Source organism: Paracoccus solventivorans, from assembly GCF_900142875.1.
GTDB lineage: Bacteria > Pseudomonadota > Alphaproteobacteria > Rhodobacterales > Rhodobacteraceae > Paracoccus > Paracoccus solventivorans.
The window spans coordinates 1-55,372 of the sequence record NZ_FRCK01000003.1 but is presented as its reverse complement, the minus strand read 5'-3'; the positions used below and the strand labels follow the sequence as shown (position 1 = coordinate 55,372).

Genomic DNA, 55,372 nt, shown 5'->3' with positions numbered 1-55,372 from the left:
GAAGTTCGCCGGACCGTCGGCGGATTTCGGCACCGCGACCACCAGATCGGATTTGCCAAGCGCGTTGACGATATCCAGCGTCGGCAGGTCGAAGACCGCGATCTTCTGCGGCGCGGCCGGCAGCACCGTTTCCCCCTGGGCATGGGGAATGCGGACTTCCTGCGCCAGTGCAGGGGCGGCCCCCACGGCGAGGGCAAGGGCGACGGCCAGCGGCAGGCCAGGGATGATTTTCTTCACGGACAGTCCTCCGAGGTCCCGGCAGTCTGCGGCCCCGTCCGAGGCGCAGGAAACCTGCCAAGCGATTGTTTTTCCGGATGGGTGGCGGAGAGGGACCCCGGCTGCCTGCTGCCGGCTTAGGCCATAAAGCCCATCTGGGACAAGGGAACATTCCCGCAAGGGGGTGGCCAGAGCTGTGCGACTTGTCACCGAGGGCACCGGAGGGGCAGCGCGGGATGTCGCGCGAGAGCGTCGCCGGCCGAAAGTTGCGGCGGTGCAGTCCACATGAGCCCGACGAGCGCGTCTCCACCGAGAAGAGCCTGCGACGCACGAAGGCGACGGCGTCGCCGGCGGCGATGCCCAGCGACCGGCTTGCCCTTGAGTTGTACGCCGTCAGCAGCGACGTGCCGGATCAGGTTCAGCAAATAGAGGTCGAGCCCGTCGAGCCCGAGTGTGGCGCAGAGCCGCACGTCGTCGGCCACGTTCTGCGGGGTCTGCCCGGGCAGGCCGTAGATCAGGTCGATGACGATCGCGCCGCGGTCGAGCGCGACCAGGTCGCGCAGGAAGCGAACCACCCCGGCCCGTGTCGCGTCACGCCCGAGCGGCTTGCGGATCGCGTCAGAAAGGCTCTGCGCCCCGCGCGCGGGGCCCGCGCAGAAGCCAGGGCGCGGGCGGCAAAAGCCGCCCGCAGCCGGTCATTCGATATCGAACACGACGCCCTGCGCCAGCGGCAGCTGGGTCGAGTAGTTGATCGTGTTGGTCTGGCGGCGCATATAGCCCTTCCACGCGTCCGAGCCGCTTTCGCGCCCGCCGCCGGTCTCTTTCTCGCCCCCGAACGCCCCGCCGATCTCGGCGCCCGAGGTGCCGATATTGACATTGGCGATACCGCAATCCGAGCCGGCCGCCGAGACGAAGGTTTCCGCCTCGCGCAGGTCCAGCGTGAAGATCGACGAGGAAAGCCCCGCGCCGACCGCGTTATGCAGGCGGATCGCCTCGGCCAGATCGCTGTATTTCATCACATAGAGGATCGGGGCGAAGGTTTCCTCCAGCACCGGGCCGGTCTGCTCGGGCATCTCGACCAAGGCGGGACGGGCGTAGAAGGCGGTGTCCGGCCCGACCGAAACGCGCTCGCCGCCATGGACGGTGCCGCCGGCCGCCTTTGCAGCCTGCAGCGCGTCCTGCATCGCCTGAAAGGCCTGGCCGTCCACCAGCGGGCCGACCAGCGCGCCGCTGTCCAGCGGATTGCCGATGCTGACCGAGCCGTAGGCCTTGATCAGCCGCGGCACCAGCGCATCATAGACGGAGTCGTGGACGAACAGGCGGCGCAGCGTCGTGCAGCGCTGGCCTGCCGTGCCCATGGCGCCAAAGGCGATCGCGCGCAGGGCCATGTCCAGATCGGCCGAGGGGCAGACGATGCCGGCATTGTTGCCGCCCAGTTCCAGGATCGAGCGGCCGAAGCGCTCGGCCACCTTGGGCCCGACGATCCGGCCCATGCGGGTCGAGCCGGTGGCCGAGATCAGCGGCACGTCGTGGCTGGCGACCAGCGCCTCGCCGATGTCGGGGCCGCCGATCAGCACCTGGCTGAGGCCCTTAGGCGCGTCGCCGAAACGGGCCAGCGCGCGGTCGAAGATGGCCTGGGTGGCCAGCGCGGTCAGCGGCGTCTTTTCCGACGGCTTCCAGACGACCGCATTGCCGCAGACCAGCGCCAGCGCGGCATTCCACGACCAGACCGCGACCGGGAAGTTGAAGGCCGAGATTACGCCCACGACGCCCAGCGGGTGCCAGGTCTCCATCATTCGGTGGCCCGGGCGTTCCGAGGCGATGGTCAGCCCGTAAAGCTGCCGCGACAGCCCGACGGCGAAATCGCAGATGTCGATCATCTCCTGCACCTCGCCCAGCCCCTCGGACGGGATCTTGCCCGCCTCGATGGACACGAGCCGGCCCAGATCGTCCTTGGCGGCGCGCAGTTCCTCGCCCAGCAGGCGGACCAGCTCGCCCCGGCGCGGGGCGGGGACGGTGCGCCATGCCTCGAAGGCCGCGCGGGCGCTGGCGATGGCCTGCCGCGTATCCTCGGCGCTGTGGGGCTTCAGCCGGGCGACCTCCTCCCCGGTGACCGGCGAAAAGCTGGCCAGGGTGCCGCCGGTATAGGCATCGCTTTCGACACCAAGCCGGGTCAGCAATTCGGTCGTACGGGCGGCGATGGATTGCGACATGGGTTCGTCCTTTTCTGTCATCCGAGTTTCACCACGCCGCGCGCGGCGGGTGCGATCTGTGCAAGCAGGCTGCGCAAGCGGCGCTGCGGCGCCCCGGCCCCGACCGGGGATGATGTCGGCGCTCATGCTCGCACGGCTCCTTCGTGTGTATGACGCCGTGGATAGCATGGGCGGTCCGGGGCGGCCTGCGATGATTGGGGCTGACCTCATGCCAGACGGGAATGACGTTCCGGGAGCGAGCACCCGAAAAACCGGCGCTACATCGCACCCTGATAGCTTCGGGTGACGCAGGCGCGCTCGACGTGGTGGATCATGCTGTTGAAATCGAAGACCGGCCGGCCGGTGACGGTCTGGACCGCCTGCGCATAGGGCGGCAGGTCCGAGCATTCCAACAGGACGGCCCCGATCTCGGGGTGGCGCGCGACAAGCTCGGCGGCGACAGTGCTGACCTCGGCTTCGATCCGCGTGCTGTCGAGCGTGCCCTTTTCCTCGAGGATGGCGCTGCGGAACTCCGGCTGCTCTTCCATCCCGGCGACGTGCAGCGCGATGCCGGGGCCGACACCGCAGGCGGTAAAATGCGCCGGCGTCAGGCGCGAGGCGTTGGCGGTGATGATGCCGACCGGGCGGCCGGTGATCCGGGCGATGAACGGAATCTGCAGCAGGGGCGACAGAAAGACCGGGATCTCGACCGCCGCCGCAACCTCGCGCTGAAACAGCGCCATGAAACCGCAGGCGCCGGTGATCGCCTTCACGCCTTCGGCCTGCAGTTTCCGCGCGCCCTCGACAAAGGGCGTCACCAGCGCCGGATCGGCCTGATTGAGCAGCCGGTCGATCGACGCGCCCTCGACCCGGTGATAGCGCACGGGAAAGGGATAGGTGGTGGCGTTGCCGACATTGCCGGGAACGCAGGGATAGGCGGCGTCAAGGATCAGGATACCGATGCTTTCGCCATACCATGACTGGGATTTGCGACCGATCCGGAACATCATCGAGCCCATCAGATGGCAAAGCGTTTCAGGATGCGCTTTTCAAGCCATGTCACCAGCCGGGTCAGCGGGAAGGCGACGACGAAATAGATCAGCGCGACGGCGGTAAAGACCTCGACCGGGCGGCCGGTGCGGTTCGAGATGGTGGTGCCGATGAACATCAGCTCCATCATGCCGATGGCCGACACCAGCGAGCTTTCCTTGAAGATGCCGATGCCGTTCGACAGCAGCACCGGGACCGAGCGCAGCGTGGCCTGCGGCAGCACGATCCGGGTGGCGCGCGTCCATGGGGACAGGCCAAGCGCATGGCAGGCATCGTATTGCTCGCGCCCGATGGATTTCATGCCGGCCCGGAACGTCTCGGACATGATCGCGCCGCCGTAAAGCGTCAGGCACAGCACGGCGGCGGTAAAGTTCGACAGGTCGGTGCCCAGAAAGATCGGCATGCAGTAGAAGATCCAGAAGATCTGGATCAGCACCGGCGTGCCGCGAAAGAACTCGACATAGACGGCGGCGATCCAGCGCACCGGCGCGATGGATGAATTTCGCAGCAGCGCCAGCACAAAGCCCCAGACGATGCCAAGGGCAAAGGCGATCAGCGTCAGGCGCAGGGTCATGCCCAGCCCCATCAGCAGGGCATCCTGATAGCGGGCCAGGAACGAGAAATCGATGGTCATGGCAAGGACCCCTCAGGCCCGTGCGGCGTCAAGCCGCTGTTCAACCCACGCAGCGACCCGCGACACCGGAAAGGAAATGGCGAAATAGATCAGCGCGACGGCGGTGTAGGTTTCGATCGGGCGATAGCTCTGGGTGGCGACCTGCCGGCCCATGTACATCAGGTCGCTGAGCGCCACGATCGCCACCAGCGCGGATTGCTGGAACAGCGTGATGCCGTTGGTGATCAGCACCGGCAGCGCGGCGCGGAAGGCATGGGGAAACACCACGTAGCGAACCCGCTGCAGCGGCGAAAACCCCAGCGCCACACCCGCATCCAGCTGTTCGCGCGGCACCGCCTGGATGGCGGCGCGGTAAGCCTCGGCGTTGAAACAGGCAAGGTTGATGCCCAGCGCCAGAATGCCCATCGGCAGCGGCGCCAGGTAGATCCCGAACAGGATCGGCACGCAGTAGAAGAACCACAGGATCTGGACCAGAACCGGGGTGCAGCGGAACAGCTCGATCATCAGGGCAAAGGGCGCCCGCAGCAGCCAGTATTTCGAGAGCACCAGCAGCGCGATCACGAAGCCCAGCGTCAGCGCGATGATATTGGCGATCACGGTCAACTGCACCGTGACCTTCAGCCCCTCCATCAGGACCGGCCAAGCCTGAAGGATGTAGTGAAACTGGAATTCATACTCCATCGCCGCGCCTCATGTCTTGATATGGAAGACGCGCTCGATGAATTCGCGCGTGCGCGGGTTCACCGGATCGCCCAGCACCTGCTCGGGCGGGCCATCCTCGACCACGACGCCGCCGGCGCAGAAGATGACCCGGCTGGCGATGTTCTTCGCAAACCACATGTCATGGGTGACCAGCATCATCGGCATCTGCTGTTCGGCCAGTTCCAGCATCACCGCCTCGACCTCGGCCACCAGCTCGGGGTCCAGCGCCGATGTCACCTCGTCGAACAGCATCAGCCGCGGGTCCAGCATCAGCGCCCGCGCGATGGCCACCCGCTGCTTCTGGCCGCCGGAAAGCTGGCTGGGATAGCTTTGTGCCTTGCTTTCCAGTCCCAGCCTCTTGAGAAGCTGCATCCCCTTGTCCAGCGCCGCCGGTTTCGGCATGCCGCGCGTCTTGATCGCGGCCAGCGTCAGGTTGCTGATGATCGTCAGATGCGGGAACAGCGTGTAGTGCTGGAACACCATCCCCACCTGCTTGCGCAGCGTGCTGTCGATCCGGGTCTTGCCCGATTGCTCGTGCCCGGTGATGTAGCGCTTGCCCAGAAGGTCGATTTCGCCGCGGCGGATATCCTCCAGCCCCATCATGATGCGCAGAAGGGTCGATTTGCCGCCGCCCGAGGGGCCGATCACGACCAGCCGGTCGCCGGGCCACATCTCAAGGTCGATGCCCGACAGGACCTGAAGCGTCCCGTAATTCTTGTGAACGCCGCGCATCTCGACGAGGGGCTGAATCTCGGTCATTCATCGCTCCGGTAAAGCCGGGCCATCGTCCCGCAGGCAAAAGCCGCGGAACGACAAGGCCCTGATCATGTTGCAGGAAACCAGGCGGTTACTGGTTCTCGTCGATGATCTGCTGGACGGCGGCTTGCAGCATTGCGTCGATCCGGCCGGTTGCGCGCAGCTCTTCCAGGAAGAAGTTCAGCGACTGCAGATCCTGGTAGGACATCGAGCGATTGACACCCATGGCCATCCCCTGCCGGGACAGGGCGGGCTCGGGGATGATATGCGTGGCCCAGTCCTCGTTCGAGGCGACATAGACGGTGTTGGAATCCACCGGATCGGCCAACACATCGCCGCGGCCCGACATCAGCGCCAGCCGCGCCTCGTCCCCCGACGGCAGGCGCAGGATCTCGGCGTTCCGGGCAGCGTCCGTCACCGCGCGGTCCATGTAGGTGCCCGAGGTCACGATGACCGTCACCCCGTCCACGTCGAAATCGGCAAAGCTGGCCGGGGTGGCGGGGATCTTGTTGTTGCCCTGGCGATAGGCCAGCGAGATCTGGTCGGGGATCGCGGCATCCGAGAACCCCACCGCCAGCGCGCGCTGCGGGGTCTGGTTCAGTGCCAGCGCCAGATCCCAGCGGTTGGCCTGAAGCCCCGCGACGATATTGTCCCAGGTGGTGTCCACGAATTCGGCCCGCACGCCCAGCACGTCTTCGGCATACATCCGGCACAGATCGGCAAACAGGCCCGAATATTCGCCCGTCAGCGGATCGAAGCTGACGAAGGGCGGATAGACGGCGGCCCCGCAGCGCAGCACGCCCGATTGCTGGACATTGGCCCAGCTGGCGGTTCCGTCCTGGGCAGCTGCGGGCGCGGCAAGGCTTGCGGCAAGCAGCAGCCCGCCAATCATATTCGTGGTTTTCGACATAGTCCTCTCCCTCGTCGCAATACGACGCCCCGTGGAAATCCGGAGCTTGTTATTTACCGTCCTCCAGCGCCCCGGCTGGCGGGGCTACGGTCTGTCGTTGAAAGCGAGAGTGAGGCAGAACCAGCCCTGCTGAAAATCAAGGAATCGGTCTGAACTCATGTCGGAATGGAATGATTGCCCGTGGCGCTTCAGGGGCGTTCCGCGGCCATTTCTTCCGTCAGCCAGTCGCGGAACAGGACCAGCGGATGATGCGTGCCGCGATCCTCGGGCCAGCACAGGTGATAGGCATCGACGCTTTCCAGGGCCAGGGGCAGCGCCTCGACGATGCGGCCTTCGCGCAGCTCGTCCCCGAACATGAACCGGGGCAGCAGAGCGATACCCAGTCCCGCCGCCGCCGCCTCGAACAGCGTCGTGAACTGGTCGAACAGCATGCCGTGAACGGCCTGGTCATCCACCCCGTAATGGCGCAGCCAGCGTTCCCATGCATCCGGTCTTGTGGTCAGATGCAGCAGCGGCGCCTGTCGGATGTCGGCGGGCTCGCGGAACCGGAAACGCTCTATCAGCTGCGGCGCGCAGACCGGCAGGATGATCTCGTTGCGCAGCGCCACCATCTGGACGCCGGTCCATTGCGGGGGGCCGAAATAGATGGCGGCGTCGATGATATCCTGATTGAAGTCGAACTTTGCCGGCCGGCTGAGGACGTTCAGCATCACCTCGGGGTGGCGCGCGACGAACCGGGGCAGCCGCGGCGTCAGCCAGCGCGCCCCGAAGGTGGGCGGCACGCCCAGCGTCAAAGAGCCGCCGGACGGATTGGCCCGCAGGTTCAGCGACGCGTTCGAGATCTTGGTCAGCGCCTCGCGGATTTCGCGCGCATACACCATGCCGCCCAGCGTCAGGCGGATCTTCTGCTTTTCGCGCACGAACAGCTCGACCCCCAGCTGCCCTTCCAGCGCCTTGATCTGTCGCGAGACCGCCGATTGCGTCAGCGACAATTCGTCGGCCGCGCGGGTGATCGAGCCGGTTCTGGCGGCAGCCTCGAACGCCGCAAGCAGCGGCAGCGACGGAAGGAACCTTCGGGCAGAGAAGATGGCTATGACTCCACGGTATGATGTCATGCAAAACGCTTGCTAGCGTAAGCCTCTCCGGCCCCTGAATAAAGATGCAAAACACCGGGCCGGCACGCACCGCCCGGCCATTCAGGACAAACGGGAGGGATGATGCTCAACGATCCGCGCTCGCACGGTCTGTGGGGAAAAACCGCGCCGGCCCCGCCGCCGACCCACGCGCTTGAAGGCGAGGTGATGACCGATGTAGCGATCATCGGCGGCGGCTATACCGGCCTTTCCACCGCGCTGCATCTGGCCGAATGCGGCATCGGCTGCATCGTCGTCGAGGCCCAGCAGATCGGCTTTGGCGGCTCGGGACGCAATGTCGGGCTGGTCAATGCCGGCATGTGGGTGATGCCAGAGGAATTGATCGCCACGCTGGGGCCGGATCATGGCAGCCGGCTGCTGGAGCTGCTGGGCAACGGGCCGGCGCAGGTTTGGGACATTACCCGCCGCTACGGCATCGATTGCGAGGCTACGCCGGTCGGAACGCTGCATGCCGGTGTCGGACGCAAGGGGTTTGGCGAACTGGCCGAACGCGCCCGGCAATGGCAGAAACTCGGCGCCCCGGTCGAGCTTCTGGGCAAGGCCGAGGCGGCCCGGATGCTGGGCACCCATGCGTTCGAAGGCGCGCTTCTGGACCGCCGGGCGGGCACCATCCAGCCGCTCGCCTATGCGCGCGGGCTGGCGCGGGCCGCCATCGGCAAGGGCGCGGCAATCCATACCGACACGCCGGCCCTTGCGCTGGAACGCAGCGGCAAGGGCTGGCTGGTGCGCACCCCAAAAGGCACCGTCCGGGCGGGCCGGGTGGTGGTGGCAACCGACATGTATACCCGCTTCGTGATGGCGGAAATCGCCCGCCAGCAGGTCGTCCTGCCCTATTTCAACATGGCGACGACGCCCCTGCCCGAGGATGTGGCGCAAACCATCGTGCCGGGCCGCCAGGGCGTCTGGGACACCAAAGAGGTGCTGCTGTCCTATCGCTTCGATCGGATGAATCGGCTGATCTTCGGCTCGGTCGGGGCGCTGAAGAACGGCGGCGCGGCCGTGCATCGGGCCTGGGCAAGGACCGCGCTGCGCCGGCTTTATCCGCAGATCGGCCCGGTCGATTTCGAACAGGAATGGTTCGGCAGCATCGGCATGACCTCGGACAACCTGCCGCGCTTTCATCGACTGGAGGACGGGGTTTTCGCCTTTTGCGGCTATAACGGGCGCGGCATCGCGCCGGGCACGGTCTTTGGCCAGTGCATGGCCGCCCTGCTGGCCGGCGAGATCGCCGAATCCGATCTGCCCCTGCCCGTCACCCGCCCGGCCCCGGCCGCCTGGCGCGGGTTGCAGCAGCTCTTTTACGAAACCGGCGCACAGGCGGTCCACTTGGCCGAGACCGGCCGCGACACCTTCCTGAAATCCGTTCCCTTCTCCAAAGGTGCCCCATGACCGGCTTTATCCGAGCGCCCCGGATCGCCAATCTCGAAATCTCGGAAATCGTCCAGCTGACTGAGAAGGCGGCGGTGCTGAAATCGCAGGGCCATGACATCATTGCCCTGTCGACCGGGGAACCGGATTTCCCGACGCCCCCGCATGTGATCGAGGCCGCACACCGGGCCGCGCTGGCGGGCAAGACCCGCTATCCGGCCACGTTGGGAACGGCCGAACTGCGCGCCGCCATCGCTGCCGTCAACGGCGTGTCCCCAGCCGAGGTGATCGTCTCGACCGGCGCCAAGCAGGTGCTGGCGAATGCCATGCTGGCCAGCCTTGCCGATGACGACGAGGTCATCATCCCGGCCCCCTACTGGACCAGCTATTCCGACATCGTGGCGCTGGCAGGGGGCAGGCCGGTGGTGCTGCCCTGCCCGATGACGCGAGGGTTCAAGCTGACGCCCGAGGCGCTGGAGGCCGCGATCACCCCCCGCACCCGCTGGCTGATGCTGAACTCGCCCTCGAACCCCTCGGGCGCGATCTATTCGGCGGCCGAGATCCGCGCATTGGCCGAGGTGCTGGCGCGGCATGAACAGGTCTGGGTGCTGTCGGACGAGATCTACGAGCACCTGAGCTACGTCCCTTTCACGCGCTTCCGCGATGCCGCGCCGGAACTGGCCGACCGCACGCTGGTGGTGAACGGGGTGTCCAAGGCCTATTCGATGACCGGCTGGCGGATCGGCTGGGGCGTCGGGCCGGCGGCGCTGATCAAGGCGATGGGCGCGGTGCAGGGGCAGATCACCTCGGGCGCGTCGTCGATTTCGCAGGCGGCGGCGCTGGCAGCACTGACCGGGGACCAGTCGTTGCTGGAGACCCGCCGCGCGGCGATGCGGGCACGACGCGACCACGTGGTTGCGGGGTTGAACGCGATGCCGGGCGTGGTGTGCCCCGAGCCCAAGGGCGCGTTCTATGCCTTTCCCGATCTGTCGCGGGCAATCGCCGCGGGCGGCTTTGAATCCGACGCCGCGATCTGCGCCTGGCTGCTGGATCAGGCCGGCGTCGCCATCGTGCCGGGTCGCGCCTTTGGCCTGCCGGGGCACGCGCGGCTGTCCTTTGCCTATGCCGAGCGGGATCTCGAAGAGGGTCTGAGCCGCATTCACGCGGCGCTGGACGTGCGACTGGGCGTCACGGCCTGAAGCCGACACATCAGGGAAGAAAAGGAAACGGGATGGGCCGTTCGGTCATCGTGCATGAAAACTTCCTGCGGCGGGTCGCCGCCGGCGATCTGCCGGCAGGGCGCGCGCCTTCGGGACCGCTGCCCCCGGCTTTAGCGGTGTCGCTGTATCGATCGGGCTGCCTGACGCGGCATCTCGACCGCACCAGCCGGGCGATGCAGGCGGCGGGCACGGGGTTCTATACCATCGGCTCGTCCGGGCATGAGGGGCTGGCGGCGGTGGCAGCGGCGCTGCGGCCGACCGACATGGCCTTCCTGCATTATCGCGACGCCGCCTTTCAGATCCAGCGCGCCGAACAGGTGCCCGGCCAGACCATCGCCTGGGACATGCTGCTGTCCTTTGCCTCGTCCTCGGACGACCCGATCTCGGGCGGGCGGCACAAGGTGCTGGGATCGAAGGCGCTGTTCATCCCGCCGCAGACCTCGACCATTGCCAGCCATCTGCCCAAGGCGGTGGGCGCGGCCTATGCCATCGGCGCGGCGAAACGCCACCGGCCTGAACATGCGATCCTGCCCGACGACGCCATCGTCTATTGCAGCTTCGGCGACGCCTCGGCCAACCATTCGACCGCGCAGGGCGCCTTCAACGCCGCGCAATGGACGGCGTTCCAGTCGATCCCGATGCCGCTGCTGTTCTGCTGCGAGGACAACGGCATCGGCATCTCGACCAAGACCCCGCGGGGCTGGATCGCCGCCACCTTCGCAAACCGTGAGGGGCTGAAATATTTCGCCTGCGACGGGCGGGACATCTACGAAACCTATGCCACGGCGCTGGCCGCGGCCGATTATGTCCGCCGGCGCCGCAAGCCCGCCTTCCTGCATGTCCGCACCATCCGCCTGTACGGCCATGCCGGTGCCGACATGCCGACGACCTATCTGCCCAAGGCCGAGGTCGAGGCCGAAGAGGCGCAGGATCCGCTGCTGCATTCGGTGCGGCTGCTGTCGCAGGCGGGCGCGCTGACCCCACCCGCGGCGCTGGAAATCTATCGGGACACCGCCGACCGCGTGACGCGGGTGGCCGCCGCTGCCGTCAAGCGCCCGCGCCTGCGCGATGCGGCGGGGGTGATGGCCAGCATCGTCCCGCCCGTACGCGCCTGCCACCCGACCAACGGCCCCACCACGGCGGCCCGCGCGGCCGCCTTTGGCAGCGACCTGAGGGCGATGGAGGAACCGCAGATCATGTCGCGCCTGATCAACTGGGCGCTGACCGACCTGATGCTGACCCACCCGGAGATCGTGATGATGGGCGAGGATGTCGGCCGCAAGGGCGGGGTCTATGGTGTTACCCAGAAGCTGATCCAGCGCTTTGGCCCCGACCGGATGATCGACACGCTGCTGGACGAACAGTCCATCCTGGGCCTTGCCATCGGCATGGCGCAGAACGGTTTCGTGCCGATGCCGGAAATCCAGTTCCTCGCCTATCTGCACAATGCCGAGGACCAGATCCGGGGCGAGGCGGCGACGCTGTCCTTCTTTTCCAACGGCCAATACACCAACCCGATGGTGCTGCGCATCGCCGGGCTGGGTTACCAGAAGGGCTTCGGCGGGCATTTCCACAACGACAACTCGGTGGCGGTGCTGCGCGACATTCCCGGCGTGATCCTGGCGGTGCCGTCGAACGGCGCCGATGCGGCGCGGATGCTGCGCGAATGCGTGCGGCTGGCCCGCGAAGAGCAGCGCGTGGTGGTGTTTCTGGAACCCATCGCGCTTTACCCGATGCGCGACCTGCACGAGGACAAGGACGGGCTGTGGATGCGCCGCTATCCCGACCCGTCCGAGGTCATCGCGCTTGGCGAGGTCGGCGTGACCGGCACGGGCGAGGATCTGGCGATCGTGACCTTCGGCAATGGCGTCTATCTGGCAAACCGCGCCCTCTCGCGGATCGAGGCTGCCGGGATCAAGGCGCGGATCGTCGATCTGCGCTGGCTGTCGCCCCTGCCCAAGGAGGGGCTGACCCGCGCCGTCGCCGGCTGCCGCAATATCCTGGTCGTGGACGAGACCCGACATTCCGGCGGCGTGGCCGAGGCGCTGATGGCGCATTTCCACGAAGCCTCGCAGGCGCAGCTGGCGCGCATCACCGCCGAGGACAGCTTCATCGCGACTGGCCCGGCCTATGCCGCGACCATGCCTTCGGCCGAGGGCATCGCCGAGGCGGCGATCTCGCTGGCGGGCAGGGTCGCCAAGAACCGGGCAAGAGGACAAGCATGAAAACCGCAGTGGTGATCTGCCCCGGCCGGGGCACCTACAATACGGCCGAGCTGGGCTATCTGCGGCGGCATTTTCCCGACCCGCGCCTGCTGTCCGCCTTTGACGACGAGCGTGCGGCACGCGGGCAGGAAACGCTGACCGCATTGGATGGCGCACAGAAATTCGTCATGTCGCACCATACCAGGGGCGACAATGCCTCGGGGCTGATCTTCGCCGCCTCGCTGGGCGATTTCATGGCAATCAACCGTGAAAAGGTCGAGGTCGTCGCCGTCACCGGCAACTCGATGGGCTGGTACAGCGCGCTCGCCTGTGCCGGTGCGACCACGCCCGAGGACGGGTTTCGCATCGCCAATACCATGGGCACGCTGATGCAGCAGGCGATGATCGGCGGCCAGTTGATCCACCCGTGGGTGGACGAGGACTGGCGCCCCGACCCCGCCCGCCGGGCCGAGCTGCTGGCGCTGATCGCCACCATCGCCGGCCGCCCCGATCACCGGCTGTTCCTGTCGATCGACCTTGGCGGAATGCTGGTCATCGCGGGCAATACCGCCGGGCTGAAGGCATTCGAAGCCGCCGTGACGCCGGTTCAGGGCCGCTTCCCGATGCGGCTGGGCAATCACGCCGCCTTCCATACGCCGCTGCAAGAGCCGGTGGCCGAGCAGGGCCGCGCCGCCCTGCCCGTCTCGCTGTTTCGCCGGCCGGCATGGCCGCTGATCGACGGGCGCGGCGCGATCTGGTGGCCCGGCGCCACCGACCCCGGAGCGCTGCGCGCCTATACGCTGGGCCATCAGGTCGTCGAGCCCTACGACTTCACCCACGCCGTCGCCGTGGCGGCGCGCGAATTCGCACCCGACCTGTTCATCGTCACCGGCCCCGGCACGACACTTGGCGGCGCGGTGGCGCAAAGCCTGATCCTGGCAGATTGGGCGGACCTGCCCGACAAGGCGAGCTTCCAATCCCGCCAGAAGGCCGCCCCCCTGCTCATCTCGATGGGTATGCCGGATCAGCGCCCTCTGATCATGTGAGGAGGAGCTGCGCGTGGCGCGAGACAGTGGGGTCCGTCACCAGCCGGTCAGGCACAGGTCCAGATCCGGGCCGTCTGGGTGGCCGGTGCCGGGGGCCAGAATCTGCGCGGGACAGGTATGAGGCGGGTCGCCGCTGCGCCTCGAGCGGGGCGCGCGATCATCGTTCTGGCGCTTCTGCAGCCTTCGTGCCCCTGAGCTTTCCCGTCTCGCAGTCCCATTGCCGGCCGGGCATCATCCGGATTGTCGCGGCGGCGGCCTCCGGCTATCGGTTCCCAAACCGGGTTCCGGCAACCGGCCGCCCCCGGTCAGCAATTAGCCAGCGGATTGAAACGAATGAGGCTTACGGCGCTTTCCCTTGTCATCTCGGCACTGGCCCTGACGGCGTGCAGATCCGAGCCGGTGGACCTTGGCCTGATGTGTGGCGACGATGCCGAAGCGACGGTTCGCGAGGCGAGTGCCATCGTCTATGGGACCGAGATCCCGGCCCCGCAGGTCCGGGACGCGCATCCGCTGGCCGAGGCCGATCTGCTGGGGCTCGACATCGGCGATGCCGAGCGGCCGGGGCTTCTGGCCTCGGATGCGGGCGGCGGGCTGTATCATCGGCGCTGCTCGAATGAGCTGCTGTGTACCGCTGACGATGCGCGCGAGACGCTGGCCGCCTGTGCTGACAAGGCGGGCTGCAAGATTGTCGGTGCAGTCAGGCTTGGCAGCTTCCATCCGCTCTATCTGGCTGACACCGAGGGCGGGCATGTCTGTGCCCCGAGGTGGCAGTAAGACCCCCGGATATTCAGGTTTCCGCTGCGTGGCATGACTGCGCCCGACGGCGCCAGCCCCCGCTGCGCTGGCGGAAGGCGTGCCACACCGGAGTGAACGGCGGAAAGATCAGGGCCCCGGGGCTACGCCGCAGGCCTGTCTGGCTGCAACACTCCCGCAGGCAGATGGCCGCGACAGGACATGCGGGCAATCTCGATCGAAACTGTCGAGCGCTGCTGTCGCATTGGTCCGCGCGGCAGAAGCGTTACACAGGCTGCAGCAAGACAGCCAGCCACCCAGACGGCAGCCAGCGTCCAGCCAACCTGCTCCGCCGCGTCAGCCATCCAGCACTCTGGTGGCCAGGCAGTCGTTTCCAGACAGCGTCATGACTCGAATCTTTGGACCACTGGGGAGTGCCGGCGATCGCCATCGCCATCCCCATGCCGCTCTCCGGTCCAAGCAGCCATCCCCTTGTGCGCTCCGCAGCAACCGTGATGTGCAGCCAGTGCACCGGCATTCTGATCCCGCATCCGCCTGTCGACGGGCTGTCACGATACGTAACCGCCCTGCCACGGTCAGCCCCTCTCTTCCAGCCGGTCGAGACGCAGACGGTGCCGCTTGTCGGTGACCGACGCAAGGCAGAGCTGCGTCGCCAGGATCACGCCAAGGCCCCCCGCCCCGGCCAGAAGCAGCATCAGCAGGATCTGGTATCGGGCGGCATCCAGGGGATCCATGCCGCCCAGAATCTGCCCGGTCATGATACCCGGCAGGGTGATGATGCCTGCGCCCGCCATCTGGTTGATGACCGGGATCAGGCCGTTATGGGCGGCCGACAGGCGGAGTTCGCGCAGGGCGAGATGGCTGTCGGCGCCCAGGGACAGCCGGGCCTCTATCGCGCGCCGCTCGCGCTGGACGCTGCCAAGCATCGTGTTCAGCGCCAGGCTGGTGCTGTTCATCACCGTGCCCAGGATGATGCCGACCAGGGGGATCGTGTGCCGGGGGTCGAGCCAGGCCGCCTCGCGCAGCGCCGTCGCCAGCGCTATGCCGGTCACGAAGGTCGTAGCGATCACTACCGGCAGCCCACCAAGGCCGAAACGAAGCCAGCCGCGCAACTGCCGCTTCTGCCGGGAGTGAACTTCCCAGGTTGCAGCCAGGATCATGACCGCAGCAAAGCCCAGCGTGACCACAGGCGACGAGAGCGCGAAGATGTAGCGCAGCAGCAGCCCGACCAGCACCAACTGCGCGACCATCCGCAAGACCGCGATGGCCATCGCCCGGTGAAACCCGAGCGACAGCAGCAGCGAAAGCCCCGAGGCGATCAGCAGGCTAAGGGCCGCCAGCAGCAGGTCGAATGCGGAGAGGGTGATCGGCGTCACGAAACGACCTCGGCCAGCCCGCAGTCCGACAGCGCGTAGTGCCGATCTGCGATGCGGGCGACCTGCTCGGGATCATGCGATACCACCAGCAACCCCGTGCCATCCTCCTTTGCCCGGGCCAGGACCCTTTCCACCATCAGCGTCGCAGCGGGGTCGAGGGCAGAGGTCGGCTCGTCCAGCAGAATGAAATACGGCTGCAGGATCAAGGCTCTGATGAGGGCCAAACGTTGGCGCTCGCCGCTCGAAACCTCGTCGGGCGCCGCGTCCATGAGCTTGTCGGGAAGCGCGAGATCGGGGAACAGCCGCCGCCCCCGCGCCTCGTCCGACATATGCAGCGCACACGAGAGGCCCACCACCCGGAATCTGCCGGCACATAGACCACCAGCCGGCGCCAGTCGTTGGCGGGAATTTCCTCTCGCACCAGGCTGCCGATCCGCGCGGTGCCAAATCCCGGGTCCAGGTCGGCGATCAGCCGCAGCAGCCGGCTCTTGCCGCTGCCCGAGGGTCCGGTCAGCACGACGCATTCTCCGGGCGCGACCGTCAGGCTGCAGCGCGGACATCCCTCGCCCCAGGACAGGTTCTCGACGATCAGCGGGGCCGCCCTGGCCGGCGCGGCAGTTGCAGACACTGGGTTTCCTGCTCGGACAAGGGATGGCATCTGTCCATGTGCTCCGATATGGTAGCGAACGCTACATCCACCGGGTTGGAGACGCAAGCCGACCATGACCAAGACACGCAGGAATGGCCCGGCGCCAGCACGGGATATCCTCACACAGCGCCATGCCCGCTGCCGTGATCGCCTGTCGCCGGCCTGCACGAGGGTCGCGGACTATATCGCAGCCAATCCGATCGAGACCCTGACCCTTTCGGCGCTCGATCTGGGGCGCGCGACCGGAACCTCGGACGCGACCGTCGTGCGCGCCGTCCAGGCGCTCGGGTTCGACGGGCTGCACGATCTGCGAAGCGAGCTTGCCTCCGCCTACAGGGAAAGAAGCGCCCCGGCCGACAATCTGGCCCGGACCTGGGCCGAGGTCGGCGAGGATACCGAGGCCGCGATGGACAGGGTGATCGCCTCGCTCAGCGATGCCCTGGCGGCGCTGCGCGATGGCCCGGTGCGCCGCGCCATGCCGGATGCGCTGAAGATCCTGCATGTCGCTGAAAGGATCGCCGTCTTCGGCGTCGGCCCCACCGCACATATCGCCGCATATTTCGCCGCCCGATTGCGTCGCAAGGGGCGGCGGCAGCTTGTCCTCGACCAGATGGGACCGGCCCTTGCCGACCAGCTGCTGGAACTGGAACGTGGCGATGCGCTGGTGATGCTGGCCTATGGCAAACCCTACCCCGAGGCCGAGGCAACCATCTTCGAGGCGCGCCGCCTGCAGATCCCGGTCATTCTGCTGACAGACGCCCCGGACGAAAAACCGGCGCGATCCGCAACGGTGGTCCTGCCCGTCCCCCGGGGCCGCAGCGGGCATGTGGCGCTGCACAGCGCCACCGTGGCCTGCCTCGAGATGCTGCTGCTGGGGCTGGCGACCACGGATCGGGAGACTGCCGCCACCGCCCTGGCGGAACTGGAGCGCCTGCGGGAAACCACCCGCCCCGCCCGACGCGCCGCGCGGACGGAATCCGATACGGAAGAATGAGCACGCAGGGAGCGGTTCTCGGACCTATCTGGCTGTGAACGCGGCGGGTAAAAGCGCTGTGGTCGGAATAGCCACAAGCCAGCGCGATCTGCGCCGCCCGGCCGTCGTTTGCGGCAGGTCGGATTCGGCCCCACCATAATCCAGCCCCTGTCAGATATTGATCTGTTGGCCCAATTCGACGACCCGGTTCGATGGCAGCCGATAAAAATTGGTGGGCTCGGAGGCCGAGCGGTACATTCCCGCATAAAGCCGCGAAGCCCAGAGGGGCATCAGCCGCGCCTTCCCCACCCGCAGCGAGCGACGGTTGAGGAAATAGGACGTGGACATCACGTCGAATCTAAGCCCCTGCGCCTTGGCCCCCGCCAGCGCCTTGGGGACATTCGGCTGCTCCATATAGCCAAAGCGCAGCCAGACCCTCCAGAACCGGGGGGCGAGCTGTTCGACGCGGATGCGACGGTCCTCGGGAACGCGGGGCGTGGTCGCGGCCTCGACCGTCACGACGAAGTTGCGCTCGTGCAGGACGCGATTGTGCTTGAGATTGTGCATCAGCGCCGGAGGGGCGATCTTCGAATCCGCGGTCAGGAACACCGCCGTGCCCGGCACCACCGTCGGCGGGCTGTCGGTCAATTGCTCGACCAGGAAATCCAGCGCCACGCTTTCCGCCGACAGCTTGCGCTGCAAAAGCAGCGTGCCCCGCATCCAGACCAGCATGAAAGTCACCACCACGGCCGCAAACATCAGCGGGACATAGCCGCCATCGACCACCTTCATCAGGTTGGCTGAAAAGAACACCAGCTCGATGGCCAGGACCGGCAGCATGATCCCCAGCACGGCAAGCCAGTTCCATTTCCAGGCATAGCGGAACACGATGACCGCCAGGATCGAGGTGATCACCATGTCCCCGGTCACCGCAATGCCATAGGCGCTGGCAAGCCGCTCGGACGAGCCGAAGGCCAGAACCAGCGCGCAGACCCCGGTCATCAGGATCAGGTTCACACGCGGCAGATAGACCTGCCCCTGCTGGGTGTCGGAGGTGTGCTGGATTTCCAGCCGCGGCAGCAGCCCAAGCTGCACCGCCTGCTGGGACACGGAAAACGCCCCCGAAATCACCGACTGGCTGGCGATCACCGTGGCCGCCGTCGCCAGCACCACCAGCGGCAGGGTGAACGCCGCGGGCGCCAGCAGAAAGAACGGATTGTCGGCATTTTCCGGGTGGGACAGCACCATCGCCCCCTGTCCCATATAGCTGAGCGTCAGGGCCGGGAACACGATGGCCAGCCAAGACATGCGCACGGGGCCGCGCCCGAAATGACCCATGTCGGCGTATAGCGCCTCGGCTCCGGTCACGGCCAGGAAGACGGAACCCATCACCGGCAGCACATCCAGGCCGTTCCGGGCAATGAAGCCTGTGGCATAAAGCGGATTCAGCGCCTGCAGGATGCGGGAATCGTCCAGCAGATGCATCGCCCCAAGAACACCGAGGGTCAGAAACCAGATCAGCATCACCGGGCCGAAAAACCGCGACACCGCCTCGGTTCCTGTCCGCTGCACCCAAAACAGCGCCACCACGATGATCAGCGTGACCGGCACCACCCAGTTGCCGAACCCGGGCAGGACAAGGGTCATGCCCTCGACCGCCGACAGCACCGACATCGCCGGGGTGATCATCGAGTCGCCGAAGAACAGCGACACCCCCCACGATCCCCACAAGATACAGCCACCAGGCCCGGCGGTGCAGCGCCCCCTGGGCCTTGGCGACCAGCGACAGGGTGCCGCCCTCACCGTTGTTATCAGCACGCAGGATCAGGACGACATATTTCAGCGTGACGATCAGCACCACGGTCCAGAACAGCAGCGACACGATGCCGATCACCGCGGTTTCCGCCATGTGGTGTTCATGCGCATGCCGCAGCGATTCCCGAAGCGCATAAAGCGGCGAGGTCCCGATGTCGCCATACACCACCCCCAGGGTGGAAAGGATCAGCCCCGGAGTCGGGGAGGCGCCGATCTCGGGATGATCGGTCGTCACGGCGTCGGGATCGGGTGGCTTATCGGAGTCGGGCGTCCGGTCGCCGCTGCTGGCAACAGGCTCGGTCATGATCGGTGCCCCCCTTTCAGGGCAGGACGGCTGTTAACGCGCCCGCCACGCGCCGGCAGGATTGAGAATGCCGGCCTTGGCAGAAAGGTTCCGTGTCACGTCCTTTGGACTTGCCATGCAGGTGATGCGATCTTGCCGCTTCTTGACGGCTTTCGAAGCCTGGCCATCCTGAGAGGCGGGACGGCACGCAAAGGACCAGCATGGATATTCGCGATGCGAAAACGGCCAGATCGAACTGGACAACAATATCTGCGAGCGGTCAATCAGCCCGCTGACCCTCGGGCGTAAGAATTATCTCTTCATGCTCGGAAGCGATCGCATACACTCTCATCGAGACCGCCCGCATGAGCCATGTCGACGACGAAGCCTGGCTAACCTGGCTGCTGACCCACATTGCCGATCGCGAGATCAGCCGCATCGATGAACTCGCACCGTGGAGTTGGCAGAAAAGATGAATGTCAACCGCGGTCACCCCGGACGTATACGTAAGGCCCGGCGATTAATTCTTATAGATCGTGTCCTTTTCAAAAAGGGGGCAGTTCCGGTGCTGGGATAGAGTCAGGTCTCGAGCTCTTTGAGTTGATAAGTTTATTGGCCGAAGCAAAATTATTGTCGCACTAAATAGCTAACACAAGGTTACTGCCGCGTGCTTCCGGTGACGCTTCAACGCCGCCTGCGGGCAGGCGGAGATCCGGTCTTGCCCAAGGCACGCAAGATGCGCACGAGACGTGTGAGCAACATTCTCGCGGAGATCGCGTGCAACTGATGAGGTTTCGTGACTGCGGCCAGGCGGGGGCCCACGATCCAGTAAAACCTGACAAAGCTTCGGCCTGCAGCGGTGCGGATAAGGTGATGATCCCGGAAGTAGCGCAGCGCGACCACGTCGGGGTGCAGGCGATCACCATAAGCGGCGGTCGCAACGAAACAGCCGCCTCCGGATGCCGAATCATAGTCCCGAGGTTCCTCTGCCGGAGGATCAGGCAGGTAGTCCCCGCTGTCGTAAATATCAGGCAGGTAGTCGGTGTCGTCAGCATATGAAGGGGGCTGATCTGTTCCGGGAATCTGAGGGACCGACCCGAGTTCCTCCGCACCGGATCCAGGATATCCGGGTTCGGGTTGCGTATCTTCCGGAGCAGGAGGTCGATACGACGGGAGCGGCTCTTTGGGTTGCTCTGGATGACCGCTTTCGACACGATCAATGGCGTCTGCGGCGGTATTCCATCCCTCCACGCCACTAACGATCTCGCCAAAGTCCGGAGCGGCCTTGTAAACCTCGGCAATCTGCTCGTGCGATAGGCCGGAGAATACCGACTGCAGTAAAGCATCAACCTGCTCACCATCTCGAAAGTCGATCACGAGTTCCGACATCTGTTCAAGAAGACCTGCTCCTCCCACAAAGCGGATCTCTTGTCCGCCGGGAAGAGTCAGGATCAGATCCCCCGCGTTCATGGAAAGGGCGCGACCTAAGCCTTGAACGTCCTGGAATACGCCTCCAAGACCAATCGCATCTCCTGAATCGAACCCCGTGATCTCGATGTTCTGGGCGCCCTTGGTGAGGATGATGTCATTACCGAGGCCGGCGTTGATGGCCGTGATCTGGGAGTCGTCGTCTCCCAGCACCAGGACCAGATCATCGCCCTCGCCACCATCGACGACGTCGGAGCCTTGATCCGCGATCAAGACATCGTTGCCTTTCCCTCCGAGGAGAACATCGTCTCCGCGGCCGCCGATGATGACGTCGTTACCCGCCCCCCCGTCAAGCGTATCGTTGCCTACATGCCCCCTGAGGATGTCATTCCCGGTTCCGCCGATAATATGGTCGTTGACCATGCCGGTGCGCGGGTTGGTCACGTTGTGAGCGCCTTCCAGCACCAGATCCCGCCCGGGGTCCGAGATGGTGATCATGATGACATCGCCAGGGGCGAGAACCAAGTCGTCTCCAATCGCCTCTTCTGTGCGAACCTTCATGTCGCCGCGGGTATCCACCGTGAGCCCGGGTTTCGGATACCGGTCCGATTCGTCCTGCGCGGTGTATGGGGAGTCGGCCGGCGTTAGGTGATGCACCGACACATGCCCGCTGTCACCAAGTCCAGAGAGATCGATCGAAGCCTTGCCTTCGTTGCGGTTGTGCAGGAAGACGATCCGCTGGCCGTCGCCCTGAAACCCGGTCACATTGACTTGGTCCGGTATGCCCAGACCAACCGCAGCTGTGTCATCATCGATAACCGCCTTGCCGATGAGATGACTCTCGGCCAAGTCGTAGATCTGCCCCATCGGGGTGGCGATGACCTTGATGTCGCCACCGTTGCTCTCGCGCCCATTCAGCAGGGAGTCATAAAGCTTGTTGGACTGCCACCCATATTGCGTTCCCCATATGTAAATCTCGTCGATCCCGGCTTCCACGAACTGGCCGAACGTCTCGATCCAGTGGCCTGCCTGGTCAGTGCCCATCGGGCCATCCTTGCTCATGTTGAACTCGGACAGCGAGAGCTTGAGGTCTCCGAAGCCTTCCACATTCTTGAAGACCTCCATCGTCTTCAGAATACGGGTTACCTTGCCGGCAACACCATCCAGGGCGTTCGGATAGGCATGCTGATAGATGGTGGTGACATAGGGGCGGGCTTCTGCCGAGATCGCCTGTGCAATCTGGTTGCTCTCGTCCAAGGCGCTGGCGCGCCACGATGCACCCGCCTGAATGCCTATGCCCGCCGGCTCCCAATCGCTCCCCAGTTGGTCGGCGAGGCTCAGGTTGAGGTCATGGAGACCTATGATCTCGTGCGACGCGATCATGCCGTAATCAGTCGCGTCGATCGTGGACCAGTATTCGTTGCCGATCTCGAAGCCTTCGATCTGGGCTTCGGGATATTCTACGAGCGCCTGCTCAAGTTCGTCCAGATACCGGTCGAACCCGGCGTCGTCGAAGGTCTTGCTGCCCGCATCCCAGAACTGGAATGTCGGGACAACGATCGTGAGACTCGCGCCGTGGTCGATCGAAAGCTGAAGCGCCTCGCGTATGGTCATGACATAGCCGTCGGACCCCGGCTCCATCGAGGGGCCGAAAAGTCTTTCAAGCCCACCGTTCTCCCAAGTCTGATGTTCCGTCACGGACCCACCCGGGTAGCGGAAGCTACTGAAGTCGATCTCCTTCAGCATCTCCTGATAGGCCTCTCCCGGCGTGGCGCTGTCGCGGGTGAGAACGATGTTCCCACCGAAATGAGATTGGGTGATGACTGTCATCTTCGCCTCATCAACAGGACGAACGCGACTCTGCGCCCGTTCCTTACGATGAGGTATTCGCCTTAATATTCCGGTAAGCCGGCGCCCGGCAGAAAGCGGTAAATAAGGAAGATTTTATGCGTCCGCAGTGGCAGGACCGATCAGCACCTCGCCTTCGCCGGGCGCGGGGGGTTCGCGCTCGACCAGCTCCAGCACCCCCGGCGCGATGACCTGCATGGCGCGATAGGTCGGGTGCAATGCCGGATCGGTCATGAGACTACTTCCCCCTGCACGGCGCCGACGATCGCTGCGCCCAGCCGCGCCGTCGCATCCATGCCCAGCCCAAGGATCGAACGCTCCATCAGGCTTTTCAACCGGGTGATAGGCGCTCGGCGCCACCTCCGGCAGCGCCGGTCATCTTGCGGCCGCGCCGCGGCGCGTGCCCGACGCCCCCGCCAGCGCCACCACCGCCAGCACAAGCGGGATGAAGGATAGCCACAGCACCATGCCCCAGCCATAGGCCGCCAGCAGACCGCCCGACAGGAACGAGCCGACCGCCATCGTCCCGAACACGACGAAATCGTTGAGCGACTGCACCCGTGCCTTTTCCTCGGGGCGGTGGGTTTCCAGCACCATGGCCGAGGCGCCGATGAAGCCGAAGTTCCAGCCGACGCCCAGCAGGATCAGCGTCAGCCAGAAATGCGCGACGTCGATCCCCGTCAGCCCGACCGCGGCCGACAGCCCGGTCAGCGCCAGACCGACCATCACCACCGATGTCGCGCCGAAGCGGGTGATCAGCCGCCCGGTGAAGAAGCTGGGCGCATACATCGCGATCACATGCCATTGCAGCCCGAGATTGGCCGATTCCTGCGACAGGCCGCACATCTGCATCGCCAGGGGTGCGGCGGTCATCAGGAAGTTCATCAGCAGATAGGAAACCACCCCGCAGATGACGGCGATGATGAAGCGCGGTTGCCGCGCGATGATGGCGAGCGGACGGCCGCCCGCTGCCTCTTGCACGGTAGGCTTGGGCAGGCGCACGCCCAGCAGGATGAATGCCGACAGCGCCGCCACCGCCGCCTGCGCCACAAAGGTCGCGACGAAAGTATAGGGCTGCCACAGGTTCATGGTGTAGGTCACCAGCTGCGGGCCGATCACGCCGGCGAACACCCCGCCCGCCATCACGAAGGACAGCGCGCGCGGGCGCCGCGCCGGCGGGACGCAATCGGCGGCGGCAAAGCGGAACGACAGCACCACCGCCGCATAGGCGCCGCCGAAGAAGGTCGCCGCGCAGAACAGCCAGAACGATCCGATCACCACCGCCAGCGCCGCCAGCAGCCCGACCAGCACGCCGCAGCCCGTCCCGGCCAGAAACGCGGCGCGGCGGCCGTGACGCTGGGCGATGGCGCCTGCCGGCAGGGTGCAGGCGGCCATGCCCACGACAAAGATCGAGATCGGCAGGGTCGCCAGCGCCGGCGAGGGGGCGAGCATGTTTCCGACGATGGCGCCGGTGGCATAGACGACGACCGAATTCGCGCCGGCCAGCGCCTGCGCGATGGTCAGCCGGGCGACGTTGCTGCGCGCATGATCGTATTGCGGGACTTGGACGGGTTCAAAGGTGGCTACGGCAAGTTGCGACATGAAGCTCGGGGCATGAGAAGGTTGAGCAGGCGTTCCGGCAGGAACGGCCCGGCAGATGGGCGGCGATCGGGCGGAAGCTGGCGTGCTCCTCGTTCCAGCGGGTCCGGGCGCAATGTGCCGCGAAGTCCGCCGGGGCCCGACCTTACGCTTTGCCCTTGCGCCTGTATCTCGACGGACAGACATTGAATGTCGAATATCTGCCAATCCCCCGAGGCCCGGCATGACATGGCTGCCGATCACTCGCCCGCCCGGCCTGCTATCCCCGGCACCGATCACCCTGCGGGTGCAGACCATCCCGGCGCGCCGCTATTTCCCCGACCATTCGCACCCGTGGAACCAGCTGGTCTATGCAGTGTCCGGCGTCCTGACCATCAGCACCGGGGCCGAGTCGTTTGTCATCACCCCCGACCAGGCGGTCTGGCTGCCGACCGGCACGAATCACCGCGTCGGCTCGCTGCACGGGGCCGAGTTCCGCAGCCTCTGGATCGAGGACGAGGCCGGCAGCGGCCTGCCGCCAACGCCCACCGTCTTCCGCGTGCCGCCGCTGCTGCAAGCGCTGATCGTCGAGGCCGCGCAAATCGACGGCCAGGGCGACGAGGATGGCTATGCCGGCCGCATCACGGCGCTGATCCTTGACCAGCTCAGGCGCGCCCACGCCCTGCCCGCGGCGCTACCCTGGCCCCGGCACGAATCCCTGATCCGTCTGTGCGAGGCGCTGTATTTGGACCCGGCCGACACCCGCAGCCCACAGGACTGGGCGCAAGATCTGGGGATGTCGCCCCGCACCCTCGCCCGCCGCTTCGAGACCGATCTGGGCATAAGCCTGCGGTCCTGGCGACGGCGCCTGCGGCTGTTCCGATCGGTCGAACTGCTCGGCGGCGGGCTGGGCGTGACGCAGGTCGCGATGGAGCTTGGCTATGGCTCGACCTCGGCCTTCATCCATGCGTTCCGCATGGAAATGGGCAGCAGCCCGCAAGCCTATATGCGCAAACGCGCCGGTTAAGGGCCTCTGCCGACCGCATGAGGGCCAACGCCCCGCAGCAAGCGCCCGCCCGCCCGAGGCGCAAGGAGGTGATGCGCAGACCGGCAGGGCCGGCAGGCTGGCGCCCGCAAGGACAAGATTTCGACGTTGCGTGATGTTTCCTTCGTGTTTGACGCCGTGAAACATGGCAGGCCGGCCCCCTCGCTGAACGTCCTGATCAGGACATCTGCCGTGCCTCGGCAATGGCGGCGCGCAGGCGCGCCTCGCCCAGTGCGCCCGAATAAAGCGTCGTGCCGATGATGAAGGCCGGGGTGCCGCCCAGCCCCAGCGCCGCCGCCTGCGCAGCATTGCGTGCCAGCAGCCCGTCCCATTTGCCACGCTCGGCGCGATAGGCCGCCAGCGCCGCATCGGTGTCGGTGCCGCCCGCTGCCAGGGCCTGCCGGACCTGATCTTCGGTCAGCCGCGCGTCGGTCGCCATCAGGGCGGAATGCGCCGCTTCATAGCCGCCGGCCGAGGCCGCACCGAAGACAAGCTGGCTGGCCAGCACAGAAGGGGCGCCGAAGATCGGCCAGTCCTTCATCACCAGCCTTATGTCGCCGTCCCCGGCCACGACATTGGTCAGCATGTCATGGTCGCGTTTGCAGAACGGGCATTGATAATCGAAATATTCGACGATGGTCAGCCGCCCGCCGGGGTTGCCCAGCACCGGGTTGTCGGGATCGTGCAGCACGTCGTCGATGGTCATGGCGTCGGGAGAGGTGCCCCGGGTACGCAAGGCCACGGCGCCGATTCCGGCCAGCATCAGCCCGGCGGCGCCGGCGCCCAGCATCTTCCGGCGATTGATGGTCATGTCGTTTCTCCTGAATGATCCGGGGTTGCGTCGGCGGTCCGGGCCACCGGGCGGGGGCGGGGCTTGCCGACAGGCGGGGTCAGGCCGCTGCCGGATTCGGCCTTGGTCAGCACGATCACCCTGGTCATGCTGTCGGTCTGGCTCGCCAGATGGATGATGTCCTGGTTGAACAGCCGGATGCAGCCCGCGGTGTCCGAACCCCCGATCGAGGCCGGGTCCATGGTGCCGTGGATGCGATAGTAGGTATCGCCCTGGCTGTTATGCAGGTAAAGCGCCCGCGCGCCCATGGGGTTGTCGACCCCACCCTCGAGCCCCTTTTCGACCGGGCCGTAAAGCTCGGGGTTGGTGGCGACCATGTTGTCGGTGGGCTTCCAGCTGGGCCAGTCGCGCTGATAGGGGATATGGGCGGCGCCGGTGAAGCCATAGCCCGCGGCGCCCACCGCCACGGTGTAGCGCATCGCCTTGTTGCCCGGCTGCACCTGGTACAGGTGGTTGGCATGGGGATCGACGATGATCGTGCCCGGGGCCTCGTCGGTCCAGTAATCCACCAGTTGCCGGGCCTTATCCTCGGTCAGCAGATGGGGCGCCACCGCCTCGACCCGGTGGCCGTTGTCGTCCATCGCGCCATACATGGCCGCGATCTCGGGGCGGACGGCGGGCGGGGGCGGCTCGGCCGGGGCCAGAGGCGGGTCGGGCCGGGCGCAGGCGGCCAGCGCCAGCACGGTCAGCGCCACCAGTTTCAGGCGTATCCGGTGCATCCTCACTCTCCTGTCGCTTGCGCGATCATGCGGGTCAGGGCGGCGCGCGAGATCTCGCCCGTATGGGCCGCGACCAGCCCGCCCCTTGCGTCGAAAACCAGCGTCGCGGGCAGGCCGACCGTATCCAGCGCCGCCATCAGCCGGTGCTGCGGATCGCGGACCATGCCCGTGGCGGGCAGGTTTTCGGCCTGAAGGAAGTGGTGGATCTGGGCGGTATCTTCGCCCTGGTTGGCAAAGACGAAATCGGCGCCGGGGGTGGTTGCCGCCAGCTGGGTCATCATCGGCATCTCGCGCCGGCAGGGCGGGCACCACGTCGCCCACAGGTTCAGCACCAGCGGCCTGTCGCGCCCGGCCAGCTGCACGGCGCTGCCGTCCAGCGCGATCAGCTGCATCACCGGCAAATCGACCGCCGGGCGGGTCAGCGCAGCGGTGGCAGCCTGATGCGCAACCAGCGCCGCCACGCCGCCCACGGCCAGCTGCAGGGCCGCGGCCCGTTGACGGCGCAGCAGGGCCAGCAGCAGGACGGCAGCACCCGCGGCCCAACCCGCCGCCGGCAGAAACCCGCCCTGCCACAGCCTGAGCGCATCCAACGGATGAGTGGCAAAGGACGGCCAGTTCGCCGCGACGAACCCAGCCCGCGCACCCAGGATCCACGCCAGCAGCGCGATCCCCGTCCACTGCGCGGCATCACGGTGTTGCAGCCGCGCCGCGATCTCGGTCGCCGCCGCGAACAGGAACAGCCCCGCGACCGCCGCGAAACGCGCCCCGTCGAAGACCAGCGGCCCGATCGAAACCGCGTTCACGGCGCCACCTTCGCGATCGAGGCCAGCAACGCCCCACTGTCCATCTGGCCGATCAACCGGCTGTCCGGGGGCTCGGTCCGGGCGGCGTCAAGAAAAATCATCGTCGGAGGCCCGGCGGCGGCCAGATCCTGCATCAGCCCCCGGGCCTCGGGGGTGACGTCACTGAGGTCCAGCTTGATCGCCGCCAAATCGGCCAGCGCGGCATGAACGGCGGGATCGGCCAGCGGCCCGCGTTCGATGGCGCGGCAGGTCACGCACCAGTCGGCGGTCAGGTAAAGCAGCGCCGGCTGGCCCTCGGCCGAGGCCAGCGCCTGCTGCAATCCGGCCCGGGTGGAGGCTTGCGCGAATTGCACCTCGGCCGCGGCAGCCGGGGCCGCCCCGCCCGCCAAGGGTGCCAGCGGGCGCAGCGGGTCATGCGCGCCCAGCGCCGCGCCCAAGCCCTGCATCAGCCCGGCAAACAGCAGCAGCACGCCAAGCGCCGCGCCAAGGCGACGGTTGCGGGTCGCATCCCACTCCAGCCGGTCCAGCGCGCCAAGGAACACCGCCGCGCCGACCAGCAGGACCGCCCACAGCGCCAGTGTGACCGGGCCGGGCAGCACCCGCCCCGCCAGCCAGATCGCGAAGCCGAGGAAGATCACCCCGAAGGCGCGCTTCGCCCCCTCCATCCAGCCGCCGCTGCGGGGCAGGATGCGCGGGCCGAACAGGCCAATGGCCAGCAGCGGCACCCCCTGCCCCAGCCCCAGCGCGAACAGCGCTGCCGCCCCCAGCACCACGTCGCCAGTCTGCGCGATGTAAAGCAGCGCCCCGGCCAGAGGCGCGGTGACGCAAGGTCCCACGATCAGCGCCGAGGTGAAGCCCAGCGCCGCCGCACCGCCGACCGAGCCGCGGCGGCCTTGGGCCCGCCCCAGCCGGGCCTGCAGCGCCTGCGGCATCTGCAGCTCGTAGAAACCGAACATCGACAGCGCCAGTGCCACGAAGATCGCGGCGATCACGCCGACGGCGGCGGGCGATTGCAGCAGCATCTGCAGATTCGCCCCCGACCATGCCGCGGCGATGCCCAGCAGGCCGAAAGCTGCGGCCATCGCCAGCACATAGGCTCCGGTCAGCACCAGCCCACGCCGCGCGGTCAGGCTCTCCCCCTGCCCGGCCAGCATCCCGGCGACGATGGGGAACATCGGAAAGACGCAAGGGGTAAAGGCCAGCAGCAGCCCGAACCCCAGGAAACCGGCGACCACCAGCGCGCCACCGCCGCGCGCGGCCAGCCCCTGCACCATGCCCTGATCCTGCGCCAGCACCAGCCCCGACCCAGCCGCGACCGGCTCGGCCCCCTGCGGGCTCCACCCGCCTGCGCCGGCGCCATTCCCGGGCAGCACGCTGCCGTCCGCATCCAGCCGGACGGTTTGCGGAGCATAGCAGATGCCGTCCTGCTGGCAGCCCTGCCAGCGCAGGGTGACGGGCTGGGCCACAGGCTCCAGCGTCGCGGTGACTTCGCCCCGATAGATCTGGCCCGCACCGAAATACGGGTCCTCATGGACCTCGCCCGCGGGCAGGGTCAGGGGCAGGCTCTGGCCGTCGGCCTCCGCGGCGAACTCGTCGCGGTAGAGATAATAGCCCTCGGCGACGCGCCAGTTCAGGACCAGTGCGCCGCCCTCGTCCCGCTCGACGTCCAGGGCAAAGGCATCCTGCGGCTGCAGGGGCGGCTCATGCAGCTGGGCCGACGCCCCCGTCGCGACGAAAAGCGCGGCGAGCAGCGTCAGCGCCCCTGCAAGCGAAAGAAGAAACAATCTCGTCATCATGCCGGCCGGGCTAGAGACGCGACCTTAAGCCCAGCTTAAGCTGCGCCGACGTAGACGTGATCGCAGCGGATCGCGACAAGGGGACTTCATGCGCTTGCTGATTGTCGAGGACGACCCGGTCCTGTCGGACGGGCTTTGCGTCGGTCTGGGGCTGTCGGGGTTCACGGCGGATGCGGTGGGCACGCTCGGGGATGCCCGCGCGGCGCTGCAGGATGCCGACTTTGCCGGGGTGGTGCTGGACATCATGCTGCCCGACGGCTCGGGGCTGGAACTGCTGGCCGAATTGCGGGCCGCGGGATCGCGGCTTCCGATCCTGCTGCTGACGGCCCGCGACCAGATACGCGACCGGGTGCAGGGGCTGGACGCGGGGGCGGACGATTATCTGGGCAAGCCCTTCGACCTGGCCGAGCTGGCCGCCCGCACCCGCGCCATGCTGCGCCGGCACGAGGGGCGGGCCTCGGCCGTGATCGACTGGAACGGACTGCGGCTGGACCCGGCCCGGATGTGCGGAACGAAAGACGGCTGCGAGATCGCATTCTCGCGCCGCGAATTCGCCGTCTTGCAGGCGCTGATCGAGCGCCCGGGCGCCATCATCGCCAAACCCACGCTGGAAGAGCGGCTTTACGGCTGGCAGGAAGAGGTCGAAAGCAACACGGTCGAGGTCCATATCCACAAGCTGCGCGCCAAGCTGGGCGCCGGCTTCATCCAGACCATCCGCGGCGCAGGCTATCGGCTGGCCGCCCCCGACGGCAGGGACGCGCAACCATGAGCTCGATCCGCACCCGCCTGTTTGCCATCCTGCTGCTGGCGACCGGCGCGATCTGGCTGTCGGCGATGGGCTGGATCCAGCATTCGACCCGGACCGAAGTCGGCTATGTGCTGGACCGGCGCTTGCAGGAATCGGCGCAGATGGTGGCTTCGCTGATCCGGCGGGGCGGCGGCATCGCCGGCCCCGATGCGGCCTCGCTGGTCGACCAGGCCCCGGCGCTGCCCGACAGCGGCCCGCATGATTTTACCCGGCAGCTGGTCTGCCAGGTCTGGGGTTTCGACGGGCAGCTGAAAAGCGAATCCTCGGGGGCGCCGCGGGGACGGCTTGCCGATCAGGCCGGCTTTACCGACCGCGAGGTCGAGGGCGAAACCTGGCGCGTCTATACCCATGTCGATCCCGAACTGGGCATACGCGTCATGGTCGGCGATGCGTTGGCGATGCGCGACCGGCTGGTGCATGGCGTGGTGATGGGCCTTCTGGCCCCGGCGGTGCTGATCCTGCCGCTGCTGGCGGCGCTGATCTGGCTAGCGGTGCGGCGCGGGCTCGAGCCGCTGGACCGGCTGGCCGCGGCCCTGTCGCGCCGGCCGGCGACCGATCTCAGCCCCCTGCCCGAGACCCGCGCCACGTCCGAGCTGCGCCCGATGATCGAGGCGCTGAACGGGCTGTTCCACCGCGTCGAGGGTTTGCGCGAACGCGAGCGTAGCTTTACCGCCTTTGCCGCGCATGAGCTCAAGACCCCGCTGGCCGGGCTGAAGACGCAGGCCCAGATCGCAACGCTGGCCCCCGAGGGCGCGACGCGCGACCGCGCGCTGGCGCAGATCGCGCAGGGGGTGGATCGCACCGACCGCATGGTGCGCCAGCTTCTGGACATGACCGCCGTTGAAAACCCCGTCCAGGCCGACGCCCCGGCGCAGGACGGCGCCCGCATTCTTGCCGATGTCGCGGACGATCTGGCCGGGCTGGCGCAGGTGCGCGGCATCGCCGTGGAACTGGACACCGGTTTGACCGAATGGCGCACCCCGCACGCCGCGCTGCTGGCACCGGCGCTGCGCAACCTGCTGGAAAACGCGATCCTCGCCTCGCCGCGCGGCAGCACGGTCGAGGCGCGGCTGGCGCAGGAGGGCGAGACGGTCCGCTTCAGCGTGCTGGACCGCGGCCCCGGCATCGCCCGGACCGACCGCCCCCATGTCACCGACCGTTTCTATCGCGGCGCGGCCAACCCTTCGGGCGGCGGCAGCGGGCTGGGGCTGTCCATCGTTGCCTCGGCCGTTCAGGCGATGGGCGGAGAACTGCGGCTGAACCCCCGCGCCGGCGGCGGCGAGCAGGCCGAACTGATCCTGCCCGATGCGCCCCGCCCTGCGCCCCCGTGACACGCAGCGTTCAGGCGCACTTCAGCTCGCCTGCCTGCCCGCTGCGCCGCGGCCTCCATCCCGGTGCTTGGCCGCGCTCGTGCAGGCGAGGCACGGGATCAGAAGATCGCCACCTGGGTGCCGATCTCGACCAGCGGGTAGAGCCGGGCGATATGTTCGTTGTAAAGCCCATAGCAGCCGCTGGACGACTTGCGGCCGATCTTGCGGGTGTCATGCGTGCCGTGGATCAGATAGGCGGGCCAGGACAGGTAAAGCGCATAGACGCCCAGGGGGTTGTCCTCGGCCCCGCCCTCGACCCGCTGCGGCAATGTCGGATCGCGTTCCCGCATGCTGGGGGTCGGCGTCCACGACGGGCGTTCCGCCTTGCGCACCACTTCGGTCCTGCCGCGCTTGGTCAGCTCCTCCGAAACCGGGATGGATGAGGGGAAAACCAGATAGGTGCTTTCGTCGCCGGACCAGAAATGCAGGGCGCGCGAGTTGATGTCCGCCAGGATCACGCCCTTGCCGAGCGACGGATAGAAATCGTTCCAATGGCGGTTGCGGAACGCGGATATGTTGCGTTTCGCGTCCTGCGCAGGGTCAAGCTGATAAAGCCCCATGTCCGGCGCCTGCCCCGCGGCGGCCGTGCCGTAAACGGCCTGTCCCGTGGTCGGGTCGATCGCCTGCGCGGTCGCGAGCCTTGGCAAGGCGACGCCGCAGGCCAGCAATCCGCCCAGAAAAACCCGCCGACTTGCACTGCCCGAGAAATCGCTCGCAGGGCCGCAGGGGGGTGGAGGGCAAGGTCGGTCCATGTCTCATGCTCCAGTCGTTCATGGGCAAAGCGCCCATCCCGATGGCCGGCCAAGCTTAAGCCCAGCTTAAGGGCGGCACGGGCCAGGCAGCGACCGCCCCTCTTAAGACTGGGTTAAGCCGCGACACCTAGCCATGCACGGCAGATTCGAAAGGACAGCCCATGGCAGACAGCATCTTCACCTCCGACCGCAGGCGGTTCCTGCAGATCGGCATCGCTGCCGGCGCTTTGTCGGCCAGCGGCATCCCCGCGCAGGCGCAGGACAATCCGATGCCGGCGGATTTGCGGCAGGATCTGGAACAGGAACAGCTTGGCGCCGTCCTGGGCAATGCCTCGGGGGACGTCACGCTGACCGAGTTTTTCGACTACAACTGCCCCTATTGCCGCGTCATGGTTGCCGACATCCACCAGTTGATCTCAGAGGACCCGCAATTGCGCGTCGTGCTGAGGGAATGGCCGGTCTTCGGGGCGGGGTCGCTTTACAGCGCCCGCGCCTCGCTGGCGTCGTTGCGGCAGGGAAAGTTCTGGCAGTTTCACACCGGCCTGATGGGCATCGAGGGCCAGGCCGACGACAAAAGCGCCCTTCCCGTCGCAGAGGCGGCCGGGTTGGACATGGACCGCCTGCGCAAGGACATGGATGACATCGTGATCGCCCGCCAGATCGAGCATTCGTGGATTCTGGCCGAAAACATGGGGCTGGCCGGCACGCCCACCTTCATTGCCGGGGAGTTCGGCGCTTTCGGCAGGCAATCGCTGGACGAACTTCGCGGCATGATCGCGCAGGTGCGCCGCAGCTCGTAGAGCAATGGGTTTCTGCCGGGCGACGGTTGCCCCTGGAGTCGCAGAGGGTGTCGACGCCGCCGAAGCAAGAGCAGGCCGCGGGGGCGGGCCATGGATATCCGCCGGCTTGAGGAAACCTGCATCCGGTCCCTCTGTGATTTCATCGACTTCGGCACCAGCGGGATCAGCCCGTTTCTCTCGGGTAGGGATACTGTCAGGGGCGTGAGCAGCAGTTCGTCTGCGCCGCCGCAGGTCAGGACGCAATGCCGAAGCGCTGCCGGTATTCGCCCGGCGTCAGCCCGATGAAGCGGGCGAATATCTTGCGGAAGGCTCCTGCATCGCCGTAGCCGACCCTCCACGCGATCTGCTCGATCGTAAGCGCGCTGAACTGGAGCAACTCGCAGGCCTTGCTGACGCGCAGCCGCTGCCCGTATTCCGAGGTCGTCATCCCGGTCGCCCTGCGGAAGCGGCGCAGGAAGGTGCGGCGTTCCAGACCTGCCCTCGCCGCCAACGTTTCCAGTGAAACATCCTTCGCCTCGGTCTCCTGCAGCCAGCGCTGGACGTCGAGGATGGCGGCGTCGCCATGGCTCATGCAGGGCGAGAACAGGCTGTAATAGCGCTGCTCGCGCCCCGGCGGGTCGACCAGCAGGAAGCGCGCGGTCTGGGTCATCACCTCGGCACCGCGCAGGCGTTCCAGCAGCCGCAGGCACAGATCGGTCCAGGACATCAGCCCGCCCGCCGTCAGGATCTGGCCGCCATCGATCAGCAGCCGGTCCACGTCGACCGGCACGCGCGGGAAGCGGGCGCGGAACTGGTCTTCCAGAATCCAGTGCGTCGTCGCGGGCCGGCCGTCCAGCAGCCCCGTTTCGGCCAGCAGGAAGGCGCCGGCACAGACGGAAGCAAGAATGCCGCCGGCGTCATGGCGGGCCCGCAGCCAGTCCAGCCAAGGCGCGGCGATGTTCGCCGTTGCGGGCCCGCCCAGGCTGGGCGGCAGGATCAGGACGTCAGGTCCGGCATCGTGGGACGGGCCGGTGGCAAAAACCCGCTGTGGCGGGCTGCCTTCCGGTTCGACGCGCCAGTGGCTGACGGTGATGTGGTTCGGGGGCTGCGTTTCGCCCGGGGCCGCAAACCGGTTGGATATCGTGAAGAGGTCCGTCATCGACAGCACCGCCGACATCTGCACCCCCGGATAGAGCAGGAGTCCGACTTCCGCAGCCTGGGGTTCTGTCATTTGTCGCTATTGCCCCTGATTATGTCGATATCGCCAATAGGCATGCATCAGACCGCCCCCTATTGTCCAGTCATCGCAATCTGAACCGCAGAAAGGACAAGCCATGAGCAAGCGCGCCATCGTCGTGGTCGATCTCCAGAACGACTATTTTCCCGGCGGGAAGTATGAGCTTGTCGGCATCGACAAGGCCTCGGCGAATGCGGCCCGGGTGATCGAGGCCGCCCGCGACAAGGGGGACCGCGTCATCCACGTCCAGCACATCTTCCCCAGCCAGGATGCGCCGTTCTTCACCCCCGATTCCGCAGGCGCAGAGATCAATCCGGTCGTCGCCCCGCGCGAGGGCGAGACGGTCGTGGTCAAGAACCATCCGAACTCCTTCCTCAAGACCGACCTGAAGGACATCCTCGATGGAGACGGAATCGAAGAGGTCGTGGTCGTCGGCGCGATGAGCCACATGTGCATCGACGCGACCACCCGCGCCGCCAGCGACTTCGGCTACAAGACCACCGTGGTTCAGGATGCCTGCGCAACCCGCGATCTGGAACATGACGGCGTCACCGTGCCGGCAGCCTCCGTCCATACCGCCATGATGTCGGCGCTAGGTTTCGCCTATGCCGAGATTACGGATACCGACACTTACGTGGCCCCGTAATCGGGTGCCGGTGCAGGCGGGCACGCAGGTGTGCCTGCGCTGGGTGCGGGCGGGAGCGATCTACGACGCCATCGCGGACCACGGCGTCACCCATCTGTGTGGCGCGCCCGTGGTCATGACGACGCTGCTGAACGCGCCCGCCGGGCAGAAGCGCAGCTTTCCGCAGCAGGTGGTGTTCAACACCGCCGCCGCGCCGCCCCCCGAGACCGTGCTGCGCGCCATGGCCGAGGCCGGTTTCAGCGTCACCCATCTTTACGGCCTGACCGAGACCTACGGCCCCGCGGTGGTCTGCGAATGGAACCCCGCCTGGGACGCGCTGCCCGCCCCGGAGCAGGCGGCCCGCAAGGCGCGGCAGGGGGTGCGCTACCTGTCGCTGGACGATCTGGCGGTGATGGACCCCGACACCATGCAGCCCGTGCCCGCCGACGGCCGCACCCTGGGCGAGGTGATGTTCCGCGGCAACAACGTGATGAAGGGGTATCTGAAGAACCCCGAGGCCACCGCCGAGGCCTTTGCCGGCGGCTGGTTCCATTCCGGCGACCTGGCGGTGATGCATCCCGACGGCTACCTGCAGCTCAAGGACCGCTCCAAGGACATCATCATCTCGGGGGGCGAGAACATCTCGTCGATCGAGATCGAGGAGCAGCTTTACCGCCACCCCGCGGTCGCGATCTGCGCGGTGGTCGCCATGCCCAGCGAGAAATGGGGCGAGACCCCTTGCGCCTTCGTCGAGCTGCACGAGGGCCACGAGCTGACCGAGGCCGCACTGATCGCGCATTGCCGGGCGGGACTGGCGGGCTACAAATCGCCCGCGCGGGTGGTGTTCGGGGCGCTGCCCAGGACCTCGACCGGCAAGATCCAGAAATTCGCGCTGCGTGCGCGTGCGGCGGAACTGGCGCAGGCGCCGGCCTGACGGGCAGGCCCGGCCCCCTTGCCGGCCCGGTTCCCAGACGCTCCGTCGGCGGAGTATCAGGGAGACGGTGACAGACAATGCCGGCGCAAAGGCCGGCGGGGGATGGAACCGGGCGGCCCCGGTTCCATCCCCCGGTCCTATCCCGCGATGTCGATGACCACCCGGCCGCGGATGCGCCCGGCCACGATGTCGGCCGCAAGCCCGGGCAGTTCCGACATCGGCTCGACCCGGGCGATGCGGTCCAGATGCGCCTTGTCCAGATGCGCGGCCAGCGTCGCCCAGGCCCGATCGCGCTTGGCCTGCGGCGCCATCACGCTGTCCACCCCCAAGAGCGCCACCCCGCGCAGAATATGCGGCATCACCGTCGCCGGAAGATCGAACCCTCCCGCCAGCCCGCAGGCCGCCACCGCGCCGCCGTAACTGGTCTGCGCCAGCACATTGGCCAGCGTGGTGGACCCCACGCTGTCCACCGCCCCCGCCCAGCGTTCCTTTTGCAGCGGGCTGCCCTTTTCGGCCAAGGTGGCGCGATCCACGAAGCCCGTGGCGCCCAGCCAGGCCAGATAATCATGCGTCTCGGGGCGGCCGGTGGCGGCGGTGACGGTATAGCCCTTGGCCGACAGCAGGCTGACCGCGGTCGAACCGACCCCGCCCGCCGCGCCCGTCACCAGCACCTCGGCGCCGCCCGGCCGGATCGCGCCCCAGTCCTCCAGCGCGTCGACGCAAAGCGCGGCGGTATAGCCGGCGGTGCCGATGGCCATGGCATCCTGCAGCGAAAACCCCTGCGGCAGGCGGGTCAGCCATTCGGGCTTGAGGCGCTGGAACCGGCTGTAGCCGCCCCATTCGGTTTCCGACAGGCCCCAGCCGTTCACGATCACCTTGTCGCCCGGCCGCCAGCGGTCCGAGCGGCTTTCGACCACCGTGCCGGCAAGGTCGATCCCCGCCACCATCGGCAGGCGGCGCGCGATGCGGCCCTTGCCGGTGATGGCCAGCCCGTCCTTGTAGTTCAGGGTCGAATAGGCGACCTCGACCAACACCTCGTGGTCGGGCAGCTGGTCGACGGTCAGGTCGCGAAAGCCGGCCGCCGGCTTGCCGTCGCGGTCCTCGATCAGCAGGGCGCGGAATGTTTCGGTCATGGGGCTCCTCCTTGGGGTTTACGGGCGTTGCGGCGGGCCAGCGCCTGGTCCAGCGCCGCCCGCATATCCTCGACGTGATCCTGCATCAGCCGCGCCGCCGCCTCGCCCTGACGCGCGGCGATGGCTGCGTGGATGCGCTGGTGCGCCGCCACCGTGCGGCGACGTTCGTGCTCGCGATAGATCAGCATGTTGGTGATCGGGATGAAGCTTTCGAGCATCGCGTGCATCATCAGCTGCAAGGGGCCGTTGCCGGTGGCCTGCACCACCGCGCGGTGGAAGCGCACGTCCGAGGCGCAGAAATCCTCGTCCGACAGCGCTTCGTCCTGTTGCAGGGCGATCTCGGCCGCCATGGCCGTCAGGTCGGCATCGCTGCGGTTCTGCGCGGCCAGGCGGCAGCACAGTGCCTCGGTCTGCATCCGCGCGGTCACGATCTCGTCGATGCCGAAACAGCCCATGCCGACCAGCAGCGTCGCGGTGTCGGTGATGCTGCGCGCGGCGGCCCCCACGTCGGGGCGGTTGACGAAGGTCCCGCCCGAGGGTCCGCGGCGCGAACGGATCAGGTTCTGCGCCGCCAGCACCTTCAGCGCCTCGCGCACCGTGGGGCGCGAGATGCCGAAGCGACGGGCCAGCTCTTCCTCGGTCGGCAGGCGCTCGTCCACGGCCAGCCGTCCTTCGAGGATGGCGGTGCGGATCAGATCGGCCACCTGCCGGGCCAGGCCGCCGCGCACGATCTCGTCATATTGCAAGGCCATGGGGGCGCTCCTTTCCCGGCAGGCTAGCAGGGAGGTTAGAAACATAAAAGGTCAGATGAATAGAGAAATAGACGGGTCCGGGGCACCCTGGGCTTGCCCGCTGGCCAGCAGCAGATTTCTGTCCGCTGAGCTATCTGCCACGCCACCGCCAACGCGGCCCACGGCAGAGGACGTGAATGACTGAAGACCGAGTTCAGCAGCAGGCAACGCATGCAAGGGTTGCGAGTTCGTTCAAGTGTCTCGGCACCGGATATGGAGATGCCGGGACGCCCTGACAGGACACGGACCAAGGTCAGCAGCACTCGCCACGTCTTGAGATTGGAGCCCCCGCTTTTGGTGAAGGACGGACGCGATGAGACAATTCCATCTTTCGGCCGTCGCGCTGCTGGCGGGATTGTTCGCCGTTGCGCCTATCCTTGCCGAAACCATGTCGTTTCCCGCCGCGGTCGGAGAGCCGTATACCGGGCGCATGACGGTCGAGGCCTTCCCGGTGGATGGTGGCCATCGCATGCACCGTGTCCGGGGCGACGCCGAGGTGCGGTTTTCAGCGTCGGGCAAGGGTCGGATCCTGTTCAGCACCACGGCGGCGCTCGACGACGGCGGCAGTCTCGATCTGAGCGTGACGCTTGCCCCGGATCAGGAGGGGGCGTGGCGCAGCCTGTCGGAGACCGGGCCGACCGAGATCACCGCGGCAGGCCGCGTCCTGTCCGTGACCGAGCTGGATGGTTTCCACATGGTCCTGACCGGTCAGATCGGCCCCGAGATGGGCAAGCTCACCCTGCGCCGCATCCCCACCGAGAACCCCGGCACCGCGCCGGATGCGGAAATGATCACGGTCTTCCTGTTCGACGTCAGCCTGCCCTCGTCCGAACCCGGCCCCGAACCGCGGCAAGACGAGACATTACCCAGGGCCGAGACCTCATCGGCCGCCGAGGGCGGTGGCGGGTGCGAGCGGATCGAGTGGCGGCTCGTCAACCGCTGGAATTGGGGCGGTGGCCTCAGCCTGAGCCGCGAGCCCCACTGCGTGCCCAAAAGAAGCACCGACGATTGAACATCGCCAAGCTTCTGCGCTCTGATGGCGTCACATGGGCAAAGAGGATGGAGTTCACCCGATGAAACGCCTGCTTGCCGCGCTGCTGCTCTCTTCCGCCTTGCTGCTCCCCGGCCACGCACGTGCCGCCGAGAACCTCGACACCATGTCCTCGGCGCAGATCGTCGTGCAGGCGGGATCGCTGCATCCCTCGGCGCTTTACGTGCTCGCCAGCCGGCTGCTGGCCGAGGGCAAGGGGCAAGAGGCGGCGAACTGGATGTATGCCGGCCAGCTGCGCTATCGCTTCATGCTGTCCGTGCCGGATGCCGGCGCCAGCGACCGCATCCTGTTTTCGGCGCTGACGGAACAGGTGGGCCGGCCGGTGAACGAATATATCGCCGGCGACCCCGACGAATGGATCGCGGCGATGCGCTGGGCGCTGGACTGGGACGCGGCGACCGACAACCACGTCACCTCCAAGACCGGGCACGCGGCCGAGCTGGCGCAGGTGCGGGGCGGGCTGGAGCGGCTGATCTCCAAGGTCGACGCCAGTCGCGACGAGATCCGCCGCGAACGCACCGACAACGGGCTGGAAAACCGCTGATCGACGCTGCAAGGAGGAACCTTCCCATGACCATTTCCGCACCGCTGCGACGCCTTGTCCCCGCGCTTGCCGCCGCGCTCTGGCTGGCGCCCGTGCAGGCGCAGACGACCGATCATCTGGGCCTGCCCGGTCCGATCGCGCTGGCCGGCGACAGCTATGCGCTGGCCTGGTCCGCGCGCCCGGCGGAAAACCATACCAAGCAGGAATACCTGCCGCCGGGCGAAACCCCGGACAGCTACAACCGGATGCTGCTGGTGGAAACGGTGGCGGGCGACATCGGGGTGATGGATGCGGTGCGGGCGCAGGCAGAGATACTGACCCAACGCAAGGCCACGGACCCGCTGGTCAACATGGATATCGTCCAGAACGAGGCCACGGGCGAGGCGTTGCTGGATTTCATCGTCAGCAGCAAGGACGAGGCGGGCGAATATATCGTCGAATGGAACGCCTATCGCTATGCGCCGCTGGCCGAGGCCGCGGGCGGGCCCGGGGTGATGCTGTTCGGCGTCAGCCACCGGGCTTATGGAAACGAGGCCGCCAAGACCTTCCTGCAGGGGTTGTCCACGCTGCGCCCGACGCAGATCAGGGCGCTGGCCGAGGCACCTCTGCCGCAACCGGGGGGCTGAGGATGCACGCCGCCCCTCGCCCTGCAGCTGCTCCGGCACCGGTATCGACGCATGTTCCAACCCGCCTGCTTGCGGCGCTCAATGAAAGGTCCCTGCTTATGACGTTACTGGGGAACAAGACTGGAAAATCCCGTTTCGCCCTAATCCTGCTGGGCGCCATGGCGGCCGCCGGCCCGGCAGCGGCGCAGGATTATCTGGGCATCCACCTCGACACGATGCGGGAACACAACTTGAGGCTGCACCAGCAACAGAACGCCAGCCCGGGCAGAGCCGGAAAGTCCCCTGCATCCAAGCCCAAGTCCGGCAAGATGTCCCCCCAGGCCGAAGCCCGCGCCCGGGCCGAGGGCGCAAGGATCATGGAAGAGCACAAGCGCCAGCTTGCCCCCCGCTACCGGATGCGGGTCGAGCGCGACGGCAAGGCTTCGGCCGACCGCTGGCTGGCCGAAGAGTCGCGGCGGCTGGGCATCGAGACCGGCCGCAAGATGCGGGCGAAATATTCCGGGCAATAGCCCGACGAAACGCAGGAGCGGCGGATGCGCACTGCCCCCCACCTGTTCTGCGTGCTGGCTGCCCTGGGGCTGGCCGGCGCCGCCCATGCCGACCCGCTGGCCGAACTGAGTGATTCCGTCACCGATCTGTTCAGCCGCGCCGAAAGCGCCCGCGCCCATGCGCGGCATTGCGCGGGGCGTCCCGATGCAGACCGGGTGGCGCTGCGGGATGCGCTGGCCGGCTGGTCGCATCGCAACGACGCGGCAGGCTATGACGCGCTCACGGCCGCGCTCAAGGACGCGGCGCCGGGGCTGGCGGAACAGACCGACGCCGCCCTTGCCCAGATCGACGCGGCCGTGGCGCAGCAGATCGCCGTCAAGCCGCAGCTTTGCGCCGGCCTGCCCGAACGGCTGAAATCCGACGAATTCGCGCTGCGCCCGGCCCTGCGTGAAACCCGGCGGATCGCCCGCGAACTGGGCGTCCGCCCCGCCGACCCCATGCCGCCCCGGATCGAACCGGGGCTGGCCGCGGCGGTCCAGCCGCTGGCGCAATTCTCGGCCTGGGCCAGCGCCGCGATGGCGGAAATTGCCTCGGCCCCCGGCGCGCAGTCCGACCGCGCCCTGCGCGAGGCGCGCGAGGAGCATCTGCTGGCGCTGCTCGAACCACAGGGGCGGCTGGCGTTCCGTGGCCGCGTGATCTCGGACAGCGAGTTGCGCGAATGGCGCGGCGACCGGCAATCCAGCTTTGCCGCCAGTTGCCGCCGCTTTGCCGACAAGGACGGCCAGCAGCGGATGGCTGAGCTCGTGGACAGCACAGCGGTGCTGACCGGCAAGGTCTACTGGGTCCGCGACGACGCCCCCGGCGGCATGATCAGCTTGCGCGACTGCCGCATCCTCGACGCGGCCGCGGCGGGCCTGCCGCTGGCCGACGCCGGCCCGGTGGAGTTGGAACCGCGCCCGCCCGAGCTGGCCGAGCTGCTGGCCGCACCGGGACCGCGGATCGGGTCCGCCGATGTCGACCGGGTGCTTTACACCGCCGAGTTCTCGACCCGGCTGGACGGTGCGGGCAACGGCTATCTGGACCGGCAAGAGGATATCTGGGTGCTGCTGCGCGACGGCACCGCCATGCGCCACGACTGGCCGGTTCCCTTCGGCGATCTGGCGCTGGACATGTCGCGGGCGCGCGAACCCGGACGCTGGTTCACCTGGGCCGAGCACGGCAAGGATGTGGTGCTGACCGCGGCGGACGGCACGACGCTGGAGCTGGCAGGCGCGGAACGACTGCTGCCGATGCCCGAAGGCGGGACCATTTCCGGCCGCTGGGCGATGACCGACATTGCCATTGGCGGGCTTCGGCGCGACCGCAGCTTCGACTTTGCCGCAGATGGCACCCTGCTGCACAGCAGCGACAGTTTCGTCGGCGGCCGGGTCGGGACCAGCTTCATCACCTCGTCCCTGACCCCCGAGCAACAGACCCGCTCCGCCTATCGCTTCCAGGGCTACGCGCTGATCCTGACCGGCCCCAAGGGCGAAGAGCGCCATTTCGCGGCCCGGCTGGAGAACGGCGACCCCGCCGCGCCCGACGACCTGATCATCGACGGCCGCGTCTATTGGCGCGACGACAAATAGCCCGGCGGGCAATCGGCGGCGGGGCGCTCAGGGCGCGCGGAACCGGTCCAGCAGCATCGCGCCGCGCTGGCTGCGGGGGACGAACAGCGACGCGCCGTCCTCCGACCAGAAGGGCGGGGCGCGCAGCTGCCAGCCGGCGCCGCCCTCGATCTGGCCCAGTTCGGCCCCGCCCTGGACATCCCAGAACCGCAGGCGGTCGCCGCCCCGCTCCGAGGCGCCGGGCTCCCCCCGCGCGATGATGCCGCTGGCCGAGACCGCCGCTGGAAAGGCGGACATATCGCGCCTGGCCAGTTCCGCGATCCGGCTGCCGTCGGCGTCCAGCAGGACCAGCGGCCTCGTGCTGCCGCCGGTCAGGATGCGGCTCCCTCGCGCAGCAAAGACGGCCTCGAAACCGTATCCCTCGGGCGGCGTGAGCGTGCCGGGATAGGCGGTCAGAGAGCGGCCCTCCACCGGGACATCGGCGAACACGCGCAGGTCGTCACGCTGGGTGACGACCGCATCGCCGCCCGATTCCGTGCAGGATTGCCGGATCACGCCGCAGGCGATCAGCAGGCGGGTGCCATCAGGCGACAGGAACAGCCGCGCGACCCCGCCGCGCAGCGGCAGCGGATAACGCCCGCCTTCCGCGCCGGTTCCGGGGTCAAAGACCAGCAGCCCCGGGCGCCAGCCATCGGGGGTGCGCATCTCGACCGCCATCACCACGCGACCGTCGCCCAAGGCTTGCGCAATGCTGTTGCGCGATGGCGCCACGCCCTCGAACCCCACGGTGCCAAGGCAGCCCGAGCGCCCCAGCGCACGGTCGATCCAGCCGCAGGTCCGCGACCCGTGCCACGCCGCCAATCCCCCCGCCCCGACCAGCGCCAGCGCGGCCACCGCCGCGGCGATCAGCCGACCCCGCCTCATTCCCCTGCCCCCGCCGCGTAAAGCCGCAGCTGACTATCGGCTCCGGCCGCGGGCTTTCCGGCCAGCGCCACGATCACCGCATCGCGCTGCGGATGCCACAGGATCGCCGGGGCAAGCTCGCGGGCGATGTCATGCGCAGCCAGCAGCCGTCCGCTGGCGATGTCGTGGATGCGAATCGCGGCCCGGAGCTTGCCCGGCCCGGAAAAGCGGCGCGCGAGGATGGCAATGCGGTCCCCATCGGGCGAGCGGGCGCTGTCCAGCCGCAGAAAGGGGATAAAGTCATCGGGCAGGTCCAGCGCCAGCCGCGTGGCGCCCGGCCGGATCTCGGCGCCCGCGGGCAGGCGGGCGTTTGGGTCAGGCAGCGGCTGCTGCCGGGTCAGGATTACCTGACCCGAGGCCGCGTCGAAGGCGACATGCGCAAAGACCACATTGCCGGAGGGCGAAAACCCCAAATCAAAGGCCCGGCCATCGGCATCGGGGGGCGCGTGGCGGTGCTCGATCCCGGCGAACCAGTGCCGTTCGCCGTCGCGGTCGAACAGCATCACGCGGGTTTCGCGCGGCTGGCTGCCGCCCGGCAGGTCGCAGGTGTAAAGCGCGTTGCAGCTGATCGCCATGGCCGTGCCGTCGGGCGACAGGCGCAACTGCTCGGGGCGGCCCTGCGTCCCCAGATCGGCGCGGGCGATCTCGGCCCCTGTCGCGGGGTCGAGCGTGGCCACGACCATTTGCGCCTGCAGCCGGTTGCGGCGTCCGGGGCGATAGTCGATGCCGCCGACGACCAGCCGGCCCTGCGCATCGGTTGCCAGCGTGTCCCCCGTCACCACCAGATCACGCAGGGAAAAGGCTGCAAGACAGCCGCTTTCCCCCATGACCCGCCCGGCCCGCCCGCAGGAGCCGGACAGGGCAAGACCCGCGCCCGCGGCCCCCAGCAGCAGCACGGCCAGCAGCAGCGCGCGTTTCATTCCGCGGGCCGCTTGGGGAACCAGTGGCGGCATTCCCCGGCAATGCGCAGGACCACCAGCGTCTCGCCGTCGAAATGCCCCTCGGCCACCACGCAGCCGCTGCGGGCAAAGGCATCCTCGATGCGGGCGCGGTCGGCGTCGCCGGCGCGCAGAGGGGGCGGCATGGTCAGGTCGTGGCCGGACAGCGGGCGGTCGCGGGTGCCGTCGGGGTGGATGCGGAACACCCCGCGCCACGGGCAGGGTGCCTTGACGCAATATATTCCCGTGGTGCCGAGGCCCCAGAACTGTTCGCCGTCCGCCGGGACCGGCAGGGGCTCGATCGACAGTGCCTGCACGGCAGAGGCAGACAGGACCAGCGCGGCGGCAAGGATGCTGCGGAACATGGCGGTTCCTTTCCCGAAATCATCGTTCCCCCATGGGACGCGGGGTGCGGCCCGGACCTTGGGCGCTTAGTCGGGGGCGGCCAGCCGGCCGGCCACGGCAGCCCGGTCGGGCGCGTCATGGACCCGCCGCGACAGTTCGGCTGACAGCCGGATGCCGCCGGGGCGGACCGTGAACACGTCCCAGTTCGTCGCATCCCCGAGACGGCTTTGCAGAAGCAGCAGCTCCGGTCCGTCCGGGGGCGCCAGCAGGAAGGCGTCCAGCAATGCGAACTCCACGCCGGGATCGAGGCTGCGGCGGTCGAACGCCTGCTCGACCCCGTCGCGCTGGAAGGACAGGGTGACGCCATCGCCGCCCTCGCGCAAGACAAGCTGGAACCCCTCGAAATCATGGCGCTGCGCGACGGCCAAAGGCCCGTGGTCGGCCGGGGACGCTGGTTGCGGCGGGCGGGCTCCCAGAACCCGGCCCGGTGGCGCGGCAGGGTCGGATGCGCCGTCCCAGACCGGGGGCGCCTCGGCCAGCCGGTCGGGCGCCTCGACGGTTTCGCGCGCGGGGCCGCGCCCCTCGGCCGAAGGGGCGCCGTCGGCCAGCTGCGGCGCGTCAGGCTGCGGCATCAGCAACGCCACCGCGGCCAGCGCCGCCAGCGCCCCTGCCGCGGGGGCCAGCCAGAGCCGCCACCCAAGGCGGCGCGGTGCCGGCGGCGGCGCGGGCGGAGGATCGGCAAGGCGCGCCTGCGCCGCGGCGATGGTGGCCTGCATCCGCGCCGGGTCCGGCTCGGGCGTGGGGAGCCGGCGCAGCAGGTCAAGCGGATCGGACAGCCGGCTTGTCACAGCACCCCCCGCAGCGTCTTGCGCGCCTTGTGGATATGCCAGGCCACGGTCACCTCCTTGCAGCCCATGATCTGCGCGGCCTCGGCTTGGCTCAACCCCTCGGCATGGACCAGCATCACCGCATCGCGCTGCTTGTCGGGCAGCGCAAGCACCGCCCGCCAGATGTCGGCGACACGCAAAGCGTCCTCCTGATCCGGGGGGTGGCTGTCCTCGGCCACCACGGCGACGGCATCGGCCAGCCGGGTGCGGCGCTGCTGGCTGCGCTGAAGATCGCGCACCGCATTCAGCGTGACCTTGTAAAGCCAGCTGGTGAAGGCGGCGCGGCCGTCGAAGCTGCGGATCGCCTGCGGCAGCCGCATGCAGACGGTCTGGGTCACGTCCTCGGCATCGCTTTCATGCCCGAGCCAGCGATAGGCGATGCGGAAGACATAGCGGTAATGGGTCGCGACCAGAGCCTCGAACGCCGCGGCATCGCCGGCGCGCACGCGCGCCAGCAGCGCCTGTTCTTCCATCTCGGACCGAATATCGCGCAACCTGTATGCCTGCCGAACCGAGCCGCCACAATTCATCGTCACATATGCACAGGATCACAGAGAGAGGCGCAAGCAAAGCGAAGAACGTGCCGAAGGCGGGTAACACGGCGAACCTTCGCCAAGATCCAGCCCGCGGCCGTCGTCCCAAGGGCAGAAAGGAGGCCTTCATGGGTGTAAGCCATCTGTCCCGTTGTCCGATCCGACGGACGATGATTGTTGCCGCACTCTGCGGCGTGCCGGCCGCGGCGCAACCGGCGGCGACAGACATCACCCTCAAACCTGGGACAGAGCTGCCGCAGGCCGATGTCCCGATCGACCTGGGCTTGTGTCGGCATCATGGGGTTGAGCCCCGGACGGCCGCGGGGCAGGTGGTTGGTGGTGCGGGTTGGGCGGTTACCGATGAAGCGCCACTCGGCGCACTGACAGCGGTCAGCTTCGTCGCCGGATCACGGACAATGACCAGCGGCGCCTGCGTCCTGAGCGGTGGGCGCGTCGGCATCTTCGACGGCGCGGAGCTGCTGGCCCTTGTGGAAGATTCGCAACCGGGCGGTACCGCGATAGCGCATCTGCGCCGCAGCGGCGACCGCTTGCGCATCTGGGACGGCGCGATGCTGTCCCGGCCCGTGGCCGACATCATGCTGGCAGAAAATGTCCCCGCAATCGTCCCGCTGCCGCCCTTCGACATCTTTTGCGGCGGAGCGCTGCGGATGCCGCTGATCCATGGCCTGACCCTTGGCGATGCGAACATCCTGCTGGCCGACCATGGCTGGGAACCGGCCGGACCTGCGCCACCTTCGGACCCTATCGCGGCCGAGCTTGTGGCCAACGGCTTTACCGGGGTCGAGCATTGTTCCGGGACCGGCTTCGTCTTTTGCACCCTGTCGTTCGTTCAGGGTTCAGCCACCGCCTCGGTCCTGACCTTCGGCGACATGAACCTGCCGGCAGGACCCCTCGTGGCGGATTACGACGTGACTTGCCCCGACTTATCCTCTCAACCCGGATGAAGGAAAAGATGATGAACCGACTCGCCCCCGCGCTGGCGCTTGCCCTTGTTGTCGGCACCCCGGTAGTGGCCGAAGACTCGAACCTGCATGCGGTGCTGTCGGTCCTTCCCGACACGGTGTTTTCCGACCTCACGCCGGATGTCGCGCGGTATCTGGATCTGTCCGCCATCGCTGAAGCCCATGGTGGCGCGCTGGGGCGCGAGGCCCTTTCTCGCGCCCTGCTGGGGGGCGGCATCCGCCCGGCGGAGGCGCTTGCCCTCGGCTCCCCGGAAAGCTTTGCCGAAAAATCCGGGATCGACAGCGCCACGTTGGCTTTCGTTGCCGGCATCGGGCAACCGCCGGGCGCGGTCTCGGTCTGGGGCTTTGCGGACGCGGAAGCTGCGACGACGGCGTTCTCCGGCCTCTCGGGACGCGGCTTCACCGAACTGCCGTCGAAGATGATCGCGAATGGAGAGCCGGGCATCGTCGATCTGGCCACGCGCGATCCCGCCGACCCATGGCGCGGCCCGATGGGGCAGGCATCGGTCGTGGGGCTTTCAGGCCCGGCCCTGCTGCAAGCGGGCGACGCCGCGGCGCTGGAGCCGCTTCTGGCGGGCGGGCCCTCGGCTCTGGACACGCTGGCCGGCAGGATCCTTCTGGATGCGCTGGAAGCAGAAGAGGGCGCGGTGCTGCAGGCGGCGTTCCTCAACCCGTGGCACGGGCTGGGCGGCGGCATCGATCCCGCGACCCTTGCCGGAAAGAACCCGGACGAAGCCCGCGCTGCCCTGGAACAGGCCGCCGCCGGGGCTTCCAGCGGGCTGCCTCTTTGGCAGGGTGCAGCACTGGCCGATCTGGAAACCTCCGAGGGTCCCGCCCTGGTCGTTGCCTTCGCCTATGCAGACTGCACCGATGCGCAGGCGGCAGTGGACGGCGCGGCGAACCTGTGGCGGGAAATGGACGGCACGGCCGAGGATCTTGCCGAGGCAAGCGTCGCCGAGAGCCAACCATCCGGTTGCGCGGCGATCCTGCGCATAGCCGGGCACGACGACACGCCCCGGCCCTTCAACCAGGCCACCCATGCATTGATGGCAGGGAACCTGCCCGCGCTGCGTATCGGCACCGGGGACTGAGGGATGCTCGCTGGCCCGAAGGGAAAGGTTTTCGCCCTTGCCGGACGCTGGCTCCTCGCGCTGTGGCTCTGTGCCCTTCTCTCTGCCTGTGCGGATCGACAGGCGGCCGTCGAGGCCGCGACCGCACTGGTCGAAACGACCTATCCCGGCCAGCTGGAGCTGGTCGGCGCGCATCTGCAAAAGGACCATTACGACGTCGTTTTCGCGATCAGGGGCGATCCGTTCACGCGGATCCGCTTTGGCGTCGACCGCGATGCCTCGCGCTGCCGTCCGGCGTCGCCCTGCGAGGACCGCCTGCACCGCGCCTATGCAGCCGGCGTTTCCGCAGGGGTCAAGCTGAGGGCGTTGAACGCAGCCTTCCCCCGGTGCGGTATCGTGCCGCTTGCGGTTCAGGACGCGCAGGCCGGGACCGGATTCACCACGGTCGTCGAGCTGGACCTTGCCGTGCAGGATCAGCAACCCGCACTGGACCGCCTGACACCCTGCATCGCGGCGTTCCGATCCGCCCTCCCCCCCACGCCACACCCGAGCAGCGCAGCCTGAAGCTGCGCATCCTGCTGCCGAAACCGGGCGAGACAGCCCGTCCCCCTGCCCTGCTGACCTTCGAGACGACGCTGGCCAGGACGCCAAGCGATGACATCAGCTTTCTGACCGGGATCGGACCGGAGACGGACCGCATTTCTGCCGAAAACCTGAGGGTTCACCCCGCCTTCCTGTCCGCCAAGAAAGTCCGGAACCAGCTTGTCGATGCTGCCGAAGGGGCGCTTTCGGACGATCCCGCCGGCGGACATGTTCCGAAGCTCGCCTTTGCCACCGGCGCGCGTCTGGACCCGCAGCGGCTGGACGTGATCCGCAGCTATATCCTTGCCTGCAGCACCGCGCAGAAGGGTCAGGGACCCTGCAAGACGGATATCGCGGTGCGGCTGCGCCATGATCTCGGCACAGGCGAAGTGGCCCCCGAGGCCATCCTCCGCGATATCCGCGACACCTCGGGCAGCCTCCATCTGCCGCCCTTGCCCGGCCGCGGCGTCGGTTGACGATCAGAAATGAATGCTTCGGCAGTCGGTATTCTCAAGGCCAAGTGCCAACAGCTCAACATCCATGATCGGGGAACGAACCGCCTTGTAGGCCGCCGACGGGTCTTCGTCGGCCGAGTGCAGGACCAGCAAACGCGATCGCTGGACCTCTGCCATCTGCTGGAACAACCGCAGGAACCGCGTCCAGCTTTCACCATCCGGGGCAAGCTGCGCCGGAATGTCGGAAAGCTGCTGGAACGACATCTGCCATTCGGCCTCGGCAGCCTTCAGTGCGGCATCGAGTTCGGGTCTGGGCAGGTCAAGGGCCCCGCGATGCGCATCCACAAGCCCGGCCAGCACAATGTCACGATTGCCCTCATGGTCCTGTTGGGATCGGCGAACGACGATTTCGGTGCAGGCGGCTGCGGCCTTTCGGACAAAGGTCCGACGATCTTCAGGAATGTCCACGTCCTGGGCGATCAGTTGGCAATCGCGCCCTGCAAAGCCCAGCCGCTGCATCGCGTCGTTGACCAATTCGGTGGTGGGCCCGAACTCGGAAGCCGGGATCAACGTGCTTGTCCGGTTCTCCAGCCACTGCAGACGGTTGGTCTGCAGCGCCACCTGGGCTTCGAGGAAGGCTATGAAAATATCCCGGTCTTCCTGCTGCTCGGCAGGGGAGACAAGCTTTGCCAGGGCGCGAAAGCTCCGGCCGAATTCAGCTCGGCTAGCGGCGATGTCGTCATGCAGCGCACGGCGCACATCGTCCGACAGCTCTGTTCGTTTGAGGGACGCCGCGACGACTTCGGCGCTCGCCATCCGCCCTTTGCCGATAACCTGATCGGGTCTGGTATCGATGATCTGGCGGCAGGTTCGGTTTGCCCTTTCGGAAAACTCCGCTTCATCAGCTGATGCGGAGCATGGCAGATGCATGAAAGCGACGGACACCAGTGTAATCCATAGCGGGCGGCAACGTGATTTCTTCACAATACTGGTCCTTCCTCGCTTTCCAGAAGTTTCAAGTGTTGCGGCCAACCTCTGGTTCTGCGCCACTAGATAGGTCGCATTGCCGGCGTTACGCAGCGACCACGCCACCGCAGGATTGCTTGTGCCCCGCCCCGAGAAGAACACCGGGATGCGCAATTCGGTCGCAAAGTTCACGGCACCGCCGCGCCGGAGGGCCTGGTCCGGGACCTCGTTGATGATGATGCGATAGGCTTCCTCACCGCGAACCGGCGCCTTGCTGGTGCGGACCACCCGGATGATCTTCGTCGCCCCCGGCGGCAGTCGCACGGCTGGCGGACTGACCACCACATCACCGGTGCGCTGCAGGCTTCCTTTCCCGCCCTGCTGGGTCCAGCGGAAGCTGCGCGCTTGCACGGTCATCGTGTCCCGTTCGGGGGATACCCTACTTGCAAGAACAATTAGTCATAACTTTACAGGAACTGGTAAACACACTCGTTTCCTGGCGCAAGCACTGCGCACCCGCAGGTTGTGAATTGTTCTTTTCTGCGGCCGGGAGCCGATCGGGCCGATTTCGTCGCCGCTGCTTGGTTAGAGTCAACGGCTTAAGCAGTCATGGCTGCGCCAAAAGCCCCGCCATCAGCCTCGCCCGGCTGGTCCCTGCGTCAATGTTATGCGGCCGGGCTGGTGTTCTGCGGATGCCGGGCCGTGGCGCGAGGGTGTTCCCTGATGCCCAAAGGATGCCCGATCCCGATGCGCAGGCCTGCTGCAATTTTTACGATTTCGCGCCGTCTGCGGCGCGCGCCCACTTCCCTGAAGCAGCCCCCGTCAGCGCGGCAGCGCAGGGACGAAGATGGTCAGCACCACCACCGGCCGCGCCACGAACCCCGCCATCTGCGGCGCCGGACCCACCGCTTAGGCTGTGAACCCATGATCGGGATTCCCTGTTTCCTTCTGCGGTGATTCACTTCTGGGAACCGGAGTGAGCATGACAGGCAGGCAGGATTTGAGCGATGCGGAGTGGGCGGTGATCTCGGGCATCTTCTACATCCTGAGGACCCGCGCGGCCTGGCCTTACAACATCGACGAGGTTCTCGAGGCCCTCGCCGACGCGTGCAGGACCGAGGCCGATCCTCGCCTGTCAGAACTGCGGCGCCGGCGTGCCGGTTGAGTGAGGTGGCGGAAATGCAGTGTCAACACTTCAAGGTGCTCGACACTGCCGCGGATAAACTGAGTGGCAGCATTGCTCGCTAACCACTCGGTTGGGCCGATCTCGTGAATGCCTGCTCTCCCGCCCTTGCTGCCTTTCGCCATCGCCAGATGCCGCCGCGCGGGGCTTTCTGACCAGTAGCCGGTCAAGCGACGGTTCCTATCTTCGACTTGCGCAAGCGGCGATAGAATGTCGAACGGTCGATCTTCGCCGCGCGGGCCGCAGCGGAAACGTTGCCGCCGTGTTCAACGAGTAGTTGCAGCAGGTCATCCTCGGATACGGTGCTTGCGGGCAGTCGGGTTGTGGCGGTTCGATCGGCTATCGCACCCGGCAGATGGTCGGGCAAGACGCAAGCACCATCGTACATCGCAGAAACAAGCTCGCACAGATTGATGATCTCGCGCACGTTCCCGGGCCAGTCGTAGCACAGCAGCAGAGCCATCGCCTCGGGCGAGAAACAGGGCTGGCCGTCGGTCGCGGCGGCGATGCGTTCAATCAGCCATTCCAGATCGGCGCGCGCCCGCGCCGGCGGGATTTCAAGGACCAGCCCGTTCAGTCGGTACAACAGATCCTGCCGGAACTGCCCCTGCGCCACCAGGCCGGCCAAGTCACGATGCGTGGCCGAGATCACGCGGATATCGACCGGCTCGGCCCGGGTCGCGCCCACCGGCAGCACCTCGCGCTCGGACAGCACGCGCAGCAGCCGCGCCTGCAGGCCCAAGGGCATGTCGCCGATCTCGTCCAAGAACAGCGTGCCGCCATGCGCCTCGCGGATCAGGCCCTTTTTCCCGCGCGTATGGGCGCCGGTGAAGGCGTTGGGGACATAGCCGAAAAGCTCGCTTTCGATCAGCGCCTCGGGCAGGGCGGCGCAGTTGATGGCGACGAAGGAGCCGCGGCGGCGCGAGGCATCGTGCATGGCGCGGGCGACGTATTCCTTGCCGGTGCCGGTCTCGCCCTGCAGGATGACGCTGATCTGCCGGTCCAGCACCTTGCCCGCGCGCAGCGCCAGCTGCCGCATCGCCGGGTCGCCGCCATGGCATGGGTGAAGGGCATAACTTCAAGCAATTGCGAGACGCGATCCTCGCCCTCAGCGAGGCCGGTGATTGGGAGGTCGCGCGCAGGGAATGGAGCCTCGTCGACATCTCCGAGGCCAACGAGCCTGAAACATGCCTCTGCGGCCATTTCCCGATCATCGAAATCTGCACTATCGCCAACCGGGTCAACGGCCATCGGGCCAAGATCGGCAACCGCTGCGTCAAACGCTTCCTGGGCTTACGCTCGGATTTGATTTTCGCCGCCATCAAGCGCATCCGGAAGGACATCACCAAAAGCCTCAATGCCGACGCCATCGTGTTCTTCAACGAGCGGGGCTTGCTGACGGCCTGGGAGTACAATTTCCTTCAGGACACGATGGCCAAGCGCGCGCTGTCGCCGGCGCAGAGCGCGACGCGCGAGAAGATCAACCGCAAGGTCCTTGAGGCGGTCGGCAAGCGCGGCTTTCGCGGGCCTGACTAGGGTGCAGAAGAAGAGGAAGGGGCGGCGTCAGCGTCGCCGCAGCGCATCCTGGCACCCGTGTTTTCGGTCGCAAGAGGCATACGGTCTCTCCATGTGACGCTATTGTCAATGGGCCCGGAAGGGAACAAGGGCAACTCAACCTCGGCCTGCCCAGGTCTGTGAAACGCTACGCGGAGGTCACATGAGCCGGAAAGAAGAGGAGCAGATGGCAGCCATGTGCGCCAAAGCGATGGCGATGATCTGCGTGCGCAACACGATGCTGGAAGGTCTTCATGCCGGGCGGGTGCCGGTAACGAAGACCGGGGATTTCTCCGATGTTTTCGTCGTTGACGCGGACGGCCAGCACATCCCCTGGACAGAGGTGTCGCGGCTCGACGACGATGAGATGCGCGATCTGATGCGCCAGGTCGTCAATCGCCTCTACACGTTTCAGGTCCGCTTCGGCGAGCCAGAGTTTCAGGCCTTCGTCGATCGCTGGCTGGGAGCGGCACGAAAATGGGATGAGCCGATGCTCGACGATGGCCTCGCGAACAGCACATCTTACCCGGATGAATGTTGAACTATGAGCTGCCCTGCCGTACCATCGCCGCAGGACATGGCTGGAGCGTCGCGCTGTGCGAGCAGACGCTCATTTCTCCCTCGCGAGCCGCAAATTCGCACATCGTCGCGCCAGTATTTGCGCGACGCTATGCTGCTCAGGACTACGCCCATGCCCGATCCTGCCCTCTATTCCTGCCCGGACGCCGCCGGGCGCTTCTCTGTAACCGTTCGTAGTTGCTGCGTAATCTATGCGCAGGTACTTCAGGAAGCGGGACGGGAATGGCACGGCAACGACAAACCACCGCAACGAAGCTTCGGCTGGTCGCCCAGACCAGCGACGAGGCCGTTGCGCGCGTGGCCAAAGCCCGCAAGCCCGATCCCCGCCTCGTCGATCTTGTCCGGCAACTCGCCCGACAAGCTGCACGCGATTTTGTCCAACAGGAGACGGCCCGGATGCCAAGTGACCGCCTCCCCGACTGAGGAGGCCCCCGCATGAAGGTCGCGCTCTACGCCCGCTACTCGTCCGACAACCAACGCGATGCCTCGATCACCGATCAGTTGCGTATGTGCCGTCTGCGCGCCGAAAAGGAAGGCTGGACCGTCGTCGAGGAATACACCGATCACGCCATCTCCGGCGCCAGCATGATCCTGCGACCGGGCGTCCAGGCCCTGATCTCCGATTCCCTGCGCGGCCGTTTCGACATGATCATGGCCGAGGCCATGGACCGGCTATCGCGCGACCAGGAGGATATCGCCGGCATCTTCAAGCGCATGACCTATGCCGATGTGAAGATGTTCACCCTGTCCGAGGGCGAGATCACCCATCTGCATGTCGGGTTGAAGGGCACGATGAACGCGCTGTTCCTGAAGGATCTGGCCGACAAGACCCGTCGTGGGCTGCGCGGCCGCGTCGAGGATGGCAAATCCGGCGGCGGTCTCTGCTACGGTTATGACGTGGTGAAGAAGTTCGATGATCGTGGGGAAGCCATCCGGGGCGATAGGACCATCAACGAGACCGAGGCCGGGATCGTGCGACGCATCTTCGCCGATTATCTTGACGGAAAGTCCTCGCGCACGATCGCCATGTCGCTGAACCACGAAGGCGTGGCAGGGCCACAGGGCAGTGAATGGGGGCCATCGACGATCCACGGCAACCCGAAGCGCGGCACCGGCATCCTGAACAACGAGCTTTACATCGGCAAGCTGGTCTGGAACCGGCTGCGCTATATCAAGGACCCCGACACCGGTCGGCGCGTATCCCGCCTGAACCCGGAAAGCGATTGGGTCGTCCATGAGGTGCCCGATCTGCGGCTCATAGACCAAAACATCTGGGATGCGGTCAAGGCGAGGCAGAGCCGCCTTGCCTACGATGTGGTCGAAACCAGCCCAAACCCCCTGAACGACCGGCGGCGCCCAAAGCATCTCTTCGCCGGCCTCGTCAAATGCGGCTGCTGCGGTGGCGGCTATACGATGATCTCGAAGGATCTTCTCGGCTGCGCGACGGCGCGCAACAAGGGCACCTGCAACAACCGGCTCAACATCCGGCGCGATGCGCTGGAAGCGTCGATCCTCAACGGGCTACGCAAGCACCTGATGGATCCCGCGCTGTTCAAGGAGTTCTGTACCGAGTTCACCAGGGAGGTGAATCGGCTGCGCATCGAGCGCGGCGCCGATCTGGAGGGTTGGAAACGGGAACTGGAGCGTGTTGACAAGGAGTTGGACAAGATCGTCGACGCGATCGTGCACGGCTTCCCGCTATCGAAGCTGAAGGACAAGTCCGAGAAGCTGGAAGCCCGCAAAGCTGAACTGACGGAGAAACTGGCCAACGCGGACGAGCCGCCTCCCCTTCTGCACCCGAACATGGCGGCACTCTATGCGCAGCGGATCGGCCAACTCTACGAACATCTGCAAGATGAAGACGGTCGTAGTCGCGCTGCCGAGACCTTTCGGTCGCTGGTCGATCAGGTGACGCTGGTTCCCGACAATGGCGAGCTAGCCATCGTCCTGCGCGGCGACCTCGGTGCGATCCTGCGGTTTGCGGCGGGCAAGAAAAACCCCGACTTCCTTGCGGAGGCCGAGGCGCTGGACAACCTGCTCGGGGCTTCGATGGCTTCGCGGAAGGCCGGGCGCACAAATGCAAAAACCTCCGCAGCCGGGGCTTTGGAGGTTTCGCAATTATCGTTGGTTGCGGGGGTAGGATTTGAACCTACGACCTTCAGGTTATGAGCCTGACGAGCTACCGGGCTGCTCTACCCCGCGACTGTTGCTGCGTGTTGT

Annotated in this window: 55 protein-coding genes, 1 tRNA gene and 4 pseudogenes (1 of these 60 cut by a window edge); 26 read left to right on the top strand and 34 right to left on the bottom strand. The window is 67.0% G+C overall.

From position 1 onward, the window contains the following. From BUB57_RS06095 to BUB57_RS06055, 9 genes are all read right to left on the bottom strand, one after another. Positions 1 to 237: the beginning of an ABC transporter substrate-binding protein gene (locus BUB57_RS06095; protein ID WP_073063858.1), read on the bottom strand. The gene continues 756 nt to the left of window position 1, outside the view; 237 of the gene's 993 nt are visible here — the first part of the coding sequence; the start codon lies at positions 235 to 237; its stop codon lies beyond the left edge, outside the window. Positions 238 to 422: 185 nt separating this feature from the next. Then, positions 423 to 791 (bottom strand): hypothetical protein, encoded by a 369-nt coding sequence (locus tag BUB57_RS06090; RefSeq protein WP_073063855.1) that lies wholly within the window; start codon positions 789 to 791, stop codon positions 423 to 425. Positions 792 to 911: 120 nt separating this feature from the next. Further along, on the bottom strand, positions 912 to 2,429 hold the full coding sequence (amaB, locus tag BUB57_RS06085; RefSeq protein ID WP_073064683.1) for an L-piperidine-6-carboxylate dehydrogenase: 1,518 nt from the start codon (positions 2,427 to 2,429) through the stop codon (positions 912 to 914). Positions 2,430 to 2,686: 257 nt separating this feature from the next. After that, positions 2,687 to 3,415: an aspartate/glutamate racemase family protein gene (locus BUB57_RS06080; RefSeq protein WP_200796423.1), complete on the bottom strand. Its 729-nt coding sequence runs from the start codon at positions 3,413 to 3,415 to the stop codon at positions 2,687 to 2,689. An 11-nt stretch (positions 3,416 to 3,426) separates the two neighbouring features. Further along, entirely contained in the window at positions 3,427 to 4,092 is a 666-nt protein-coding gene (locus BUB57_RS06075; RefSeq protein ID WP_073063852.1) for an amino acid ABC transporter permease, read from the bottom strand. Positions 4,093 to 4,104: 12 nt separating this feature from the next. Beyond that, positions 4,105 to 4,773 (bottom strand): amino acid ABC transporter permease, encoded by a 669-nt coding sequence (locus BUB57_RS06070; protein WP_073063849.1) that lies wholly within the window; start codon positions 4,771 to 4,773, stop codon positions 4,105 to 4,107. Between the two features lie 9 nt (positions 4,774 to 4,782). Beyond that, entirely contained in the window at positions 4,783 to 5,553 is a 771-nt protein-coding gene (locus BUB57_RS06065) for an amino acid ABC transporter ATP-binding protein (RefSeq protein ID WP_073063846.1), read from the bottom strand. An 88-nt stretch (positions 5,554 to 5,641) separates the two neighbouring features. Next, the gene (locus BUB57_RS06060; RefSeq protein WP_073063843.1) at positions 5,642 to 6,460 is read right to left on the bottom strand and encodes a substrate-binding periplasmic protein; all 819 of its coding nucleotides are present in this window, start codon (positions 6,458 to 6,460) and stop codon (positions 5,642 to 5,644) included. 188 nt (positions 6,461 to 6,648) lie between these two features. Continuing rightward, positions 6,649 to 7,575 carry a LysR substrate-binding domain-containing protein gene (locus BUB57_RS06055; RefSeq protein WP_073063840.1) on the bottom strand — a complete coding sequence of 309 codons (927 nt, stop codon included), beginning with the start codon at positions 7,573 to 7,575 and terminating at the stop codon, positions 6,649 to 6,651. Between the two features lie 186 nt (positions 7,576 to 7,761). Here BUB57_RS06055 and BUB57_RS06050 point away from each other — a divergent pair, with 186 nt between their 5' ends. From BUB57_RS06050 to BUB57_RS06030, 5 genes are all read left to right on the top strand, one after another. Continuing rightward, entirely contained in the window at positions 7,762 to 9,003 is a 1,242-nt protein-coding gene (locus BUB57_RS06050) for an NAD(P)/FAD-dependent oxidoreductase (RefSeq protein ID WP_234951999.1), read from the top strand. Beyond that, entirely contained in the window at positions 9,000 to 10,181 is a 1,182-nt protein-coding gene (locus BUB57_RS06045) for a pyridoxal phosphate-dependent aminotransferase (protein WP_073063837.1), read from the top strand. Before BUB57_RS06050 ends, BUB57_RS06045 begins: the two co-directional genes overlap by 4 nt. A gap of 32 nt (positions 10,182 to 10,213) precedes the next feature. Beyond that, complete coding sequence (locus BUB57_RS06040) at positions 10,214 to 12,427, top strand: dehydrogenase E1 component subunit alpha/beta (protein ID WP_073063835.1); 2,214 nt, start codon at positions 10,214 to 10,216, stop codon at positions 12,425 to 12,427. After that, positions 12,424 to 13,452, top strand: a complete 1,029-nt coding sequence (locus tag BUB57_RS06035) for an ACP S-malonyltransferase (RefSeq protein WP_073063832.1) — start codon at positions 12,424 to 12,426, stop codon at positions 13,450 to 13,452. The genes BUB57_RS06040 and BUB57_RS06035 overlap by 4 nt, the downstream gene beginning before the upstream one ends. Before the next feature lie 333 nt (positions 13,453 to 13,785). After that, complete coding sequence (locus BUB57_RS06030) at positions 13,786 to 14,226, top strand: hypothetical protein (protein ID WP_143159641.1); 441 nt, start codon at positions 13,786 to 13,788, stop codon at positions 14,224 to 14,226. A gap of 554 nt (positions 14,227 to 14,780) precedes the next feature. Here the strand turns inward: BUB57_RS06030 and BUB57_RS06025 are convergent. The 3 genes and pseudogenes from BUB57_RS06025 to BUB57_RS16885 all read right to left on the bottom strand — a co-directional run. Continuing rightward, positions 14,781 to 15,581 (bottom strand): ABC transporter permease, encoded by an 801-nt coding sequence (locus BUB57_RS06025; protein WP_073063826.1) that lies wholly within the window; start codon positions 15,579 to 15,581, stop codon positions 14,781 to 14,783. Further along, positions 15,578 to 15,910 (bottom strand): ATP-binding cassette domain-containing protein, encoded by a 333-nt coding sequence (locus BUB57_RS17250; protein ID WP_268801860.1) that lies wholly within the window; start codon positions 15,908 to 15,910, stop codon positions 15,578 to 15,580. Before BUB57_RS17250 ends, BUB57_RS06025 begins: the two co-directional genes overlap by 4 nt. 41 nt (positions 15,911 to 15,951) lie before the next feature. Then, positions 15,952 to 16,239 (bottom strand): annotated as a pseudogene (locus tag BUB57_RS16885) (ATP-binding cassette domain-containing protein); the annotation flags it as partial. A gap of 64 nt (positions 16,240 to 16,303) precedes the next feature. On the opposite strand from BUB57_RS16885, the gene BUB57_RS06015 reads away from it, so the two are divergent. Beyond that, entirely contained in the window at positions 16,304 to 17,224 is a 921-nt protein-coding gene (locus tag BUB57_RS06015) for a MurR/RpiR family transcriptional regulator (RefSeq protein WP_084731995.1), read from the top strand. 150 nt (positions 17,225 to 17,374) lie between these two features. On the opposite strand, the gene BUB57_RS06010 is transcribed toward BUB57_RS06015, so the two are convergent. Both BUB57_RS06010 and BUB57_RS17245 read right to left on the bottom strand, forming a co-directional pair. Continuing rightward, the gene (locus tag BUB57_RS06010; protein WP_268801859.1) at positions 17,375 to 18,916 is read right to left on the bottom strand and encodes a potassium transporter Kup; all 1,542 of its coding nucleotides are present in this window, start codon (positions 18,914 to 18,916) and stop codon (positions 17,375 to 17,377) included. Positions 18,917 to 18,998: 82 nt separating this feature from the next. Continuing rightward, positions 18,999 to 19,322, bottom strand: a pseudogene (locus tag BUB57_RS17245) (KUP/HAK/KT family potassium transporter); the annotation flags it as partial. A 172-nt stretch (positions 19,323 to 19,494) separates the two neighbouring features. Between BUB57_RS17245 and BUB57_RS17390 the strand changes: the two are divergent. After that, positions 19,495 to 19,777 (top strand): annotated as a pseudogene (locus BUB57_RS17390) (transposase domain-containing protein); the annotation flags it as partial. Positions 19,778 to 19,985: 208 nt separating this feature from the next. Here BUB57_RS17390 and BUB57_RS16510 read toward each other — a convergent pair. From BUB57_RS16510 to BUB57_RS05990, 3 genes are all read right to left on the bottom strand, one after another. Next, the gene (locus BUB57_RS16510; protein WP_073063824.1) at positions 19,986 to 22,559 is read right to left on the bottom strand and encodes a calcium-binding protein; all 2,574 of its coding nucleotides are present in this window, start codon (positions 22,557 to 22,559) and stop codon (positions 19,986 to 19,988) included. A gap of 114 nt (positions 22,560 to 22,673) precedes the next feature. Further along, positions 22,674 to 22,811 carry a hypothetical protein gene (locus BUB57_RS16505; RefSeq protein WP_200796430.1) on the bottom strand — a complete coding sequence of 46 codons (138 nt, stop codon included), beginning with the start codon at positions 22,809 to 22,811 and terminating at the stop codon, positions 22,674 to 22,676. A 141-nt stretch (positions 22,812 to 22,952) separates the two neighbouring features. Next, a complete protein-coding gene (locus BUB57_RS05990) occupies positions 22,953 to 24,179 on the bottom strand; it encodes an MFS transporter (protein WP_073063822.1) in 1,227 nt (408 codons plus the stop codon). A gap of 220 nt (positions 24,180 to 24,399) precedes the next feature. Between BUB57_RS05990 and BUB57_RS05985 the strand changes: the two genes are divergently transcribed. Then, a complete protein-coding gene (locus tag BUB57_RS05985) occupies positions 24,400 to 25,182 on the top strand; it encodes an AraC family transcriptional regulator (protein ID WP_073063821.1) in 783 nt (260 codons plus the stop codon). Between the two features lie 196 nt (positions 25,183 to 25,378). On the opposite strand, the gene BUB57_RS05980 is transcribed toward BUB57_RS05985, so the two are convergent. From BUB57_RS05980 to dsbD, 4 genes are read right to left on the bottom strand one after another with little or no spacing between them, the layout of a single operon-like run. Beyond that, a complete protein-coding gene (locus BUB57_RS05980; RefSeq protein ID WP_073063818.1) occupies positions 25,379 to 26,011 on the bottom strand; it encodes a DsbA family protein in 633 nt (210 codons plus the stop codon). Beyond that, positions 26,008 to 26,769, bottom strand: a complete 762-nt coding sequence (locus BUB57_RS05975; protein WP_073063814.1) for a L,D-transpeptidase — start codon at positions 26,767 to 26,769, stop codon at positions 26,008 to 26,010. The genes BUB57_RS05980 and BUB57_RS05975 overlap by 4 nt, the downstream gene beginning before the upstream one ends. A 2-nt stretch (positions 26,770 to 26,771) precedes the next feature. Next, complete coding sequence (locus BUB57_RS05970; RefSeq protein ID WP_073063811.1) at positions 26,772 to 27,572, bottom strand: TlpA disulfide reductase family protein; 801 nt, start codon at positions 27,570 to 27,572, stop codon at positions 26,772 to 26,774. Further along, a complete protein-coding gene (gene dsbD / locus BUB57_RS05965) occupies positions 27,569 to 29,365 on the bottom strand; it encodes a protein-disulfide reductase DsbD (protein WP_084732025.1) in 1,797 nt (598 codons plus the stop codon). Before dsbD ends, BUB57_RS05970 begins: the two co-directional genes overlap by 4 nt. 91 nt (positions 29,366 to 29,456) lie before the next feature. Between dsbD and BUB57_RS05960 the strand changes: the two genes are divergently transcribed. Both BUB57_RS05960 and BUB57_RS05955 read left to right on the top strand, forming a co-directional pair. Next, positions 29,457 to 30,137, top strand: coding sequence for a response regulator (locus tag BUB57_RS05960; RefSeq protein ID WP_073063805.1), 681 nt, complete (start codon positions 29,457 to 29,459; stop codon positions 30,135 to 30,137). Beyond that, on the top strand, positions 30,134 to 31,507 hold the full coding sequence (locus BUB57_RS05955; protein WP_073063802.1) for an ATP-binding protein: 1,374 nt from the start codon (positions 30,134 to 30,136) through the stop codon (positions 31,505 to 31,507). Before BUB57_RS05960 ends, BUB57_RS05955 begins: the two co-directional genes overlap by 4 nt. Before the next feature lie 98 nt (positions 31,508 to 31,605). On the opposite strand, the gene BUB57_RS05950 is transcribed toward BUB57_RS05955, so the two are convergent. Beyond that, positions 31,606 to 32,298: a L,D-transpeptidase gene (locus BUB57_RS05950; RefSeq protein ID WP_073063799.1), complete on the bottom strand. Its 693-nt coding sequence runs from the start codon at positions 32,296 to 32,298 to the stop codon at positions 31,606 to 31,608. Positions 32,299 to 32,459: 161 nt separating this feature from the next. On the opposite strand from BUB57_RS05950, the gene BUB57_RS05945 reads away from it, so the two are divergent. Further along, positions 32,460 to 33,098: a DsbA family protein gene (locus BUB57_RS05945; RefSeq protein WP_073063796.1), complete on the top strand. Its 639-nt coding sequence runs from the start codon at positions 32,460 to 32,462 to the stop codon at positions 33,096 to 33,098. Positions 33,099 to 33,330: 232 nt separating this feature from the next. Here BUB57_RS05945 and BUB57_RS05940 read toward each other — a convergent pair whose 3' ends face one another. Next, complete coding sequence (locus BUB57_RS05940) at positions 33,331 to 34,254, bottom strand: GlxA family transcriptional regulator (RefSeq protein ID WP_234951996.1); 924 nt, start codon at positions 34,252 to 34,254, stop codon at positions 33,331 to 33,333. Between the two features lie 157 nt (positions 34,255 to 34,411). Here BUB57_RS05940 and BUB57_RS05935 point away from each other — a divergent pair, with 157 nt between their 5' ends. Together BUB57_RS05935 and BUB57_RS05930 are read left to right on the top strand one after the other, a co-directional pair. After that, the gene (locus BUB57_RS05935; RefSeq protein ID WP_073063790.1) at positions 34,412 to 34,960 is read left to right on the top strand and encodes a cysteine hydrolase family protein; all 549 of its coding nucleotides are present in this window, start codon (positions 34,412 to 34,414) and stop codon (positions 34,958 to 34,960) included. Between the two features lie 16 nt (positions 34,961 to 34,976). Continuing rightward, positions 34,977 to 35,873: pseudogene (locus BUB57_RS05930) on the top strand (AMP-binding protein); the annotation flags it as partial. Between the two features lie 137 nt (positions 35,874 to 36,010). Here the strand turns inward: BUB57_RS05930 and BUB57_RS05925 are convergent. Next, positions 36,011 to 37,006 (bottom strand): MDR family oxidoreductase, encoded by a 996-nt coding sequence (locus BUB57_RS05925; RefSeq protein WP_073063787.1) that lies wholly within the window; start codon positions 37,004 to 37,006, stop codon positions 36,011 to 36,013. Then, entirely contained in the window at positions 37,003 to 37,758 is a 756-nt protein-coding gene (locus BUB57_RS05920; protein ID WP_073063784.1) for a FadR/GntR family transcriptional regulator, read from the bottom strand. The genes BUB57_RS05925 and BUB57_RS05920 overlap by 4 nt, the downstream gene beginning before the upstream one ends. 352 nt (positions 37,759 to 38,110) lie before the next feature. Between BUB57_RS05920 and BUB57_RS05915 the strand changes: the two genes are divergently transcribed. The 5 genes from BUB57_RS05915 (at position 38,111) to BUB57_RS05895 (ending at position 42,135) form a co-directional block, all read left to right on the top strand. Further along, complete coding sequence (locus tag BUB57_RS05915) at positions 38,111 to 38,809, top strand: hypothetical protein (protein ID WP_073063781.1); 699 nt, start codon at positions 38,111 to 38,113, stop codon at positions 38,807 to 38,809. Between the two features lie 61 nt (positions 38,810 to 38,870). Beyond that, on the top strand, positions 38,871 to 39,392 hold the full coding sequence (locus BUB57_RS05910) for a hypothetical protein (RefSeq protein WP_073063778.1): 522 nt from the start codon (positions 38,871 to 38,873) through the stop codon (positions 39,390 to 39,392). Positions 39,393 to 39,418: 26 nt separating this feature from the next. Further along, complete coding sequence (locus BUB57_RS05905) at positions 39,419 to 40,018, top strand: hypothetical protein (RefSeq protein WP_073063775.1); 600 nt, start codon at positions 39,419 to 39,421, stop codon at positions 40,016 to 40,018. 98 nt (positions 40,019 to 40,116) lie between these two features. Continuing rightward, on the top strand, positions 40,117 to 40,527 hold the full coding sequence (locus BUB57_RS05900; RefSeq protein ID WP_143159639.1) for a hypothetical protein: 411 nt from the start codon (positions 40,117 to 40,119) through the stop codon (positions 40,525 to 40,527). Positions 40,528 to 40,551: 24 nt separating this feature from the next. Beyond that, positions 40,552 to 42,135, top strand: a complete 1,584-nt coding sequence (locus BUB57_RS05895; protein WP_084731994.1) for a hypothetical protein — start codon at positions 40,552 to 40,554, stop codon at positions 42,133 to 42,135. Between the two features lie 27 nt (positions 42,136 to 42,162). On the opposite strand, the gene BUB57_RS05890 is transcribed toward BUB57_RS05895, so the two are convergent. The 5 genes from BUB57_RS05890 to BUB57_RS05870 form a co-directional block, all read right to left on the bottom strand. Next, positions 42,163 to 43,038: a hypothetical protein gene (locus BUB57_RS05890; protein WP_073063769.1), complete on the bottom strand. Its 876-nt coding sequence runs from the start codon at positions 43,036 to 43,038 to the stop codon at positions 42,163 to 42,165. After that, positions 43,035 to 43,997, bottom strand: a complete 963-nt coding sequence (locus BUB57_RS05885) for a hypothetical protein (RefSeq protein ID WP_073063766.1) — start codon at positions 43,995 to 43,997, stop codon at positions 43,035 to 43,037. Before BUB57_RS05885 ends, BUB57_RS05890 begins: the two co-directional genes overlap by 4 nt. Then, a complete protein-coding gene (locus BUB57_RS05880; RefSeq protein ID WP_073063763.1) occupies positions 43,994 to 44,380 on the bottom strand; it encodes a hypothetical protein in 387 nt (128 codons plus the stop codon). The genes BUB57_RS05885 and BUB57_RS05880 overlap by 4 nt, the downstream gene beginning before the upstream one ends. 66 nt (positions 44,381 to 44,446) lie before the next feature. Continuing rightward, positions 44,447 to 45,208 carry a hypothetical protein gene (locus BUB57_RS05875; protein ID WP_073063760.1) on the bottom strand — a complete coding sequence of 254 codons (762 nt, stop codon included), beginning with the start codon at positions 45,206 to 45,208 and terminating at the stop codon, positions 44,447 to 44,449. Beyond that, on the bottom strand, positions 45,205 to 45,741 hold the full coding sequence (locus BUB57_RS05870; protein ID WP_200796420.1) for an RNA polymerase sigma factor: 537 nt from the start codon (positions 45,739 to 45,741) through the stop codon (positions 45,205 to 45,207). Before BUB57_RS05870 ends, BUB57_RS05875 begins: the two co-directional genes overlap by 4 nt. 167 nt (positions 45,742 to 45,908) lie before the next feature. Here BUB57_RS05870 and BUB57_RS05865 point away from each other — a divergent pair, with 167 nt between their 5' ends. The 4 genes from BUB57_RS05865 (at position 45,909) to BUB57_RS05850 (ending at position 48,891) form a co-directional block, all read left to right on the top strand. Further along, positions 45,909 to 46,745, top strand: coding sequence for a hypothetical protein (locus BUB57_RS05865; protein ID WP_143159638.1), 837 nt, complete (start codon positions 45,909 to 45,911; stop codon positions 46,743 to 46,745). Between the two features lie 65 nt (positions 46,746 to 46,810). Then, a complete protein-coding gene (locus BUB57_RS05860; protein ID WP_143159637.1) occupies positions 46,811 to 47,854 on the top strand; it encodes a hypothetical protein in 1,044 nt (347 codons plus the stop codon). Positions 47,855 to 47,857: 3 nt separating this feature from the next. Beyond that, positions 47,858 to 48,397, top strand: coding sequence for a hypothetical protein (locus BUB57_RS05855; protein WP_073063749.1), 540 nt, complete (start codon positions 47,858 to 47,860; stop codon positions 48,395 to 48,397). Between the two features lie 302 nt (positions 48,398 to 48,699). After that, on the top strand, positions 48,700 to 48,891 hold the full coding sequence (locus tag BUB57_RS05850) for a hypothetical protein (RefSeq protein WP_073063746.1): 192 nt from the start codon (positions 48,700 to 48,702) through the stop codon (positions 48,889 to 48,891). 3 nt (positions 48,892 to 48,894) lie between these two features. Here BUB57_RS05850 and BUB57_RS05845 read toward each other — a convergent pair whose 3' ends face one another. Continuing rightward, positions 48,895 to 50,253: a fimbrial biogenesis chaperone gene (locus BUB57_RS05845; RefSeq protein WP_073063743.1), complete on the bottom strand. Its 1,359-nt coding sequence runs from the start codon at positions 50,251 to 50,253 to the stop codon at positions 48,895 to 48,897. Between the two features lie 565 nt (positions 50,254 to 50,818). On the opposite strand from BUB57_RS05845, the gene BUB57_RS05840 reads away from it, so the two are divergent. After that, complete coding sequence (locus BUB57_RS05840; protein ID WP_073063740.1) at positions 50,819 to 51,001, top strand: hypothetical protein; 183 nt, start codon at positions 50,819 to 50,821, stop codon at positions 50,999 to 51,001. A 184-nt stretch (positions 51,002 to 51,185) separates the two neighbouring features. On the opposite strand, the gene BUB57_RS17365 is transcribed toward BUB57_RS05840, so the two are convergent. Next, on the bottom strand, positions 51,186 to 52,058 hold the full coding sequence (locus BUB57_RS17365) for a sigma-54 interaction domain-containing protein (protein WP_407670325.1): 873 nt from the start codon (positions 52,056 to 52,058) through the stop codon (positions 51,186 to 51,188). Between the two features lie 20 nt (positions 52,059 to 52,078). On the opposite strand from BUB57_RS17365, the gene BUB57_RS05830 reads away from it, so the two are divergent. Then, on the top strand, positions 52,079 to 52,555 hold the full coding sequence (locus tag BUB57_RS05830) for a hypothetical protein (RefSeq protein WP_073063736.1): 477 nt from the start codon (positions 52,079 to 52,081) through the stop codon (positions 52,553 to 52,555). A 181-nt stretch (positions 52,556 to 52,736) separates the two neighbouring features. Next, positions 52,737 to 53,114 carry a hypothetical protein gene (locus BUB57_RS05825; RefSeq protein WP_073063733.1) on the top strand — a complete coding sequence of 126 codons (378 nt, stop codon included), beginning with the start codon at positions 52,737 to 52,739 and terminating at the stop codon, positions 53,112 to 53,114. Positions 53,115 to 53,356: 242 nt separating this feature from the next. On the opposite strand, the gene BUB57_RS17065 is transcribed toward BUB57_RS05825, so the two are convergent. Next, positions 53,357 to 53,719 (bottom strand): hypothetical protein, encoded by a 363-nt coding sequence (locus BUB57_RS17065; RefSeq protein ID WP_234951995.1) that lies wholly within the window; start codon positions 53,717 to 53,719, stop codon positions 53,357 to 53,359. Here BUB57_RS17065 and BUB57_RS05815 point away from each other — a divergent pair. Then, complete coding sequence (locus BUB57_RS05815; protein ID WP_234952014.1) at positions 53,642 to 55,321, top strand: recombinase family protein; 1,680 nt, start codon at positions 53,642 to 53,644, stop codon at positions 55,319 to 55,321. The genes BUB57_RS17065 and BUB57_RS05815 overlap by 78 nt on opposite strands. Here the strand turns inward: BUB57_RS05815 and BUB57_RS05810 are convergent. Next, positions 55,278 to 55,354 (bottom strand) — tRNA-Met (locus BUB57_RS05810). The genes BUB57_RS05815 and BUB57_RS05810 overlap by 44 nt on opposite strands. Between the last annotated feature and the right edge of the window lie 18 nt (positions 55,355 to 55,372).

Coding starts and splice junctions, on each gene's coding strand:
- BUB57_RS05855 (WP_073063749.1), top strand. CDS start 47,858: ATGCTCGCTGGCCCGAAGGGAAAGGTTTTCGCCCTTGCCGGACGCTGG.
- BUB57_RS06065 (WP_073063846.1), bottom strand. CDS start 5,553: ATGACCGAGATTCAGCCCCTCGTCGAGATGCGCGGCGTTCACAAGAAT.
- BUB57_RS06030 (WP_143159641.1), top strand. CDS start 13,786: ATGAGGCTTACGGCGCTTTCCCTTGTCATCTCGGCACTGGCCCTGACG.
- BUB57_RS06015 (WP_084731995.1), top strand. CDS start 16,304: ATGACCAAGACACGCAGGAATGGCCCGGCGCCAGCACGGGATATCCTC.
- BUB57_RS05880 (WP_073063763.1), bottom strand. CDS start 44,380: ATGTTCCGCAGCATCCTTGCCGCCGCGCTGGTCCTGTCTGCCTCTGCC.
- BUB57_RS06040 (WP_073063835.1), top strand. CDS start 10,214: ATGGGCCGTTCGGTCATCGTGCATGAAAACTTCCTGCGGCGGGTCGCC.
- BUB57_RS06080 (WP_200796423.1), bottom strand. CDS start 3,415: ATGTTCCGGATCGGTCGCAAATCCCAGTCATGGTATGGCGAAAGCATC.
- BUB57_RS05955 (WP_073063802.1), top strand. CDS start 30,134: ATGAGCTCGATCCGCACCCGCCTGTTTGCCATCCTGCTGCTGGCGACC.
- BUB57_RS06045 (WP_073063837.1), top strand. CDS start 9,000: ATGACCGGCTTTATCCGAGCGCCCCGGATCGCCAATCTCGAAATCTCG.
- BUB57_RS05890 (WP_073063769.1), bottom strand. CDS start 43,038: ATGAGGCGGGGTCGGCTGATCGCCGCGGCGGTGGCCGCGCTGGCGCTG.
- BUB57_RS05895 (WP_084731994.1), top strand. CDS start 40,552: ATGCGCACTGCCCCCCACCTGTTCTGCGTGCTGGCTGCCCTGGGGCTG.
- BUB57_RS05830 (WP_073063736.1), top strand. CDS start 52,079: ATGGGTGAAGGGCATAACTTCAAGCAATTGCGAGACGCGATCCTCGCC.
- BUB57_RS05915 (WP_073063781.1), top strand. CDS start 38,111: ATGAGACAATTCCATCTTTCGGCCGTCGCGCTGCTGGCGGGATTGTTC.
- BUB57_RS05910 (WP_073063778.1), top strand. CDS start 38,871: ATGAAACGCCTGCTTGCCGCGCTGCTGCTCTCTTCCGCCTTGCTGCTC.
- BUB57_RS05975 (WP_073063814.1), bottom strand. CDS start 26,769: ATGCACCGGATACGCCTGAAACTGGTGGCGCTGACCGTGCTGGCGCTG.
- BUB57_RS16505 (WP_200796430.1), bottom strand. CDS start 22,811: ATGACCGATCCGGCATTGCACCCGACCTATCGCGCCATGCAGGTCATC.
- BUB57_RS05920 (WP_073063784.1), bottom strand. CDS start 37,758: ATGGCCTTGCAATATGACGAGATCGTGCGCGGCGGCCTGGCCCGGCAG.
- BUB57_RS05865 (WP_143159638.1), top strand. CDS start 45,909: ATGGGTGTAAGCCATCTGTCCCGTTGTCCGATCCGACGGACGATGATT.
- BUB57_RS06060 (WP_073063843.1), bottom strand. CDS start 6,460: ATGTCGAAAACCACGAATATGATTGGCGGGCTGCTGCTTGCCGCAAGC.
- BUB57_RS05825 (WP_073063733.1), top strand. CDS start 52,737: ATGAGCCGGAAAGAAGAGGAGCAGATGGCAGCCATGTGCGCCAAAGCG.
- BUB57_RS16510 (WP_073063824.1), bottom strand. CDS start 22,559: ATGACAGTCATCACCCAATCTCATTTCGGTGGGAACATCGTTCTCACC.
- BUB57_RS06055 (WP_073063840.1), bottom strand. CDS start 7,575: ATGACATCATACCGTGGAGTCATAGCCATCTTCTCTGCCCGAAGGTTC.
- BUB57_RS06035 (WP_073063832.1), top strand. CDS start 12,424: ATGAAAACCGCAGTGGTGATCTGCCCCGGCCGGGGCACCTACAATACG.
- BUB57_RS05960 (WP_073063805.1), top strand. CDS start 29,457: ATGCGCTTGCTGATTGTCGAGGACGACCCGGTCCTGTCGGACGGGCTT.
- BUB57_RS05985 (WP_073063821.1), top strand. CDS start 24,400: ATGACATGGCTGCCGATCACTCGCCCGCCCGGCCTGCTATCCCCGGCA.
- BUB57_RS17365 (WP_407670325.1), bottom strand. CDS start 52,058: ATGCGGCAGCTGGCGCTGCGCGCGGGCAAGGTGCTGGACCGGCAGATC.
- BUB57_RS05900 (WP_143159639.1), top strand. CDS start 40,117: ATGACGTTACTGGGGAACAAGACTGGAAAATCCCGTTTCGCCCTAATC.
- BUB57_RS05990 (WP_073063822.1), bottom strand. CDS start 24,179: ATGTCGCAACTTGCCGTAGCCACCTTTGAACCCGTCCAAGTCCCGCAA.
- BUB57_RS05980 (WP_073063818.1), bottom strand. CDS start 26,011: ATGACCATCAATCGCCGGAAGATGCTGGGCGCCGGCGCCGCCGGGCTG.
- BUB57_RS17250 (WP_268801860.1), bottom strand. CDS start 15,910: ATGTCGGACGAGGCGCGGGGGCGGCGGCTGTTCCCCGATCTCGCGCTT.
- BUB57_RS05845 (WP_073063743.1), bottom strand. CDS start 50,253: ATGACCGTGCAAGCGCGCAGCTTCCGCTGGACCCAGCAGGGCGGGAAA.
- BUB57_RS05840 (WP_073063740.1), top strand. CDS start 50,819: ATGACAGGCAGGCAGGATTTGAGCGATGCGGAGTGGGCGGTGATCTCG.
- amaB (WP_073064683.1), bottom strand. CDS start 2,429: ATGTCGCAATCCATCGCCGCCCGTACGACCGAATTGCTGACCCGGCTT.
- dsbD (WP_084732025.1), bottom strand. CDS start 29,365: ATGACGAGATTGTTTCTTCTTTCGCTTGCAGGGGCGCTGACGCTGCTC.
- BUB57_RS05950 (WP_073063799.1), bottom strand. CDS start 32,298: ATGGACCGACCTTGCCCTCCACCCCCCTGCGGCCCTGCGAGCGATTTC.
- BUB57_RS05940 (WP_234951996.1), bottom strand. CDS start 34,254: ATGTCGGCGGTGCTGTCGATGACGGACCTCTTCACGATATCCAACCGG.
- BUB57_RS06050 (WP_234951999.1), top strand. CDS start 7,762: ATGACCGATGTAGCGATCATCGGCGGCGGCTATACCGGCCTTTCCACC.
- BUB57_RS05945 (WP_073063796.1), top strand. CDS start 32,460: ATGGCAGACAGCATCTTCACCTCCGACCGCAGGCGGTTCCTGCAGATC.
- BUB57_RS05905 (WP_073063775.1), top strand. CDS start 39,419: ATGACCATTTCCGCACCGCTGCGACGCCTTGTCCCCGCGCTTGCCGCC.
- BUB57_RS05935 (WP_073063790.1), top strand. CDS start 34,412: ATGAGCAAGCGCGCCATCGTCGTGGTCGATCTCCAGAACGACTATTTT.
- BUB57_RS06075 (WP_073063852.1), bottom strand. CDS start 4,092: ATGACCATCGATTTCTCGTTCCTGGCCCGCTATCAGGATGCCCTGCTG.
- BUB57_RS06070 (WP_073063849.1), bottom strand. CDS start 4,773: ATGGAGTATGAATTCCAGTTTCACTACATCCTTCAGGCTTGGCCGGTC.
- BUB57_RS05925 (WP_073063787.1), bottom strand. CDS start 37,006: ATGACCGAAACATTCCGCGCCCTGCTGATCGAGGACCGCGACGGCAAG.
- BUB57_RS05885 (WP_073063766.1), bottom strand. CDS start 43,997: ATGAAACGCGCGCTGCTGCTGGCCGTGCTGCTGCTGGGGGCCGCGGGC.